Here is a 57671-nt window from a genome sequence, read left to right as displayed (position 1 = left end):
CAAGTGATCAAAAGCGAAAATCCGTCCTGGCTGACCCTGTCCAAGGATCAACGTCATCTGTTCGCAGTCAACGAAAACGGCCCCGGCGGCAGCGATGTGGTGGGCAAGGTCAGTAGTTTTGCCATTGACCCCAAAAGCCATGAGGTGACGCCGATCAATCAAGTGGTCAGCCGTGGCGACGAGCCGACCCATTCGAGCCTGAGCCCGGATGAGCGTTTCCTGTTTGTCTCCAACTACGCGGTGCATCCCGATCCGGGCGGCGCCCTTGCAGTGATTCCGGTGGGCAAGGACGGCAAGCTGTCTGATGTTGCGCAAGTCAGCAACAATCACGGCGCCAGCAAGGTCAACGCGGAACGCCAGGCCTCTTCCCACGTGCACTCAGCGGTTCCAACGCCGGACGGCAAGTATCTGGTGGCCAGCGATCTGGGCGCCGACAAGTTGTTCGTGTTCAGCTACGACGGCCAGAAAACCCAGCCGTTACAGCCCGCCAAACATCCGACTGTAGAGCTGGCGCCGGGCAGTGGTCCTCGGCATCTGTTGTTCAGCAAGGACGGCAAGCACGCCTGGCTGACGCTGGAAATGCTCGCCCAGGTTGCGGTATTCGATTACCACGACGGTGCATTCAAGCAGACCCAATTGGTGGATCTGAAGAATAAAGGCGTGCAGCAGAAAGTCGGCGCGGGTGGTTTGCACACCTCGGCGGACGGCAAGTTCCTGTACGTGGCCAATCGCGGTGAGGCCAATCAGTTGCTGGTGTTCGCAATCGACGGCAAAGGCCAGCTCAAGGAAGTTCAGCGCCGTTCCGTGGAAGGCACCGAGCCCCGGGAGTTCAGTTTTGACCCGAGCGGCCACTTCATGTTGATCGCCAACCAGAAAAGCAATCAGATCGTCACCGTCAAGGTTGACCCGAAAACCGGATTGCTCGGCGAGACCGTGCAAAAGGTCGACTTCGATTCGCCTTCGGACTTCCGTTTTCTGACACGCAAGTAGCTTTGGATCGACGCCAGCCCGCCAGATACGCGGGCTGGCGTATGTATTAATCCGGCTGATATGAGCTAGTGCTACAAAACATTTCGAATGATCGGCCCTCGGGGGTAAGTTTGAGTCACGGCCAAGACGGTCAAGACTTGAAACGAAGCTTCCACAGAACATCCGAGGGTTACCGCCATGAACTTCAATATCTTCTCCATCATCGCCGCGTCCGCCATCTCCGCCACTGTTGCGCTGCCAGCCCACGCCAGTGTCGAAGTCGCCGACAAAAAAGCTCACTCTACCCAGACTTACTCCCCTAAGTATCTGCAACAAAGCGCCAAGTTCTACGCAGCACTGGATCACAAGATTCAACAATGAATGTATTTAACAAGTGAATCCATTCCCCGTTAATGAACGGTTCAATACCGGGGAATGGATTCGCAATCAAAGTTGTAGGTAACAGCCGCCGCTTTCGCGAGCATGTTCGCTTACCCAGGTTTTTGCGACCCCTGATCATTGCGTATCAGACCCCTGCAAATTCTGCCAGTGAGCCTGCTCGCGAAAGCGTCAGATGAAATTCCCTTGGCCCGCGCCTGTTAAGTCGCGGGCTTTTTTTTACTGGATTTTTACGTATCCATTATCAACCGACCTGATATCCGCTATGCCCAGCCATCGTTTTTCAATACTGCGTTTTTCCACGATCCTGTCGGCCTGGAAACACATCACGGAGTTACAACCATGGCCACTGCCATTCTTCATTCAATCAAACAAGGCGCTTATATCGCCATTTCGCTTTATGTTGTTTTCATCGCCGTGGTCACTGTTACCAGCATGAATCCACAACTTACAACGCCGTCGGCGCAAACCCTGGTTGAGCGTACTGCGGTTAATGCCCAGGAGCGTGCGTCGTGAGTGGCGGGAAGTTATGGGTAACAGCCGGGCTCGCGGTATTGATCAATGGCGGTTCATTGCTGGGGGTTGGCCAGGGTTCAGTGGGCGGGTTGGCGCGCAGTATCGAATGCCGACACGAGATCGCCCACGCCATTGAACGGTCCAGGGCACAGAACATGGTGGCGGGGAATCGGCCGGAAAGAGCAGGCGACCCTATTTAAACCTGTAGGGGGGAATTTATTCGCGAGACGTTCGTGGCGGCGACACAGATTTTGCGGCGTGAACGCTGGACTCTTCCCGGATAAATCCGGTCCTACACAGACTGTGTGAAAACTACTGCGCCCGACAATACTGCGTTAAAAACAGGCGAAAAATGCTCATTTAGAACACCTAGACTCCGCTTTTTCGCCTGTTTTTGCCTTGTCTTGTCATCGCTCGTGACGTTTTCACACAGTCTGTACAGGAGGGATGCGTACATATCCGTTGTCGCGGTAACGGCTGCTTAGGGTTGCGCCCTTACGGCGCCTCACTTTTGAACAGCCCAAAAGTAAGCAAAAGGCTCTTGCCCCACCACTCGGTCCCTCGCTTTGGCTCGGCATGCCCGTAATCCGACATTGATGTGGAGGGCCGCCGCAAAGGGCCATCCCTGGCCCAGTGCGGCTAAACCGGCGTCCTGCCGGTTTACCCTCCACATCAACATCGAATTTCGGCCAGCGTGGTTTGACGGGGCGCTTAAGATCAAGATCAAAAACAGAGCCAAAGCGGCGTTGAATCTGAGCGGACCGTATCTCAACTGTAGGAGCGAATTTATTCGCGAGGGGCGGCCCCAAAGCCAGCACGATAGTTTTACTTAATCATCACCGCCTTGAACAACGCCGACTCGACAAACCGCTGCAACCAGCCACGTAACTTCGGATAAGGGCTGCCCGTAAACCAGTCGGGATCCACCGCGCTGAATTGCCGAATGAAAGGCGCCAGGGCGATATCCGCCAACGTCAGATGATCTCCGACCAGAAAATCCCGCTGTTGCAGGCGTTGTTCCAGCTGTTGCAGAAATCCCTCGGCCAACTGCCGGTAATGTTGCTGAGGATATTCAGGGTGACGGACAAAATATTTATAGCGATCCAGATGGGCTTTGAACACCTGATCGTTTTCTTCGATGAGCGCTTGAATCTGACGTCGCGCATCGCCGTCATTGATCATCAGCCAGTTATCCGGATCGTTCTGTGCCAGCGCCCAATGCATGATGTCCAGGCTCTGTTCCAGTACTTGGTCACCAAGGATCAACACCGGCACCGTGCCCTTCGGTGAGCGCTCGAGCATTTCCGGCGGCTTGGCCTTGAGACTGATTTCCTGGATGCGAACCTCGCAGCCGGCATAGCGCACGGCCATGCGCGCACGCATGGCATATGGGCAACGGCGAAACGAATACAGAATCGGCATCAACTGCTGACCTCGATCGTACTCAAGCCATTACCTTGACGGCGGACCTGGATCTGCACCGGGATTCGCTCGTGCATTTCCTGAACGTGAGAGATAACCCCCACCTTACGGCCTTGTGCCTGAAGTCCGTCCAGCGCATCCATGGCCAGTTGCAGGGATTCCGGGTCGAGACTGCCGAAGCCTTCGTCGATGAACAGCGATTCGATTTTCAGCGTGCTGGAAGCCATCGAGGCCAGGCCCAACGCCAAGGCCAGGGAAACCAGGAAGGTTTCGCCGCCGGACAACGAATGCACCGAGCGCAGTTCGTCGCCCATTTCCGTATCCATGACCAACAGACCCAGCATGCTGCCGCCACGTTTCAGTCGATAGCGACGCACCAGTTGCTTGAGCTGCGCGTTGGCGTGATGCACCAGCAGGTCAAGGTTGTAAGCCTGGGCAATCTTGCGGAAGGTGTCGCCGGTGGCCGAGCCGATCAGCGCATTGAGCCGCGCCCAGCGTTGCCATTCGTCATAAGCCTGGCTGATGCGCTGCGCCAGCGCCTGATTGGCGTCCTGGCGACGCTGGTCGTCGGCTTGCCGGGCGCGCAAGTCGGCGCACAGTTGTTCACTGGCGGTGATCAAACCGTGCAGTTCAGCCGCTGCGTTTTCCAGATGTTCGGCGTCAATGCTGCCGATTTGCTGCGCTTGGTGACTGTGCAAGCGCTGTTCGCGCTCCTGCAGCAATACCTTGAACTGCTCGACGGCTTTTTCGCTGGCTTGCAGTTGGCGGCGCAGTTCGCTGACCTGCTCATCGTCAACGCTGAGCAACTGTTGCAGGCCGCTGTCATCCAGTTCGCTATGCCGGCTGCGCCATTCGGCAATCCGCGCGCCCAGTTCGGTGCTTTCCTGCTGCATGCCGTGCAAGCGTTCCTGGCGCGCCTGAAGTTCGGCGGCCAGTTGAATCAATTGACTGCTGACATCCTGCAAGGCCTGACTCGCCGCGCTTTCGGCGTGCCGCGACTGTTCCACGGCGGACTCCAGTTGCTGCTGCCATTGCTCGGCATTGGCGTGCTCGCCAAGCAATTGCGTCAAGGCCTGCTGGCCGGCGGTCTGCTGGTCGCCAAGCACGGTGCAACGTTGTTGCAGGTCGCTCAGTTGCCGGGCACGAGTCTGTTGTTGGGACTGTTCCAGCTCGATCTTCTGCTGACGTTCCCGTTGTTCCACTACTTCGTCGCGTTGTTGTTCCAGCTGATCGAGACGCTGAGTGACCTGCTGGTCCAGTTGCATGACCGTGGCAGCGGCGTCATGGCGCAGGCCCTCCAGCTGCTCGGCGCTTAACAGCAGCGCGAAGGCGGTCAGTTCCTCCTCAAGACGTTCGCGGTCGCTGTTCAGCGCACGCTGCTGATCAGCCAGTTGCTGCGTAGCGGCCTGACTGGCTTCATTGGCGCTCAAGAGTTGCTGTTGCAGGCGCGCCGCATCTTTTTGCAAGGTGAGCAGAGCGTTCTGGCGCCGTTCGTCCTGAGTGATGTTTTGCGTCAATTGCGTCAGTTGCTGGTTCAACCAGCTATCGCGTTTGGCGGCGTCCTGCTCCAGCAGGCGTTTGCCCTGCGGATGGGCATCAAACGCGGGGGCCAGTGCCTGCTGGCGAATGGCGAGTTGTTCCTGCTGTTGCAGGAACTCCTTCTGCTGGGCAATCAGTCCACCTACCGTGGTGCGCAACTCGGCCAGTGTTTCCTTCAGGGCATCCACGGCTTTTTGCGCGTTGTTTTCTTCGTTTTCGTCATGCTGGGTGAGGCTTTGCAGCAAGACTTGCGGCTCATGCCACGGATGCTCGTCGCTGCCGCACACCGGGCACGGTTGCTCATCCTGCAACTGCAGGCGCAGTTCTTCGACACTGGCGCTGCGGGCCAGGCGCTGGCGTTCCAGCAACTGGCGGGTCACGGTGAGGGTTTGTTCGGCGACTTGCAGCTGGTTTTTGGCTTGCAGGCCTTGGCTGTTGAGCTGATCGCGCTGTTGCTGGACCTGTTGTTGTTTGTCCGTCAGCTCCAGCGCGCGGCTGTCGAGTTCCTGCTGGCTGGCCCAAAGCCGCGCCAGTTCCTCCAAGGCGCGCTGCTGTTTGCGATTGTCTTGCAGCAGGCTGCCGAGAATCTGAATCTGCTCGCCCACCGCTTCGGCTTCGGCGCCTGCTTCGCGATACAGCAGATCCAGCGCGTTGCGCAGTTCGCTTGTTTGCTGGCTGGCCGTGGCGGCGCGCTGTTCCAGGCTCGGCAGTTCGGTCTGGCCCTGTTTGAGGCGCGCGCCGATCTGCATCAGTTGTTTCAAGCGGTCGCGATAAGCGTTCCAGGCTTCGCCAAGAGGAGCCAGCGCCTGAGTGAGTTCCAGCTGCCCGGCAATCCGTTGCAGCCGCTCGGCGACTTGGGCCTGTTGCTCAAGCAGGCTTTGCAAGGTGCTTTGCCCTTGGGTGTGGCTGTGCTCGGCCTGTTGTTTGTGCTCATCGGCCTGGCGCAATTCGTCCGCCAATCGGGCCACGTTGCTCTGGATGTCGAAGGCCTGACGCAGCAATGGCGCGGCATCGCTGTGCTGCTGTTGCGCCGTGAGCGACGCGGCCTGTGCTTCGACGCAAGTCTGTTGCAGCTGAGTCTGGCGCGTGTGCAGTTCGCTCTGCTGGCTGATGTGTTGCTGGATCTGATTTGCCAGCGGGGTCAGTTGCGCGGTCAATTCGGTTTGGCGCAGGAACTGATGACGCTGCGGCGCCAGTTGTTCCAGGCGGGTCAGATTCAGCCGTTCGCCGCTCTGGCTTTGCCAATGCAATTGCGCCTGTTGTAACTGTTCGGCGGCGCTTTGCTGTTCTTGCTGAAGTTGCAGCAGGACCTTGTGCCACTGCTGTTGCAGTTCAAGCTGGCGCAGTTCGCTTTGCTGGGTCTTGAGCGCCAGTTGGGCAGCTTCAAAGCGCTGGTCCAGCTCGGCACGGGCGTCAGGCTCCATGGGCGTGACCCCGGTTGCCAAGGCCTGGAGATCGTCGTGGGCCTTTTTTGCTTCCTGGCTCTTGCTGAAGGCGCGGCGCCCCAACTGGCTGTAGATCGCCGTGTCAGTGAGTTTTTCCAGCAGCTCGCTACGTTCCCGGTCGTCGGCCTTGAGAAAGGCGCTGAACTCGCTCTGGGCGAGCATGACGGCGCGGGTGAACTGTTCGAAGTTAAGGCCCAGGCGCGCTTCGAGCAGGGTTTTGTATTCGGTCTTGTTCTGGCTGCTGAGGATTTGCTCGCTGTCCAGATCGGTCAACGTTTGGCGACTGGCCTGAAGTTTCTTGCTGGCGTTGTCCCGTGCGCGGTTGGTTTCCCAGCGGGCGCGATAACGACGGCTGTCGATGCCGACGAAATCCACTTCGGCGAAGCCGCTGCCGGTGCCGCGCCGCAACAGGGTGCGCGGATCGTTGGTGCTGATGTCGCCGTCAATTTCCGGCACTTTCGATTGGCCGATATTGCTCAGGCGCGGAATGGCCCCGAACAGTGCCAGGCACAAGGCATCAAGCAGTGTGCTTTTGCCCGCACCGGTTGGCCCCGTGATAGCGAAAAGCCCGGCGCTGGCCAGGGGTTCGGCGGTGAAGTCCAATTCAAAGGGGCCAGCCAGGGAGGCAAGATTCTTCAGGCGGATGGCGAGAATTTTCATGGTTGTTCGCTCTCCAGCTGGACTTCCTGCAACAGCGTGGCGAAGTCGGTCAGGGTTTGCTCGTCGACCTCGCTGCCGTAATTTTCCTGCCAGGCGCGGCTGAACAGCTCCAGCGGGTTGAGCTGATCGAGTTCAATCAGGCCTTCGCTGTCATCGCTGCCGTCGCCACGGCCGTTGCCGGCATATTCGGCAGCAATGCGCACCAGCCGCACGGCCTTGCCTTGCAGCGCGCCTTCGATCTGGTTGCGCAAATCCGGTTGCGGCTCGTCCAGGCGTACGCGGACTTCCAGCCAGGGTTGGCGTTCGATATCAGCCAGCAGATCAATGTCCGGCAAGTCCTTGAGCTGCACCAGCAGTTCGGCGAGCGGCGCGGGGCCGATCCGTTGCAGATTGACGGCGCGAGGAATCAGCAGGGTTTCGACGCTGCGCAACTGGTCGCCTTCGCAGGTGATTTCCAGGATCTGATGTGCGTAGCCGATTTCCGAAAATGACAGCGGAATAGGCGACCCACTGTAGCGAATACGTTCTTCGCCATTGACCCGCTGGGGTTTGTGCAAGTGGCCGAGGGCGACATACGTGATGCTCGGGCCGAACAGGCTGGCGGGCAGCGCTTCGGCATTGCCGATGATCAGGCTGCGCTCGGAGTCTTCTGAAACCGAGCCACCGGCCATGTGCGCGTGGCTGATGGCAATCAGGGCCTGGCCCGGCTGGCGTTTGAGATTGGCAGCTTCGATCAGCAGTTCATGGACCCGGCCGATACCGCGCAAATAGTTGTCGCCCAGGGTCGCGCCGGTGACTTCGGCCGGACGCAGGAAGGGCAGGGCCAGACACCAGGCGCCGATCTCGCCTTCGGCATCGGGCAATGGCAACAGCAGGCGCTCGACATCCAGAGTGCCGTCGTCGAGCCACAACACCCGGCCCAGCGCATGGGTGCGCAGGCGGCGCATGAGCGGCGCGGGCAATTCGATGCGCGACCCCGAGTCATGGTTGCCAGCGATCATCACGATGGTCAGCTTCGGCTGCTGCTCGTGCGCGTTGACGATGAAGTCGTAAAGCCGCTCCTGGGCTTTGACCGGCGGATTTACCGTATCAAAGATGTCCCCGGCAATCAGCAGCACATCCGGCTGACGCTCGGCCAGACGGGCCAGCAGCCAGGTGAGGAAGCTGGCGTGTTCAAAGTCCCGCTCCTGGCCATGAAGGTTCTGGCCGAGGTGCCAGTCGGAGGTGTGGAACAATCGCATGTGTTTTCTCAATTCTGAATGGTGTGTCGTGAGGCGTGGCGACGCGCAGATGCTTCAACAGCGTTCAATTCCAGCGCAAAGGCCTCTACTTGGGATACAACGGCGGCAGACTCTGGTCGCTCGCCGCATCCTGAACGTGTTCTGACGCAGGCAGCATACGGATTGCGCGCCACAGGTCTTCGCCCAGCCACAGTTGGCCGGTTTCACTGTACAGCGCGCCGTTCAGACCATCGAGGGCGTCGGACAGCGGGACGAAACGGGCCGCCATGTCGGCCAGGGTTTCCGGTTGCTGACGTGCCCAGGCGTCCAGCGCCTGACGGGTCGCATGAGGGTCGTTGGCCAGACTGGCGCGTTTGAGATCATCCAGCACTGTGCGCGGGCTCGGCCCGGCCTGGGCCACTCGCGCCACCGCCGGTTGCCAGCGTGCGCGCCACCAGAGAATCACCCCGATCAGCGTGGTAAAGGCAAAGAACAATGTGCTCATCTGCCACGGCCAGACAGGCGGACCGATCACCGTGACGCCGCCTGGGTCGTTATTCACCGGAGTGTCCACTTCCAGGCTTGGGTTGCTGCTGATCTGCAAGGTGCGTGCGGCCAGCGAGGTATGTTCCAGGTGGTCTTCGCGGGTGTTCCACCAGACAATATCGACGGCCGGCAGGTCGATGGCGCCAACCCGGTTCGGCACCAGTGCTTCGCGTTCTTCACGCGTGCCGATGATGCCGCGCTCGCTGGCCAGATTGGCCAGTTGCGGCTGGTCGGGATAGCGTCGCAGGCTGCTGAGGTCGGTGGCTGGCAACGGCGGCAGTTGGGCGCTGGAAAGGCCCTCGACCTTGAGCGTCAGGATGCGCGTCAAGGATTCGCCCACCTGGCTGTGGCCCGGTTCCGGGCTCCAGCTTTCACTCAGATTGACGCTGCGGGCCGGTAGCCAGGGCGCATCGGCCGGATAGTCGGCAGGCTTGGCCTTGACGGTTAGCGGCAGCGGCGCCGAATTGACCCGCACCACCTTGCCCGGCTGCGGGCCGAAGGGATTGACCGGATCGTTGGTCTGGGCGTTTTCCGCGGCGGGCTGGACCAGTGTGGCACTGAACACTTGCGGCGGAATCACCAGGGTGCCGCTGTGCTGTGGATAAATGGCATAACGCATCTCGATCACGCCATGGCGGATGCCGTTGATGAGTTTCTCGTAGGTCTTCGATTCACCGAGTTTTTCGATGCGCGCATCGGGCACTTCAAGGGGCGTGAGGTTGCTGTCATCGAACAGCGCAACCGAGTGATAGATGCGCAGGTTCAGCACCGCCTGCGCCTGCACGTAAACGCTGTCCTGATCGAGGCTGGCGTCGAAGAATACCGGCGCCAGTTTGCCGGGCTGATCCTGCTCGTTGCTCTGGATCACTTGCAGGGTGATCGGCTCGCTCTTCAGTTCCCCCAACTCCAGCGCCGGAATGATCACCGACCCGGTCTGCCTCGGCAACAAGGTGATGATCCAGCGCGTCGTCGCCTGGTTGCCGCCGTTCAGTGTATTGAGGCGATTGACCTGCCGCGTGCCGCGCACGTCGAAGTCGCGCTCCAAAGAGCTGAGGTCAGGCTTGCCGAATTGGGTGACATCGCTGGTTTCCAGGGTCAGCTCGACGGTTTCCCCGGAGTTGAGCCGGGCGCGATCCACGCTCGCGGTCAGTTCCGCCGCCTGGTTGGGCAGGGCAACCAGACAGAGCAGCAAGCTGATCAATAAGGTGTACACGCGACTCATCGGGTTTTTTCCTGACGCTGTTGCTGTTGGTACCAGAATTTGCGGCGCAGCAATTCCCCTGGATCATCCGGAATCTGGCGTAGCCATTGCTCCAGCGCTTGCCGACGTTCGCCATCCATCGGACGGTCCGGAGGCCGGATCGGCGGTTGGGTGGTTTCGTTATCGTCCAGAGGCGAACCGGGCGCCGGATTGCCGCCATTACGCGGCGGGGGTTCAGTACCGGGACTGTTTTCCTCGCCGGGCTCGGTGGGTTCCTTGTCCTTGTCCTTGTCTTGAGGCTGTTGCGCGGTCGCCGTCTGGCTTTGGGCATTGTCGCCGTCGTCGTCACCATCGCTGGGCTTGGTCTCGGCAGGCTCCGCTGCTTTGGGTTGCTTGCTCTGCTCAAGGATCTGCTCGACCAACGCCTTGTTCTTCACGGCCGCTTGCAGATCCGGTTGTCGCTCCAGCGCCTGTTCGTAAGCGTCCAGCGCCGCCTCCAGTTCGCCACTGCGCGCCAGCGCGTTGCCGCGATTGTAGTGGTCCGCCGCGCTATTCCCTTCAGCGAAGCGCTGGGCGGCACTGGCATAGTCGCCTGCTTCGTAGAGCGCGATACCTTTCCATTGCGGGTTTTCGAACTGCCGGGCCGCTTCGGCGGGGCGATGCTGCTCCAGCAAGCGCTGGCCCTGCTGATCGGGACGCAACCACAAGTCCTGAAAGTCGAACGCATAGCTGTTCTGCGGCAGCATCAGCAGCAGCGGCAGGCACAGCAACCAGCCGCGACGACCGGCGCAAGCCGCCAGCACTAGCAGCGGCAGCAGAAACCAGTGCCCCTGGTCGGCCCAACTGTCCAGCTGAATCAGTTGCCCGTCGCTGCGCAGGGCTTTTGGCCCATCGAGCAAGCCAAGCTCGCGCAGGTCGTCGTCATCCATTCGCACTTGTCGGTATTGGCCGCCGAGCTGACCGGCGAAGTCAGCCAGGCTGGCACTGTCCAGACGCGGCAGCAAAATTGCCCCCTGGCTGTCCTTGAGCAACCCGCCTTTTTCCTGAAGCACCGGCGCGCCTTCGGCCGTGCCGACACCCAGGATCAATAGTGGCGGACTCTGGCCCACCAATGCCTGACGAATACCCTGGCGCTCCTGTTCGCTCAACGACGAACCGATCAGCAAGATTCGGCCACGGCCCAGCGCCGCTTGCTTGAGCAGACCCAACGCCTGATGCATGGCGAGATCCGCGCGGTGCCCGGCCTGCGGCATGATCGAAGGTTTGACCGCATCGAGCAGGTTGCGGATGGTGGCCAGATCGTCCGACAGCGGCACCAGCGTGTGGGCACTGCCCGCGTAAACAATGATGGCGGTTTGCGAATCGCTGCGCGCCTGCAACAGATCCTGCAGTTTGCGTTTGGCCTGCTCCATCCGGGTTGGCGGGCTGTCAGTGGCGAGCATTTCCGGAGTGACCTCCAGCAATATCACCAGCGGGTCTACCGGTTTCTGGCTGAATTGTTCCACGCGCTGCCAGCCAGGGCCGAGCAAGGCCAGCATCGCCAGCATCCAGGCCACCCCAAGGAATATCCACGGGGTTTTATTGTCGCGACCCTTGCCACCATTGAGCAGCACCGCATGGAACGCAACCGGCAAGATCATCTGCCAGCGCCCGGCGCGTTTCTGCCGATGCCAGAGCCGCCAAAGCAGCCAGACGAGTAGAGGCAACAGCAGCAGCCACCAAGGGCGGAACCAGTGCGGCCAGAGGCTGATCATGCGCGCCTCCGCAATCGCTTGATTCGCTCGCGCCATTGGCGCCCGTCGCGCATGAAACGTTGCCGGTTGAGCAGGCGCTGCAACGGATTATTCGGCCAGCGCTCGTGCACCACAAGGATCAGGCTCAGCAGCATGGCGCCAGCCAGCGGCCACTGATAAAGCGCCAGCGCCGGGCGCGCCTGAGTCGGTTGTTGCGCGACCGGTTCCAGCGCGTCAAGACTTTTGCGGATCTTCTCCAGCTGATCGCCGTCCCGGGCCCGGAAATACTGGCCACCGCTGATTTCGGCAATCTGCTTGAGGGTAGGTTCGTCCAGATCCAGGCTCGGATTGAGCCCGAGCATGCCCAGCGAACCGGCTTTTTCCGGGTCCGCACCGATGCCGATAGGGTAAATTTTCACGCCTTCTTCAGCGGCAAGGCGGGCGGCAGTCACCGGGTCGATCTGGCCGCCATTGTTGGCGCCATCGGTGACCAGCACCAGAATCCGGCTTTGGGCCGGGCGCAGACGCAAGCGTTTGAGGGCCAGGCCAATGGCGTCGCCAATGGCGGTATTTTTACCGGCAATGCCAATTCGCGCTTCATCCAGCCAGACGCGCACGGTGTGGCGATCAAAGGTCAGCGGCGCCTGAACGAACGCCTGGCTGCCGAACAGGATCAGCCCGACGCGATCCCCCTGACGGCCTTCAAGAAAATCCCCCAACAGATGCTGGACCAGCACCAGTCGGCTGACCTCGTCGGCTTTCCACTGCATGTCGGGATAGTCCATGGAACCGGACACATCCACCGCGACCAGCAAATCCCGGCCGCTGGACGCGATCGGCAGCGGCTCACCCAACCATTGCGGGCGTGCGGCGGCGACCAACAACAGCAGCCACAACAGAATGAACGGCAACTGTTGCCGCCATGCCGGGAGGTTGGCCTTGGCGCGACGGCCCACCAGACCTTCCAGATCGCTGAGGAAACTGACTTTCAGCGCCGCCTCGCCGCTGTCGGCTGCGGGCAGCAATATACGCATCACCCAGGGCAAGGGCAGCAGGGCGAAGACCCACGGCCAGGCGAACTCAAACATGTTTGCGAATCCAGGTTTCAACCGCCTGGGTCAAACCGGAAATGGCCTTGTCGTCCAGTTTGCATTCCGGTTTGTACGCGCCTTCAACCAGTACCATCCAGCGCGTCAAGCCAGCGGCCGGGCAACGGTTATCGAGGAAGGCCAGCCATTTTCGGCCATTCAGCGTGTGGCTCTGGCTGTACGGGTAGTGATTGCGGCAAAGACGTTTGAGCAGGCCGTTGATTTGCTGCAGCCAGGCCCCTGCCGGAGCGCCGTCATAGGGTTTGGGCATCTGCGCCAGCTCCAGCAGCGCGGCAATGCGGACCGGGTCCAGTGGCTGCTCGGCGCGGCGGATGCCGGCTTTGACCGGGATCACATGCCGTACACGCCATAATCCCCAGCCCGCAATCGGGATCAACAACAGCAGCAGCCACCAGCCCGGCGCAGGTGGCCAGATGCCGATGGCTTGTGGCGCTATCAGCGGCTGAAGGTGATCCAGCGGGTTCATTTGTGTTTTACCGGACGCTGGGCGTTCAGGTATTCGCGCAGTTGTTCGACCATCTCCCGTTGTGTACTCAAAGGCATCAGCAGCACGCGGAGTTTCTGCGCGAGCAATTCCCAACGCGCGGCACGTTCTTCGCCTTGGGCTCGGTAGGTCTGACGCAGTTGCGGATCGAGGGTGTCCAGCTCCAGTTGCGCGCCACGTTCGGCAAACCGCAGCAGACCCGCTGCGGGCAGTGCGTGGTCCAGCGGGTCGGATAAAGGCAGCAGCAGCAGATCACAATGTCGCGACAATAAACTCAGCTGTTGCTCGGCGGCGTCCGAGAGCGCTCGTTCATCGCACAGCACCACCACCAGACTGCCCGGACGCAACACCTCTCGCGCCCGGCGCAGGGCGATACCAAACGCGTCCCGGTCGGCGGCGATTTCGGTGTGCAGCGATTGATTGATCCGCACCAGACGGTTGAGTAACTGCAACAGGCTTTGCTTGCTGCGCCGGGGTTTGATTTCGTAATGCTCGTTGTCACCGAACACCAGCCCGCCCACCCGATCATTGTGGATCAGCGCCGCCCAGCCGATCAGTGCCGCAGCCTGGGCCGCCAGTACCGACTTGAACATCAGGCCGGAACCAAAGAACAGCCGACGGCTTTGCTCGACCAGGATGAAAATCGGCCGTTCGCGTTCCTCATGGAACAGCTTGGTGTGCGGTTCCTGAGTACGGGCCGTGACGCGCCAGTCGATGCTGCGCACGTCATCGCCGGCCTGATAAACCCGGACCTGATCGAAATCGACGCCACGGCCGCGCAGCTTGGAGTGATGCAGGCCGATCAGCGGGCTGCGCCGACTCGGCGTGGAGAACAGTTGCACCTCGCGAACGCGATGGCGCATTTCGATCAGTTCGGCGAGGCTGACGCGAATGCCTGGCTGAGGAATCAGATAGGGTTGCATGGCTTCACGCGACTGCCACGACATCAAGAATGCGCTGGATCACCCGGTCCTGATCGATGCCAGCCGCTTCCGCTTCGAACGACAGGATGATCCGGTGACGCAGGACGTCGAACAGTACCGCTTGAATATCTTCGGGGCTGACGAAGTCGCGTCCGGCCAGCCACGCGTGGGCCCGTGAGCAGCGGTCCAGGGCGATGGAGCCGCGCGGGCTGGCGCCGTAGGAAATCCACTCGGCCATTTCCGGGTCGAACTTGCCGGGCGTACGCGTGGCCATGACCAGTTGCACCAGATATTCCTCTACGGCATCGGCCATGTAGAGGTTAAGGATTTCCTTGCGGGCTGCAAAAATCGCTTGCTGGCTGACCCGGCGCTCGGGTTTGGTTTCGCCGTTGAGCGCTTCGCCTCGGGCCTGTTGCAGAATCTTGCGTTCGACAGCGGCGTCCGGGAAGCCAATTTTGACGTGCATCAAGAACCGGTCCAGCTGTGCTTCCGGCAGCGGATAAGTGCCTTCCTGTTCGATCGGGTTCTGGGTCGCCATCACCAGGAACAGCGGGGACAGCTCGTAAGTGCTGCGCCCGACGCTGACTTGCCGCTCGGCCATGGCTTCGAGCAAGGCAGACTGCACCTTGGCCGGAGCACGGTTGATTTCGTCGGCCAGCACCAGATTGTGGAAGATCGGCCCCTGTTGGAAGACGAAGCTACCCGTTTCCGGACGATAGATCTCGGTGCCGGTGATGTCGGCAGGCAGCAGGTCAGGGGTGAACTGGATGCGATGGAATTGCGCTTCGATGCCTTCAGCCAGTTCCTTGATCGCTTTGGTCTTGGCCAGACCGGGCGCACCTTCGACCAGCATGTGGCCGTCGGCAAGCAGGGCGATCAACAAGCGTTCGATCAGCTTTTCCTGGCCGAGAATCTGCGTAGAAAGAAATGTTCGCAGCGCAATCAGCGCTTCACGATGTTCCATCGATGACTGTTCCTGGCAGGTAATCAGCGGCGTCAGGTGACACCGAAGCTGGGGGCGTTACTTTAATCCATAGCGGGGGGTTCCGACTAACGGCTACGGGTTTTTTCTGGTATTCCGGGCAGAAGATTACAAACAACTCCGAATTGTCCTACTTCATATGTTGAGCGCTTGTAGGAATTGAGGCGCCAAGTGGAAATCTGTTGACGTGGCGCCGGTTATTGGCTGCGCTTTACACAAATCGCGCCCGATAAAACATTGACGCGTTTTCCCAAAGCACCATTTGCGCATCGCGCTCGCCAATGGCGTCCTTGATCAGGTTGATATCGCTGGTTCGAAATGGCCGAGGTGCGCGGGTCGAGGGAAGATCGGTACCGAACATCAGTGCGTGGGGATTGGCGGCGAAGATCGCCTTCAGGACAACGGCAACCGGAAAGTCCACCCGACCGAAACCGCTGGCCTTGATATGTACGCCACCTTCGGCGAGTCGGACCACGCTGGGCAGGCCTTCTGCGCTCAGGCCCAGATGGTCGATGCTGACTTTCGGCAGTTGCAGCAGGCGGCTTTCGATCTCTGGCAATTCGCTGGAATCCACATACAGCTCGGTATGCCAACCCACTCGTTCGAATACTCGTCTGGCCAGGAACTCCAGCTGGTCCAGTTGTTCCGAGCCGCCGCGTCTGAGGTTGAAGCGCACTGCGCGCACGCCAAACCCATTGAGGGTTTCCAGTTCGGCGTTGGTGATATTGGCGGGCACCTGGGTCACGCCAACAAAGCCTGCGCCCAGTCGGCGCAGCGCTTCGAGCAGATACCCCTGATCAAAGCCCTGAAACGAGCCCGACACTACCGCGCCGCCAACCACTCCTAACGGAGCGGCCAACGCCTGATAGTTGGCAACGCAAAACGGCTTGGGCACAAAGCCGTCATTGGCCTTGAGGGGAAAGCGCGGGTCAATGATGTGGCAATGGGCGTCGAAAATCGGCTGGGTCATGACGGCTCCGGTCCGTGTACTGAGAGCGCCCTATTTACTCACATCGACTTACGCGATCTCGCTGACATATGTACCGACATTTTCCAAAATTATCTGCAACGTCTCTTCCACATCTCGCAGCTCGTCGGCTGAAGTGGAGTGGAGGATTTCAAATACTTGATGACCATCCAGCTCGTTGCCGTCGGCCGGATCGATCTCCACCAGCAGGCGCTCGGCACTGAAGGTCACCTTCAGGCTGGAGACAGTGTGCGTCTTGTCGTCACGAATAGTGATTTCCACCTCGTTTTCATCCGGAAAACGGGTCAGGGAAAACAGCTCGCCGCTTTCACTGTGGCAGCAGAGCAGCGCCATATCGTCATATTCGTCGTCGCACGGGTTGACGATGAGGCTGGCGGTGGTGATTTGCATGATGAGTTCCTGAACTGAGCGTGAATCCAGCGATTTTGCCAGTGTTACCTGATTTTTGCTGGCTAATTGCGGCGGGCATCCCACACGGCTGCAATCTTTGGAAAATCTTCACTGAATCGTAAATGCATAAGGCGTCTACCTTGGATAAAGCACGCGACCTGAACGTGGAATGGCGGGCCGCATCGAGTTATCCAGCAACTGACAAGACCAGGGAGGTCTCCTATGAAACATTGCATTCAGGGAAGAAAAATCAGCAGCGTCGTAATGCTGCTGAGCATGGTTATTGCCGTTATGGTGGGGCAGTTTGCTGGCGCCTCGCCCAGGATTGAGACCAGCGACGATGTCATACCGCTTTCGGTCTGGAAGAACTGGAAGTTCCTGGGCGGGCTCGATATGTATGCGTCACGACACCCTGGTGACGTTGTCAAAGTCCGCTTTTTCTCACCTGCGAATGAAGAACTGCATGCTTTCTCTTCGACGGTGCGCGAGGACGATAAAGGCAGTCATCGCTGGGCATTGCGCCTGCTGGACCAGATCCAAACAGCAAATATCGGTGTGGTCCCCGGCAATCCCAATGTGCACCATGGCGGGCTGGAAAATTATGGCTGGGGTGTGACAACGCGCTATTTCTACGCGGTCGCTCCAGACAGGTATTCCCGCGCAATCAGTGAGGTCCACCATGTGGGCGGCGGGGTGACCACCCAACCGGCGGATGATGGCGGATCCATGATTTTTGACGCGCCGTCCATCGTGAAGAAAGGCGATAACTTCACTTTCCAGATTGGCGGTGGTGGCGGTACTGGGACTCGAAACGTGGCTGTGAGTATCTTCGATGCCGGGACTGACGAGCGTGTAGCGTTGAAGCAGGATGTAGTGACTGGGACGTATGCGCCAGTTTTTGACGTGCGCGCGGCGCAGAGTTGGGTAGGGCCGCTGACCATGATTGCGACCGTGACGATCAGGGGCGAGCCCTCGAAAAGCTATATGAAAGTCCAGAGTCTCCAGCTCAAGGACGCTGGTAGTTATGATCATGCCTTTCCGGAGAACGTGGCGGGGTACAAGGCGGGGACGAAAGTGCTGCAGCCAAAAAATCAGCGCGTTTACGAGTGTAAGCCGTTCCCGTACAGCGGCTATTGCATTCAATGGAGCGGCAGCAACACCCAGTTCGAACCGGGAATTGGCAGCAACTGGCAGGAAGCTTGGATATTGAGGCCATAATTTCTGCCTGACTGGCGGCGACCCCCACCCGTTCCTGAGTCATCATCCCCCGCCGCGCTACGAGCCGATGACTGAATATGTCGCAGCCTCGCAAGCAGTCGCCCGCCCGCTGTCGTTAAGCTGGAGGTCATATAAACGGCGATGGAAAGGTCCTGCGCCACGCGTGGACTTTTCTGACAGCGATTTTCGGCATTTCGATGTGACGAGTCGCACACCGCAAGCGTTAGTTCTTTAGCTTTACACTCAGCCATGCTTTGCTGTTCTGCCCGTTACCCACGGCAGAGCATGGTCCGCGACCTAACCATCCAGCTTCCTCCTTATAAAAGCCAAAGCGGAGTACCACAGATGGCGTTCTTCACCGCAGCCAGCAAGCCCGACTTCCAGCACCAACTGCAAGCGGCACTGGCGCAGCACATCAGCGAACAGGCACTGCCACAAGTGGCGCTGTTTGCCGAGCAATTCTTCGGCATCATTTCCCTGGATGAACTGACCCAGCGTCGGTTGTCCGACCTCGTCGGTTGCACCCTGTCGGCGTGGCGTCTGCTTGAGCGCTTCGAGCACGCCCAGCCGCTGGTGCGGGTCTACAACCCCGACTACGAACGGCATGGCTGGCAATCGACACATACCGCCGTCGAAGTGCTGCATCACGACCTGCCATTTCTGGTGGACTCGGTGCGTACCGAGCTGAACCGTCGCGGCTACAGCATTCACACCCTGCAGACCACGGTGTTGAGTGTGCGTCGTGGCAGCAAAGGTGAATTGCTGGAGTTGCTGCCCAAGGGCACGACCGGCGAAAACGTGCTGCAAGAATCGCTGATGTATCTGGAGATCGATCGCTGCGCCAACACCAGCGAGCTGAATGTGCTGGCCCGCGAGCTGGAGCAGGTGCTGGGTGAAGTGCGGGTTGCGGTAGAAGATTTCGAACCGATGAAAGCCAAGCTCCACGAGCTGCTGGCAGGCATCGATGACGTGCAGTACGGCGTTGACGAAGGTGAAAAGTCCGAGATCAAGGCGTTTCTGCAGTGGCTGGTGAACAACCACTTCACGTTCCTGGGCTACGAAGAGTTCCAGGTGCGCGGCGAGGCCGATGGTGGCCAGCTGATCTATGACGAATCCTCGTTCCTGGGCCTGACCAAGCGCCTGCGCGCCGGGCTGACCGAAGACGATCTGCACATCGAAGGCTACGCAGTGAACTACCTGCATGAGCCGACGCTGCTGTCGTTCGCCAAGGCCGCCCATCCGAGCCGTGTGCATCGTCCTGCTTACCCGGACTACGTGTCGATCCGGCAGATTGATGCATCCGGCAAGGTCATCAAGGAATGCCGCTTCATGGGCCTCTACACCTCATCGGTGTATGGCGAGAGCGTTCGGGAAATCCCGTACATCCGCCGCAAGGTCGCCGAAGTTGAACGCCGTTCCGGCTTCGATGCCAAGGCGCACCTGGGCAAGGAACTGGCTCAGGTGGTCGAAGTATTGCCCCGTGACGATCTGTTCCAGACACCAGTGGATGAGCTGTTCACCACCGTGATGTCCATCGTGCAGATTCAGGAGCGCAACAAGATTCGCGTGTTCCTGCGCAAGGACCCGTACGGCCGCTTCTGCTATTGCCTGGCTTATGTGCCGCGTGACGTGTACTCCACCGAAGTCCGTCAGAAAATCCAGCAAGTGCTGATGGATCGCCTGAAGGCGAGCGACTGCGAATTCTGGACGTTCTTCTCCGAATCCGTGCTGGCGCGTGTGCAATTGATCCTGCGGGTGGACCCGAAGGTCAATCTGAACATCGATCCGGTGCAACTGGAAAACGAAGTCATTCAGGCCTGCCGTTCGTGGAAAGACGATTACGCCAGCCTGGTGGTGGAAAGCTTCGGCGAAGCCCACGGCACCAACGTGCTGGCGGACTTCCCGAAAGGTTTTCCAGCGGGTTATCGCGAGCGTTTCGCGGCGCATTCGGCTGTGGTCGACATGCAGCACCTGTTGAGCCTGAACGAAACCAATCCGTTGGTGATGAGCTTCTATCAGCCGCTGACCGGTGGCAAACAGCAGCTGCATTGCAAGCTGTACCACGCCGATACGCCGCTGGCGTTGTCCGACGTGCTGCCGATCCTGGAAAACCTCGGCTTGCGTGTCCTGGGTGAGTTCCCGTATCGCCTGCATCACAGCAATGGCCGCGAGTTCTGGATTCATGATTTCGCCTTTACCTATGGCGAAGGCCTGAACCTGGACATCCAGCAGCTCAACGACACCTTGCAGGACGCGTTCGTCCACATCGTGCGTGGCGAGGCCGAGAACGATGCGTTCAACCGTCTGGTGCTCACCGCTGGTTTGCCATGGCGTGACGTGGCATTGCTGCGCGCTTATGCCCGTTATCTGAAACAGATTCGCCTGGGCTTCGACCTGGGTTATATCGCGGCGACCCTGAACAACCACACGGATATCGCCCGAGAACTGACGCGGCTGTTCAAGACCCGCTTCTATCTGGCGCGCAAGCTGGCCGCCGACGATCTGGACGACAAGCAGCAACGTCTGGAACAAGCGATTCTGTCTGCTCTGGACGACGTTCAGGTACTCAACGAAGACCGCATCCTGCGTCGTTACCTGGACCTGATCAAGGCGACCCAGCGCACCAACTTCTACCAGACCGACGCCAACGGCCAGAACAAGAGCTACTTCAGCTTCAAGTTCAACCCACGGCAGATTCCCGAACTGCCGAAACCGGTGCCCAAGTTCGAGATTTTCGTTTATTCACCGCGTGTCGAAGGCGTGCATCTGCGCTTCGGTAACGTTGCGCGTGGCGGGCTGCGCTGGTCCGACCGTGAAGAAGACTACCGCACCGAAGTGCTGGGCCTGGTAAAAGCCCAGCAAGTGAAGAACTCGGTGATCGTGCCGGTGGGTGCCAAGGGTGGATTCCTGCCGCGACGTCTGCCACTGGGTGGCGGTCGCGATGAAATTCAGGCCGAGGGCATCGCCTGCTATCGCATCTTCATCTCCGGTTTGCTCGACATCACCGATAACCTCAAGGAAGGCACATTGGTGCCGCCGGTCAACGTCGTGCGTCATGACGATGATGACCCGTACCTCGTGGTGGCGGCCGACAAAGGCACGGCGACCTTCTCTGACATCGCCAACGGCATCGCCATCGATTACGGCTTCTGGTTGGGCGATGCGTTCGCTTCCGGCGGCTCGGCCGGTTATGACCACAAGAAAATGGGCATCACCGCCAAAGGCGCGTGGGTCGGCGTGCAGCGCCACTTCCGCGAGCGCGGCATCAACGTCCAGCAAGACAACATCAGCGTGATCGGCATTGGCGATATGGCCGGTGACGTGTTCGGCAACGGTTTGCTGATGTCGGATAAATTGCAGCTGGTCGCCGCGTTCAACCATTTGCATATCTTCATCGATCCAAACCCGGAACCGGCCAGCAGCTTCGCTGAGCGTCAGCGTCTGTTCGACCTGCCGCGTTCGGCCTGGACCGATTACGACACCAGCATCATGTCCGCTGGCGGCGGTATCTTCCCGCGTAGTCTGAAAAGCATCGCCATCAGTCCCGAGATGAAAGAGCGCTTCGACATCAAGGCCGACAAGCTGACGCCAACCGAACTGCTCAACGCGTTGCTCAAGGCGCCGGTTGATCTGTTGTGGAACGGCGGCATCGGTACTTACGTCAAATCCAGCTTCGAAACCCATACCGATGTGGGCGACAAGGCCAACGACGCATTGCGGGTCAATGGCAACGAGTTGCGCTGCAAGGTAGTGGGTGAGGGCGGTAACCTGGGCATGACGCAACTGGGTCGTGTCGAGTTTGGCCTCAATGGCGGCGGTTCCAACACCGACTTCATTGATAACGCCGGTGGCGTTGACTGCTCCGACCACGAAGTGAACATCAAGATCCTGCTCAACGAAGTGGTGCAGGCTGGTGACATGACCGAGAAGCAGCGCAACCAGCTGCTGGAAAGCATGACCGATGAAGTCGGCCATCTGGTGTTGGGCAACAACTACAAACAGACTCAGGCGTTGTCGCTGGCGACACGTCGCGCCTACGAGCGTATCGCCGAATATAAGCGTCTGATGAGCGATCTGGAAGCCCGTGGCAAGCTGGATCGCGCCATTGAGTTCCTGCCTGCCGAGGATCAGATTGCCGAGCGCGTTGCGGATGGCAAGGGTCTGACCCGTCCGGAGCTGTCGGTGCTGATTTCCTACAGCAAGATCGATCTCAAGGAAGCGTTGCTGGAATCCCGTGTTCCGGACGACGATTACCTGGCACGCGACATGGAAACCGCGTTCCCGCCGTCCCTGGCGGCGAAGTTTGGGGATTCCATGCGTCAGCATCGCCTGAAGCGCGAGATTGTCAGCACCCAGATCGCCAACGATCTGGTCAACCACATGGGCATCACCTTCGTGCAGCGACTCAAAGAGTCCACCGGTATGAGTGCAGCCAACGTGGCGGGCGCTTACGTGATCGTGCGGGACATCTTCCACCTGCCGCACTGGTTCCGCCAGATCGAAGCGCTGGACTACAAGGTTCCTGCTGAAATCCAGCTGGCTTTGATGGACGAGCTGATGCGTCTGGGTCGCCGTGCCACCCGTTGGTTCCTGCGCAGCCGTCGCAACGAACTGGATGCCGGTCGTGACGTGGCGCACTTCGGCCCGCATATCGCGGCGCTGGGTCTGAAACTCGACGAACTGCTGGAAGGCCCGACTCGTGAAGTCTGGCAGACCCGTTATCAGGCTTACGTCGAAGCCGGCGTGCCGGAGCTGTTGGCGCGGATGGTGGCCGGTACCAGCCACTTGTATACCTTGTTGCCGATCATCGAAGCCTCCGACGTCACCGGGCAGAATGCTGCCGATGTCGCCAAGGTCTACTTCGCCGTGGGCAGTGCGCTGGACGTGACCTGGTACCTGCAACAGATCAGCAACCTGCCGGTGGAAAACAACTGGCAGGCGCTGGCCCGTGAAGCCTTCCGTGACGACATCGACTGGCAACAGCGGGCGATCACGGTCTCGGTCCTGCAAATGCCGGACGGCCCTGAAGATGTGGAAGAACGTCTGGCCGTGTGGCTGGAGCAGCACGTGTTGATGGTCGACCGCTGGCGCGCAATGCTGGTGGATATTCGTGCGGCGAGCGGCACGGATTACGCCATGTATGCAGTCGCCAACCGTGAGCTGCTGGACCTGGCCATGAGCGGACAAACCGTCGCGGCTTGATGGTTTGATCGAGTGGTAGTGAAAAACCCTGCATCGAGAGATGTGGGGTTTTTTATTGGGTAGTGGATAACCGCGATTCATAGGCGCGGCTTGGCCGCGATAGGCATAGGCGGCTACACATCTTTGAAGGATTGATTCTTGTGTACATATCCGTTACCGCAGCAACGGATATGTAGCATCCCTCCGGTAGGACCGGATTTATCCGGGAAGAGGCCAGCGCTCACGGCATAAATCTGTGTCGCCGCAACGAACGCCTCGCGAATAAATTCGCTCCTACAGTTGAGATACGGTCCGCACAGATTCAACGGCGCTTTGGCTTTGGCTTTGGCTCTGTTTTTGATCTTGATCTTAAGCGCCCCTTCAAACCACGCTGGCCGGAATTCGATGTTGATTTGGAGGGTAAACCGGTAGGACGCCGGTTTAGCCGCACTGGGCCAGGGATGGCCCTTTGCGGCGGCCCTCCACATCAATGTCGGATGACGGGCATGCCGAGCCAAAGCGAGGGACCGAGTGGTGGGGCAAGAGCGCTTTGGTTACTTTCGCGCTTTTCGAAAGTGAGGCGCCGTAAGGGCGCAACCCTAAGCCGCCGTTACCGCAGCAACGGATATGCCCTCATAAAAAACCGTCAAGTGACCTGCCGTAAGAGCGGAACCATAGTTTCAGAGCACAAAAATGCTGGATATGTACTCAATCAGGCCCAATAAAAAACCCCGTCACAAGGACGGGGTTTTTTTAACGCTGGGTTTCGCGCTTACGCTTGAATGACCGGAATCTTGGCATTCGCTGCGGCTTCGCGGAACTCGGCGATCTGATCGAAGCTCAGGTAGCGGTATACGTCCGCTGCCATGGTATCGATCTGGTTCGCGTAGCCCATGTACTCTTCGACGGTCGGCAGGCGACCCAGGATCGAAGCAACGGACGCCAACTCGGCCGAGGCCAGGAAGACGTTCGCGCCGTCGCCCAGACGGTTCGGGAAGTTACGGGTCGACGTCGACACTACGGTCGAATTCGGCTCTACCCGTGCCTGGTTACCCATGCACAACGAGCAGCCCGGCATTTCCATGCGCGCGCCAGCCTTGCCGTAGATGCCGTAGTAGCCTTCTTCGGTCAGTTGGTGAGCGTCCATTTTGGTCGGCGGCGACAGCCACAGACGGGTCGGCAGTTGCCCTTTGACCTGATCCAGCAACTTGCCCGCAGCGCGGAAGTGGCCGATGTTGGTCATGCAGGAACCGATGAACACTTCGTCGATCTTCTCGCCAGCAACGCTGGACAGCAGACGGGCGTCGTCCGGGTCGTTCGGCGCGCAGAGCACAGGCTCCTTGACGTCGGCCAGGTCGATTTCGATGATTTCGGCGTATTCCGCGTCGGCATCGGCAACCATCAGTTCCGGATTGGCAACCCAGGCTTCCATCGCTTGCGCGCGACGTTCCAGAGTCCGTGCATCGCCGTAGCCTTCGCCGATCATCCAGCGCAGCAGGGTGATGTTGGATTTCAGGTATTCACTGATGGACTCTTTCGACAGCTTGATGGTGCAACCGGCAGCGGAACGTTCGGCCGAGGCGTCGGACAGTTCAAATGCCTGCTCGATGCTCAAGTCGTCCAGGCCTTCGATTTCCAGGATGCGGCCGGAGAAGGCGTTCTTCTTGCCTTTCTTCTCGACGGTCAACAGGCCAGCCTGAATCGCGAAGTAAGGAATGGCGTGAACCAGATCGCGCAAGGTGATGCCAGGTTGCATCTTGCCTTTGAAACGAACCAGGATCGATTCCGGCATGTCCAGCGGCATAACGCCGGTGGCAGCAGCAAACGCAACCAGACCGGAACCGGCCGGGAACGAAATGCCCATCGGGAAACGGGTGTGGGAGTCACCACCGGTACCGACGGTGTCCGGCAGCAGCATGCGGTTCAGCCAGCTGTGGATGATGCCGTCGCCCGGACGCAGGGAAACGCCGCCGCGGGTCATGATGAAGTCAGGCAGCGTGTGGTGCGTGGTGACGTCGATCGGTTTCGGATAGGCAGCGGTGTGGCAGAACGATTGCATGACCAGATCGGTAGAGAAACCCAGGCACGCCAGGTCTTTCAGTTCGTCGCGGGTCATCGGGCCAGTGGTGTCCTGGGAACCAACGGTGGTCATCTTCGGTTCGCAGTAGGTGCCTGGACGAACACCTTTGCCTTCCGGCAGACCGCATGCCTTGCCGACCATTTTCTGCGCCAGGGTGTAACCCTTGTCGCTTTCAGCCGGAGGCTCAGGCAGCTTGAACAGAGTCGAAGGTGGCAGACCCAGTTCGGTACGGGCTTTTTCGGTCAGGCCACGGCCGATGATCAGCGGGATACGACCGCCGGCACGGACTTCGTCCAACAGGACCGGCGTCTTCATTTCGAAGGTGGTCAGGACTTCATCGGTGCCGTGTTTGCAGACTTTGCCAGCATGCGGGTACAGGTCGATCACGTCGCCCATGTTCATGTTGGTAACGTCAAATTCGATTGGCAGTGCGCCAGCATCTTCCATGGTGTTGTAGAAGATCGGAGCGATCTTGCTGCCGAAGCAGAAACCGCCGGCACGCTTGTTCGGCACGTAAGGAACGTCGTCGCCGAAGAACCACAGCACTGAGTTGGTCGCGGATTTACGCGAAGAACCGGTACCGACCACGTCGCCAACATAGGCAATCGGGAAGCCCTGGCCGCGCATCTCTTCGATCTGCTTCATCGGACCGATGGAGCCTTGAACATCCGGTACGATACCGTCGCGGGCCATTTTCAGCATGGCGAGGGCGTGCAGCGGGATGTCAGGACGGGACCATGCATCCGGTGCTGGAGACAGGTCGTCGGTGTTGGTTTCGCCAGTCACCTTGAAGACGCGCAGGCTGATCTTGTCGGCCAGGGTCGGACGCTTCTGGAACCACTCGCCGTCAGCCCAGGATTGCAGGACTTCCTTGGCTTGAACGTTACCGTTCTTGGCTTTTTCAGCGACGTCATGGAACGCATCGAACATCAGCAGCGTGTGCTTGAGTTCTTTGGCGGCAACCGGGGCGAGGGTAGCGTCGTCCAGGAGGTCGACCAGCGTGACGATGTTGTAGCCGCCTTGCATGGTGCCGAGCAATTCAACAGCGCGCTTTTTATCGATCAATGGCGAAGTGGCTTCACCCTTGGCCAGGGCAGACAGGAAACCGGCCTTGACGTAGGCAGCTTCGTCAACGCCAGGTGGAACGCGATTGGTGATCAGGTCGACAAGGAAAGCTTCTTCGCCAGCCGGGGGATTCTTCAGCAGCTCGATCAGACCTGCAGTTTGTTCGGCGTTAAGCGGCTGGGGCACGATACCCTGGGCGGCACGCTCTTCGATGTGTTTACGGTAGGCTTCAAGCACAGTATTACCCTCATCAGTGGTCCCAAATGGGTGTCCGGGACGCTCATCCAGGAATTACCCGATACCTGCACGACGAAACTTTTTGAGTTCCTTGGCCAGGGTAAATCGGCAATTCCTTACAGAAGCTGTTTTCAAAGTTTTACGCCTGCAGGACGGCTGATGAGTGTTGACGAAGGCGTGAAACCTGCGTCAACACCGACTGCGGGGTTAACTTGACTGTGCTCGTGACGCTTTGAAAACAGCTTCCAACGGACATTGGCGCCTTAAAAGGCTCGCTGATTCTACGGCAAAACTCTGCCAAAGGTAAGTTAAGCCCTACACCTTCGGGGGTGAACACTGTTAGACAAAGGGCTAACATGTGGGCTTGTTACGCCTTTCGTTGCTCTGTCCGCCATGCCTAATCAAATCATCAAAACGCCCTGCGTAGGCCTTTGCTCCACTGTTTACGGGGATCTGGTCTGTCGTGGCTGCAAGCGTTTTCATCATGAAGTGATCAACTGGAACGGCTATAACGAGGCTGAAAAACGTGCGGTGTGGCTGCGCCTTGAGCAATTGCTGGTGCAGGTCATGACCGCCAAGCTCGAAGTGTTCGACGCCGAAAAACTGCGCCTGCAACTGGTGCAGCGCAAGATTCGCTTCGTGCCCAACCAGTCCGAATATTGCTGGGCCTATCAGCTGATCGCACGCGGGGCGCGGGTGATTTCCAATATAGAAGCCTATGGTCTGGCGCTGTTGCCGGAATTCCGCGACTGGCCGCTGCCGGATCTGCGCGATGCCATCGATCGAGAGTTTTTTCTGCTTTCCGAGGCCCACTACGAGCGCTACATCGCGCCGGGGTTTCTCAAGGATGCATTCGGGGGCTAGGCATTTGTTGGAGCGAGGCTTGCCCGCGAATGGCTATTGCGGTCGCGATATTCACTGCGTGAAATGACGCTTTCGCGGGCAAGCCTCGCTCCTGCAGATCGATTTTCAGCTTCAACCCTTCACCCAGAGCTCTTCCAGATGCCTGACGATTTCCTCGGTCTTGAGCACCAATACGTCGCTTTCCAGTGAATCCAGTACCACTTCGGCGGTGTTGCCGATTAGTGCGCCGGAAATTCCGCTGCGCGCCACGGTGCCGATGATGGTCACGCTGGCACCCAGCTGACGGGCGGTAAACGGGATCAAGAAGTCGGCTGGTCCTCCTGCGATGTGCAGATGATCATCATCAACCTCGAACTCGGTCTGGAACGCCTGGCATTGCTCGCGATAGCGCGCTTCGATGGTTTCCTTGAGCTGGAATACCGGGTCGGCCGCCGACAGCATCGGTGACGGATGTGCCGCGATCACGTGTAGCTCGGCCTTGGCCAGGGCGGCGATGTCATAGCCGCGATCAATGATGTCGAAGTGCAGGGCGCGGTGCTCGCCGTCGGCGTTTCCCACGTCAACCGCCGCCAGGATCACGCCGTTCACCCATGATCGGTCGGTCTTGACCATTAATACCGGGCTTGGGCACTGACGCAGCAGTTTCCAGTCCTCAGGCGTGAGCAGCGCTTTCTTCAGCGGGTTGTCAGGAAAGTGCTGTTTGATCACCACCCCGCAGCCTTCAGCCTGCTGTACCTGGATGATGGTTTTGTGCTGGGTTTCATTCCACGCTTGCTCGGCCGTGGCGCTGTAGCCCTCGTCATGCAGGCGTCGTTTGAGTTCGACCAGCAGGGCGCTGTAGCCCTCGTCATGCAGGCGTCGTTTGAGTTCGACCAGCAGGGCGCTGTGCGGATGGTTTTTCCGGTCGCAGATCAGCAAATGCAGATGCGCCTGGGTAACGCCCGCGATCAGCCGCGCCCGTTTGAGCGCCAGGCTGTCAGGATGATCGGGTTCGATGACCACTAGGATGCTGCGAATGGCTTGCATGAATTGGATCTCCCGGCTGCATAAGCACCCGGTAACTATAGTTGCGCCGCCCGGAGTCGGGCGTTGATTCAAGTCAATTTCATTTATATCGCGGGAGTTCGACCGGCCTCGTATAATGCCGGGCTTTGTCATCCAGCCATCCGTGAACTCATGTACCCGATCCCTGAAATAGAAGCCTTCCTGCTGTGCCGCACCCCCGACAGCTGGGTCCAGGCCGCTTTGCGCAATCTGGATATCCTGTTGATCGATCATGCGAACAATGAAAAGAAGGCGGCCGGGGCGGCATTTCAGTTCATGTTCCAGTACAACGACAAATTCGACCTGCTGAGCAAGATGTCCCGGCTGGCCCGGGAAGAACTGCGCCATTTCGAACAAGTCATCGCCATCATCCGCAAACGCGCCATCCCGCTGGTCAATATCAGCTCCGCGCGTTACGCCGGTTCGTTGCGCAAACTGGTGCGCAATCACAATCCGTACCGCCTGACGGATGCGCTGATTGTCGGCGCGATTGTCGAAGCGCGTTCCTGCGAGCGCTTTGCAGCGTTGGTCCCGCATCTGGATGAGGACCTGGCCAAGTTCTATTCCAGCCTGTTGAAGTCCGAGGCGCGGCATTTTCAGGACTATCTGAAACTGGCCCATACCTATGGCGACAAGGCGGATGTGGAGGCGAAGATTCAGGAGATTCTGCTCGCCGAGCGTGAGCTGATCGAAAGCCCTGATGAAGAGTTTCGCTTTCATAGCGGCGTGCCTGCGCTGGCTTGATTCTGCTCTCTCTATATATAGAAGGCGTCCTCGGACGCCTTTTTCACGTCTGAATAGTAAGCCTGCTAATAAAAGCTTGGCCATTTGCTGCCTAGGCAGTAACATTATGTAACTCGCTGCCTAGGCAGTTACTTTGGTGGATGCATGAAACATTTCAGTCCCGCTGACCTGAATTCTTCAATCATGGGAATGCTGATCGGCCGAACTAACTCGGTGAAGGATCGCTTGCTGGACAAGCATCTGATCCCGTATGGCGTCACTTCCTCGCAGTTCAAGGTGTTGATCATCGTGGCGCGGGGCGGTTTTGACACACCGGCGGAATTGTGCCGTTGTCTGTCGCTGGACAGCGGCTCGATGACCCGCATGCTCGACCGTCTGGAGCAAAAGGCGCTTTTGGTTCGCAGCCGTTCGGCGACTGATCGACGCCAGGTGCATCTCGCGTTGACCGCCGAAGGTCAGGCGCTTTCGGACCGCTTGCCGCAGATCGGCGCTGACGCACTGAATGACTTGTTAGGCGTGCTGGAGGCGGAGGAGGTTGCCAATCTGGAGCGCATCCTGACCAAGATCCTGGTAGGAGCCGATGACCACGTCACCATTACTCGTCTGAGCTTCAAAGACACAGGTGCAACATGAACCGCACGATTTTGCAGGCGCGCCATAGCCTGTTGTTGCTTGCCCTGAGCCTTGCCGGCTGCGCCAATTACAGCGGTCTGGTCACCGAGGGTCAAAGCCTCGATGCCAAGACCTTGCACAGCGAACGCAATCTGCAAGACATCACCCTTTCCCCTGCCGCATGGCCCAAGCGCGACTGGTGGAAAAGCCTCGGCGATGCGCAGCTTGACGGCCTGATCAGCGAGGCGTTGCGCGACAGCCCGGACATGCAGGTTGCCAGCGCACGTACCCATCAGGCGATGGCCACTGCGTATGCGGCCGATGCCGCGCGCATGCCGACTGTCGATGCCGACGCCAGCATCAGCCGTTCGCGTCTGGCCAAGGATCAGGACCCGAGCGGTGTGGGCGGGCGTTACAGCACGTTGCGCAGCATGGCGGTCAATTTCAATTACAACTTCGACCTTTGGGGTGGCCAGCGTGCCGCCTGGGAAGCGGCGCTGGGCCAGGCCCGAGCCGCCGAAGTCGATCAGCAGGCTGCGCAGTTGACGCTGGCCGCCGATGTGGCGCGCGCCTACAGCGATCTGGGTCAGGCTTATGTGGTGCGCGATCTGGCGACTGAAGATCTCAAGCGCACCCGGCAACTGCTGGATCTGGGCGGTCGTCGCCTGCAATCCGGGATCGACAGCCAGTATCAATACCAGCAGACCGAAAGCCTGGAAGCGAACTCCCAGGAACAGCTGATCGACGCCGACAAGCGTCTGCGCAGCGCAAAAATCGCCCTGGCGGTGTTGCTTGGCAAAGGCCCGGACCGTGGCGAAGATATTTCCCGGCCCAACGTGCTCAAACCCGCTGTCGTGGCGTTGCCGTCGTCGTTGCCGGCCGAACTGCTGGGCCGTCGTCCGGACATTGTTGCCGCACGCTGGCGGGTTGAGGCGGCGAGCAAGAACATCGTGGCCGGCAAGACCAATTTCTACCCGAACCTGAACCTCAGCGCTGCGGCGGGCACCGAGTCGTTGCTGGGTGATGCGCTGTTCGGTTCGGCCAGTCGCTTCTTTAATATCGCCCCGACCATTTCCCTGCCGCTGTTCGATGGCGGCCGACTGCGCGCCGACCTCGATGCGCGGGATGCCGATTACGACCTGGCCGTGGCGCAATACAATAAAAGCCTGATTCGGGCCTTGGGTGACGTCAGCGACAACATTGGTCAGCTGCGCGCCATGGACGGCCAGATCCAGGCGCGGCAGCACGCCACCGATGTCATCCAGCAATCCTTCGACACCGTGACCCAGCGTTACGGCTCGGGCGTCGGCAATTACCTGGATGTGCTGACCATCGAACAGCAACTGTTGCAATCCCAACGCCAACTGGCTGATCTCAACGCCGAACGAATCGATTTGTCGATCCAGTTGATGCAGGCCCTGGGTGGCGGTTTCGAGGGGCAAGGCCCTTCGGAATCAACCAGACCGGCCACTTCATCAGCTGCTTCGCTGACTAACACAAGGTAATTGTCATGGCCACTGCCACTAGCGAAAACACATCCGCGCCCAAAGACCAGGCTGACAACGCCAAAGCTCAGGATGGTAATAAAGACAGCAATCCACGCAAGCGTAAATTCCTTCTGCTGGGGCTGTTATTGATCGTGATTCTGGGCGCGCTGGGTATCTGGGCCTGGCACGAACTTTACGGGCGCTGGAGCGAGAGCACCGACGACGCCTATGTGAACGGCAACGTGGTGGAAATCACCCCGCTGGTCACCGGTACCGTAATCAGCATTGGTGCTGACGATGGCGATCTGGTCCGTGAAGGTCAGGTGTTGCTGCGCTTCGACCCGAGTGACGCCGAAGTCGGCCTGCAAAGCGCCGAGGCCAATCTGGCCAAGACCGTACGTCAGGTGCGCGGTTTGTACAGCAATGTCGACGGTATGAAAGCTCAGTTGGCGGCGCAGCGCGCCGAAGTGAAGAGAGCGCAGGACAATTACAGCCGCCGGAAGAACCTGGCCGCTGGCGGGGCGATTTCCCAGGAAGAGCTTTCCCACGCGCAGGATGACCTGACCAGCGCGCAAAGTGCCTTGAACAATCTGCAGCAACAATTGGCCAGCAGCGTTGCCCTGGTGGATGACACCGAAGTCTCGTCGCATCCCGACGTCAAAGCCGCCGCCGCGCAATTGCGTCAGGCCTACCTGGCCGATGCCCGCAGTACGTTAATCGCGCCGGTGACCGGTTATGTCGCGAAGCGCACCGTGCAGTTGGGCCAGCGCGTACAGCCGGGCACGGCCATGATGGCGGTGATTCCACTGGATCAGTTGTGGATCGACGCCAACTTCAAGGAAACCCAGTTGGGCAAGATGCGCATCGGCCAGCCGGTGGAAATCGAGTCTGACCTGTACGGCAGCGACGTGAAATACAGCGGCACCATCGACAGCCTGGGCGCCGGCACCGGCAGCGCGTTTGCGTTGTTGCCTGCGCAAAACGCCACCGGTAACTGGATCAAGATCGTCCAGCGCGTGCCGGTACGGATTCACATCAATGCTGACGAACTGGCCGAGCATCCGTTGCGCATCGGCCTGTCGACAGTGGTCGATGTCAATCTGCACGACCAAAGCGGCCCGGTGCTGGCCCAGCAACCGCCGAAGAAGGCCTCGTTCACCACCAAGGTGTATGAGCAGCAACTGGCTGATGCCGATGCTTTGATTGCGCGCCTGATCCACGAAAACAGCGCCGCGACCGGCAAGACTGCCCAGCGCTGAACCGCCAATCCGTAGCCCCGGCCTGCAAGGTCGGGGCGCCGTCAGAGTTTTCAGGGATTCGCGATGAGCGCCAACGCCCCCGCTTCATTTACGCCGCCCAGCCTCCTGTTATGCACCATCGGCCTGTCTCTGGCGACGTTCATGCAGGTGCTGGACACCACCATCGCCAACGTCGCCTTGCCGACTATCTCGGGTAACCTCGGGGTCAGTTCGGAGCAGGGCACCTGGGTCATCACCTCGTTCGCCGTCAGCAACGCCATTGCCTTGCCACTGACCGGCTGGTTGAGCCGCCGCTTCGGCGAAGTGAAACTGTTTTTGTGGGCGACGATTCTGTTCGTGGTCGCCTCGTTCCTGTGCGGGATTTCCCAGTCGATGCCTGAGCTGGTGGGCTTTCGCGTGCTGCAAGGTGTGGTCGCCGGGCCGTTGTACCCGATGACGCAGACCTTGCTGATTGCCGTCTATCCTCCGGCCAAACGAGGGATGGCCCTGGCATTGCTGGCGATGGTCACGGTGGTCGCGCCCATTGCCGGGCCGATACTCGGCGGCTGGATCACCGACAGTTACAGCTGGCCGTGGATTTTCTTCATTAATATCCCGATTGGTCTGTTCGCCGTGCTGGTGGTACGCATGCAGATGGCCAAGCGTCCGGTGGTGACCAGTTATCAGCCCATGGATTACGTTGGCCTGCTGACGTTGATCATTGGCGTCGGAGCGTTGCAGATCGTGCTCGACAAGGGCAACGACCTGGACTGGTTCGAATCGAACTTCATTGTGATCGGCACCGTGATTTCGGCGATTGCCTTGTCGGTGTTCATCATTTGGGAAATGACCGACAAGCATCCCATCGTCAATCTGCGCCTGTTCGCGTTTCGCAATTTCCGTATCGGCACCATGGTGCTGGTGGGTGGTTACGCGGGTTTCTTCGGCATCAACCTGTTGTTGCCGCAATGGTTGCAGACGCAAATGGGTTACACCGCGACCTATGCGGGATTGGCCGTAGCCCCCATCGGTATCCTGCCGGTGCTGATGTCGCCTTTTGTCGGCAAATATGCTCATAAGTTCGACCTGCGCTTGCTGGCTGGCCTGGCTTTCCTGGCAATCGGCACCAGCTGCTTCATGCGCGCCGGGTTCACCAATCAGGTGGATTTCGAACACATCGCGCTGGTGCAGCTGTTTATGGGCGCGGGCGTGGCGCTGTTCTTCATGCCGACCTTGAGCATCCTGTTGTCGGATTTACCGCCCAATCAGATCGCCGACGGTTCCGGGCTGGCGACTTTCCTGCGCACGCTGGGCGGCAGCTTTGCCGCGTCGCTGACCACCTGGATCTGGATTCGCCGGGCGGATCAGCATCATGCGTATTTGAGCGAAAACCTCAGCACTTATGATCCAGCGACCCGCGACGCACTGAACAGCCTGGGCGGCGCCAGTCCACAGGCGTACGCGCAGTTGGAGCAGACGCTCAACAGTCAGGCGTACATGATGTCCACGGTGGATTATTTCTACTTGCTGGGTTGGGTGTTCATGGGGCTGATCTTGCTGGTGTGGCTGGCCAAGCCACCGTTTGCCGCCAAGGCCGGACCGGCGGCGGGGGGCGGGCATTGATCTTTTGAGCGGTGAGAAACCGTGGGAGCGAGCTTGCTCGCGAAGGGTCGGTACAGCCTTCGCGAGCAAGCTCGCTCCCACACAGACTGTATGAAAACTACTGCGCTCGGCAATACTGCGTTAAAAACAGGCGGAAAATGCTCATTTAGAACACCTAGACTCCGCTTTTCCGCCTGTTTTTGCCTTGTCTTGCCTTCGCTCGTGACGTTTTCACACAGTCTGCACAGCTCATTCAGGCGTTAAAAAATCAAACGCACTCAAGGCAAAGCCCTGTTCGTCGACCTGCAACGCCCAGCCCTGTTTGTCCCAATCGCCGAGCACGATGCGCCGGGCGGCGTCATCGCCGATCTGCAGCTTGTGGATCGCCGGCCGATGGGTGTGGCCGTGGATCAGGGTTCGTACGCCATATTGGGTCATGACCTTCGGGACTTCTTCGGGCGTGACGTCAACGATGTCGTTGGTTTTCATGCGGGTCTGCGCCCGACTCTCGCTGCGCAGCTTGCGCGCCAGCTTGTAGCGCGTACTTTTGGGCAGATTGCGCAACACCCATAACGTCAACGGGTTACGCAGGATGCGACGCATACGGATGTAGGCTTCATCCCGGGTACACAGGCTGTCGCCGTGCATCAACAGCACCGGCTCACCATTGATCTGGACGACGCTGGGGTCGCGCAGCAGTGTGCAGCCTGCCGCCTTGCAAAATGCGCGGCCAATCATGAAATCACGATTGCCGTGCATCAGGAAAATGTGCGTGCCGCTGTCGCTCAATTGGCGCAGGGCTTCGCAGATCGAGCGCTGGAACGGCGACATGGCGTCATCACCGATCCAGGCTTCGAAAAAATCCCCGAGGATATACAGCGACTCGGCAGCGCGAGCGCGGCCGGCGAGCAGATCCAGAAACGCCCGGGTAATGTCCGGGCGCTCCTCCTCAAGATGCAGATCGGAGATCAGCAATATCACTCAATGATCTCGGCTTTCTCGATGATCACGTCTTCAGCCGGTACGTCTTGATGGCCGGATTTGCTGGTGGTGGAAACACCTTTGATCTTGTCGACGACTTCGGTGCCTTCAACGACTTTGGCGAATACCGCGTAGCCCCAGCCCTGAGTGGTCTTGGCGCTGTGGTTCAGGAACGCGTTGTCGCCGACATTGATGAAGAACTGCGCGGAAGCCGAATGCGGCTCCATGGTGCGAGCCATGGCAACGGTGTACTTTTCGTTCGGCAGGCCGTTGTCAGCTTCGTTCTGGATGCTTGGACGCTTGTCTTTCTTTTCTTTCATGCCTGGCTCAAAACCGCCGCCCTGGATCATGAAGTTGCCGATGACACGGTGGAAAACGGTGTTTTCGTAGTGGCCGGCTTTGACGTATTCGATGAAGTTGGCAACGGTCAGTGGCGCTTTTTCAGCGTTGAGTTCCAATACGATGTCGCCGTGATTGGTGGTCAATTTTACTTTGGACATGGAAAAGTCGCTCTTTGATTCATGGATGGGGCGCGATATAACCCTGACGCGCAGTTTACAGAGGTGGTTACATAATTCGGTCGAGTTTTTAACTCGCGTGTTTTCGCAGAGTGTGCTGTTAGCCTCTTGACGGCATCGGCTATGATAGGCGCTTTGATTTAGTCGGCCTACCCTGGCCGCGCACTTGTATTGTCCAAGGATCCTATGAGCAAGCCCACTCAAGACCCCGTTGCGAATTCCAAGGCAGGCCCTGCTGTCCCGACCAATTTCCTGCGCCCGATCGTCCAGGCTGACCTGGATGCCGGCAAGCACACGAAGATCGTCACCCGCTTTCCGCCTGAGCCCAACGGCTATCTGCATATCGGTCATGCCAAGTCGATCTGCGTGAATTTCGGTCTCGCCAAGGAATTCGGCGGCGAAACGCATCTGCGCTTTGACGATACGAACCCGGCCAAGGAAGACCAGGAATACATCGATGCCATCGAAAATGACATCAAGTGGCTGGGCTTCGAATGGTCCGGCGAAGTGCGCTATGCCTCGCAGTATTTCGACCAATTGCACGACTGGGCAGTCGAGCTGATCAAGTCGGGCAAGGCCTATGTCGACGATCTGACCCCCGAGCAGGCCCGTGAGTATCGCGGCAGCCTGACCGAACCGGGCAAGAACAGCCCGTTCCGTGAGCGCAGCGTCGAGGAAAGCCTGGACCTGTTCGCCCGCATGAAGGCCGGTGAATTCCAGGACGGCGCACGCGTGCTGCGCGCCAAGATCGACATGGCCTCGCCGAACATGAACCTGCGCGACCCGATCCTGTATCGCATCCGTCACGCGCATCACCACCAGACCGGCGACAAATGGTGCATCTACCCGAACTATGACTTCACCCACGGTCAGTCCGATGCCATCGAAGGCATCACGCACTCGATCTGCACCCTGGAGTTCGAAGGCCATCGTCCGCTGTATGACTGGTTCCTGGAGAATCTGCCAGTACCTTGCCATCCGCGTCAGTACGAGTTCTCGCGTCTGAACCTGAGCTACACCGTCACCAGCAAGCGCAAACTCAAGCAACTGGTCGACGAGCAGCATGTGTCCGGCTGGGATGACCCGCGCATGTCGACCATTTCCGGTTTCCGTCGTCGTGGCTACACGCCAGCGTCGATTCGCAACTTCTGCGAGATGATCGGCACCAATCGCTCTGATGGCGTAGTGGATTTCGCCATGCTCGAATTCAGCATCCGCGACGATCTGGACCACAGCGCGCCGCGTGCCATGTGCGTGCTGCGTCCGCTGAAAGTCGTGATCACCAATTATCCGGAAGGCCAGGTCGAGAAGCTGGAACTGCCGCGTCACCCGAAAGAAGACCTCGGCGTGCGCGAGTTGCCGTTCGCTCGCGAGATCTACATCGACCGCGACGATTACATGGAAGAGCCGCCAAAAGGCTACAAACGTCTGGAACCCAACGGCGAAGTGCGTCTGCGCGGCAGCTATGTGATCCGTGCTGACGAAGCGATCAAGGATGCCGACGGCAACATCGTCGAGCTGCGTTGCTCGTACGACCCGCAAACCCTGGGCAAGAACCCTGAAGGCCGCAAGGTCAAAGGCGTGGTGCACTGGGTGCCGGCCGCGGCCAGCGTCGAATGCGAAGTGCGTCTGTATGATCGTCTGTTCCGCTCGCCGAACCCGGAAAAAGCCGAAGACGGCGCCAGCTTCCTGGACAACATCAATCCTGATTCGCTGCAGGTCCTCACCGGTTGTCGCGCCGAACCTTCTTTGGCAAACGCGCAACCGGAAGACCGTTTCCAGTTCGAACGCGAAGGTTATTTCTGCGCGGACATCAAGGACTCGAAACCAGGTCAACCAGTATTCAACCGCACGGTAACGCTGCGGGACTCCTGGACTTAAGGGACACCACGTGCTTTCCATCTACAACACGCTCACCAAGAGCAAAGAAGTCTTCAAGCCGCTGGATGGCAACAAGGTGCGCATGTACGTCTGCGGGATGACCGTGTACGACTACTGCCACCTTGGCCATGGCCGCAGCATGGTGGCGTTCGACCTCGTCACGCGCTGGTTGCGCTTCAGCGGCTATGACCTGACGTACGTGCGCAACATCACCGATATTGACGACAAGATCATCAACCGTGCCCGTGACAACGGCGAAACGTTTGATGCCCTGACCGCGCGCATGATCGATGCGATGCATGAGGACGAAGCGCGGCTGAACATTCTGCCGCCGGACATGGAGCCGCGTGCCACCGGTCATATCGCTGGCATGCACGCCATGATCCAGACCTTGATCGACAAGGGTTACGCCTACGCGCCGGGTAACGGCGACGTGTATTACCGCGTCGGCAAGTTCCTCGGTTACGGCAAGCTGTCGCGCAAGAAGATCGAAGACCTGCGCATCGGCGCGCGTATCGAAGTGGATGAGTCCAAGGACGATCCGCTGGATTTCGTGCTCTGGAAGGGCGTCAAGCCGGGCGAGCCGAGCTGGGAATCACCTTGGGGCGCCGGGCGTCCGGGCTGGCACATCGAATGCTCGGTGATGTCCACCTGCTGCCTGGGCGAGACCTTCGATATTCATGGCGGCGGCAGCGATCTTGAGTTTCCGCACCACGAAAACGAAATCGCCCAGAGCGAAGCCGCGACCGGCCAGACCTACGCCAATGCCTGGATGCACTGCGGCATGATTCGCATCAATGGCGAGAAGATGTCCAAGTCCTTGAACAACTTCTTCACCATTCGCGACGTGCTGGAGAAATATCATCCGGAAGTGGTGCGTTATCTGCTGGTTTCGAGCCACTACCGCAGCGCCATCAACTACTCCGAAGACAGCCTGAAAGAGTCCAAGAGCGCGCTGGAACGTTTCTATCACGCGCTGCGAGGCTTGCCGGTTGCCGAACCTGCGGGTGGCGAGGCGTTTGTCGAGCGTTTCTCCACTGCAATGAACGACGACTTCGGTACACCGGAAGCGTGCGCCGTGCTGTTCGAAATGGTGCGCGAGATCAATCGCTTGCGTGATACCGATCTGCCGGCTGCGGCTGGATTGGCGGCACGCTTGAAGGAATTGGCCAGCGTGCTGGGCGTCCTGCAACTGGAAGCGGACGACTTTTTGCGCGCAGGTGCAGAAGGTCGGGTGGACGCAGCTGAAGTCGAAGCCTTGATCGAAGCCCGTCTGGCTGCACGTGCCGCGAAGAACTGGGGCGAATCCGACCGCATCCGCGACCAGCTCACCGCCATGGGCGTGGTGCTGGAAGACGGTAAAGGCGCAACGACCTGGCGATTGGCGGATTGACTAGCTGCTGAGCCGTCATTATCCCGTTGGCGCGAGGCTTGCTGTAGGACCGGCTTTAGCCGGGAGAGCAATTGACGCCTTCCCGACTAAAGTCGCTCCTACAGCCGATTCGCGGGCAAGTCGGAACGCCGCCCGCTCGCTCCAACGGTGATTTGCCATCAAACCCCGCGTTCCCGCAGCCGTTTGTACAGCGTATTGCGGCTCACGCCGAGGCGTTTTGCCAGCTGGGAAATGTTGCCGCCAGTGGCTTGCAACAAGTCATTCAAATCTGTTGGAGCGAGGCTTGCTGGAGGACCGGCTTTAGCCGGGAGAGCAATTGACGCCTTCGCGACTGAAGTCGCTCCTACGGGGTTTGCCCGTTCCAGGTCCGCAAAGAAGTCGTCCGGCAGGTGTTCCACGCCAATGCGTTCATCATCGGCGAGGGCCAGCGCGACCTGAATCACGTTGCTGAGCTGGCGCAGGTTGCCGGGCCATGGATGCTCTTCGAACAGCGCCAGAACTTTCGGCTCGAAGCCCCGATGTTGCTGAGCTTCGCGATGCTGTTCCCAGAGGCGCTGGATCAGTGCGGCCTTGTCCGTGCGTTGCCGTAACGGCGGCAGTTCCAGATTCAGTCCGCTGATCCGGTAGTACAAATCCTGGCGGAAATGCCCGGTCTGCACCTGTTCACGCAAATTGCGATTGGTTGCGGACACCAGCCGAATGTCCACCGGATACTGCTCGCTGCTGCCCAGCGGCTGCACGCTGCGCTCCTGCAAAACCCGCAACAGACGGGCCTGAACGGCCAACGGCATGTCGCCGATTTCATCGAGAAACAGTGTGCCTTTGTCCGCCTTGCGGATCAGGCCGATGCTGCCTTTGTGGTGGGCGCCGGTGAACGCGCCTTTCTCATAGCCAAACAGCTCGGACTCCACCAGCTCGGCGGGGATTGCCGCGCAATTCACGGCGATCAGCGGCCGGGCGGCACGTGAGCTGGCGTGGTGCAGGGCTTTGACAAATACCTCTTTGCCGACCCCGGTTTCGCCATGGATCAGCAGCGGAATGTCCTTTTCCAGCAGCCGTTCGGCCTGGCGCACGGCTTTCTCGACTGTTGCATCGCCCAGGCCCACGGCGGCCAGCGGCAATACATCGTTTGGCAGTGTTTTGGCAGGCGCCGGCACCGCGTGAAGATGCATCGGTTTGCGCTTCGGACGCCTGAGCAAACCGTGGAAGCGGTTATGTCCGGAAGCCTGCAGCGCAAAAGGTTGCCCCTCGGGCTCATCCAGCAAACGCGCGACCGGGCTTTTGAACAGATTTTCGATATTGGCCCGCAGCAGGCTGACGCCCAGCAGATTATCGGCGCGGCGGTTGGCGCTGACGATGTGCCCGGCTTCATCAAAGATCAGCAACCCGGCCCATTGGCTGTCCAGGTTGTTCAGCCCGGTATTGAAGGTCAGCTGGAAATGCGTGTCCTGAAACTGGTCAAGGATCAGCCGGTTCTCCACCGACTGGCTCATCATTTTCACCATGCCCAGCGTGTGGGAGGGCGGCAGGAAGCTGTCGCTGGACACATCGAGCACACCGATGATGCGCCGACGAGCATCGAAGATCGGCGCGGCCGAACCGGTCATGAAGCGGTTGGCCTTGAGGAAGTGCTCGTCGTGTTCAATGTGCACCGCCTGTTCACAGGCCAGCGCGGTGCCGATGGCGTTGGTGCCGGTGCCGCGCTCGACCCAACTGGCGCCCGCCAAGAAGCCTTGCGTGCGCGAGGGTTCGATAAAGCGCTGGGCACCCCAGGACTTGAGCAGTTGGCCCTGATTATCAGCCAGCAGAATCAGGCAATTGGAATTGGCGAGGATGTTCTCGTAGAACGGCAGCACTTCCTGATGGGTGGTCTGCACCAGCGAATCATGCCGTTCCAGCAGCTCAATCACTTGTGCACCCGGTAACTGACCGAATGACGGGCTGGACTGATGGCTCAGGCCAAACTCCCGACAACGGGCCCATGAATCCTGAACGATGATGTCGTGAGCGAGGGATGCACTGGGTGTGGACATGAGAGGGAATCCTGCGAGTACTTTTATTGTTTTTGTTGTGCGACCTGCACGAGCCTTGGCTCGAAACGTTTCTCCAGTGTTGTTCAATATTGTTCAAAGTCAACCTTTGAATTGTTCAAGTGTTCAGCGTTTGCTGTTCATTTTTGTTCAGCACTGAAACCCCTTTCCCTAGCTGATTCCAGGTGAAGGCTCTAATCCGCAGCTTTGCTGCTGTCGGCTTCGCCAGCGCTCACTTGGCACGCTTGTCGCAATACTCCTGGAAATAGCCATAACTATTCGAAAAAGATTTCGATGCAGATTTCGACTGCCTGCAACACCCCTGATAAGAACCAACAATAAAGGGCACGCCATGTCACTCACGCTGGAGCACGTCAGCCGCGCTGTCGACGGCCAAACCTGGATCGACGACGCATCCTTGAGCTTCGAACCTGGATCTTTCAACGTTCTGCTGGGCCGCACCCTGTCAGGCAAAACCAGCCTGATGCGCTTGATGGCGGGGCTGGACAAGCCGGACAGCGGACGAATCCTGATGAACGGCAAGGATGTCACGCAGACCGCAGTGCGGCACCGCAACGTGTCGATGGTTTATCAGCAGTTCATCAACTACCCGAGCATGACGGTGTTTGAAAACATCGCTTCGCCGCTGCGCCAGGCCGGGGAATCCAAGGAAGTTATCCACAGCAAGGTGCTGGAAACCGCCAAGATGCTGCGCATCGAGCGTTTTCTGCAGCGTCATCCGCTGGAGTTGTCCGGCGGGCAGCAGCAGCGCACGGCCATGGCCCGGGCGCTGGTCAAGGATGCCGAGCTGATTCTGTTTGATGAGCCGTTGGTCAACCTCGACTACAAACTGCGCGAAGAACTGCGTCAGGAAATGCGCGAGCTGTTCGAAGCGCGGCATACCATCGCCATTTACGCCACCACCGAACCCAATGAAGCCCTGGCACTGGGCGGCACGACGACGATCCTGCACGAAGGGCGGATTGTGCAGAGCGGCCGGACGCCTGAGGTGTATCACCAGCCCAAGACCGTGCTGGCCGCCGAATTGTTTTCCGAGCCGCCGATCAACCTGATGCCGGGGCGCATTGATGTCAATGAAGTCAGCTTCGCCAACTTCGTGCATTTCCCGCTCAACGTGGACCTGCGCAAAGTCGGCGAGGGTCCGTTCCGTTTTGGCGTGCGTCCCAGTCATCTGAGTCTGGTGCCTTCCAACGATGACGACCTTGAACTGGCAGTTACCGTGGAGCTGGCGGAAATCAGCGGCTCGGAAACCTTTCTCCACGTGCGCAACGAGCACTTCTCGCTGGTCCTGCATTTGCCCGGCGTGCACGCCTACGACGTCGATGCTTCGATTCGGGTGTATATCCCGACCCACAAACTGTTTGTCTTCGATGAGCAAGGTCGCCTGATCCAGGCGCCGGGCTTGCGTATGGCGAGGGTTGCCTGATGGCCGAAATTCGTTTGCAAAACCTCGCCCACAGCTACAGCAGTGCGCCGTCGGGCCCTGATGACTATGCGATTCGCGAGATGAGTCATATCTGGGAGCAGGGCGGGGCGTACGCGTTGTTGGGGCCTTCGGGCTGTGGCAAATCGACCTTGCTCAATATTATTTCCGGCCTGCTCAGCCCTTCGGAAGGCCAAGTGATGTTTGACTCGAAAGTGGTCAACGACCTGACCCCCGAGAAGCGCAACATCGCCCAGGTTTTCCAGTTTCCGGTGGTCTACGACACCATGACGGTGTACGACAACCTGGCGTTCCCGCTGCGAAATCAAGGCATGGACGAAAAGCGCATCCAGGCCAAGGTCCAGGAAATCGCCGAGGTGCTGGACCTGCAAGCCGTGTTGAAGAACAAAGCCAAGAACCTTTCAGCGGATGAGAAGCAGAAAGTCTCCATGGGCCGCGGCCTGGTGCGGGATGACGTGTCGGCAATCCTCTTCGATGAGCCGCTGACGGTCATCGACCCGCACTTGAAATGGAAGCTGCGGCGCAAGCTCAAGCAGATTCACGAGCAGTTCAACATCACCATGGTCTACGTCACCCACGATCAGCTGGAGGCTTCGACCTTCGCCGACAAGATCGCGGTGATGTATGGCGGGCAGATTGTGCAGTTCGGCACGCCCCGCGAGCTGTTCGAAAAACCTTCCCACACTTTTGTCGGTTATTTCATTGGCAGCCCTGGGATGAACCTGATTGAAGTCACCCCGCAAGCCGGTGGCGTCGGCTTCGGTCACATTCATCTGCCGCTGTCCGAAGGCCTGCAACAGAAGCTGGCCAGTACCCAGTGGAGCAGCCTTAAAGTCGGCATCCGCCCGGAATTCGTCCATGTGTGGGACGGGCCGTACGACGACGCGATGTGCGCCGATGTGACCTACGTCGAAGATCTCGGCACCTACAAGATCCTGACCCTGAATCTGGCTGGCCAGTCGTTGAAAGTGCGCTTGCAGGAAGACAAACCTGTGCCGCAAGGCCAGGCGTGGATCAGTTTTCCGGGGCAATGGCTGATGCTGTACGCCGACGAATATCTGCTCCAGGCCAGCTCCGAAAGTGAGGTGCCCCATGCGTAAGGTGCAAAACAACAAGGCCTGGTGGCTGGTGCTGCCGGTTTTCCTGCTGGTGGCGTTCAGCGCCATCATCCCGATGATGACCGTGGTCAACTACTCGGTGCAGGACATCTTCGATCAGTCCAGTCGCTATTTTGTCGGTACCGACTGGTTCAAACAGGTGCTGCAGGACCCGCGTCTGCATGACTCGCTGCTGCGCCAGTTCATCTATTCGGGCTGCGTGTTGCTGATCGAAATTCCCCTGGGCATTGCCATCGCGCTGACCATGCCGACCAAAGGCCGCTGGTCTTCGCTGTGCCTGATCGTCATGACCATCCCGCTGCTGATCCCATTCAACGTGGTTGGCACCATCTGGCAGATCTTCGGTCGCGCCGACATCGGGCTGATGGGTTACGCACTGAACAAGATCGGCATCAGCTACAACTATGCGGCCAATGCCTCGGATGCCTGGGTGACGGTGCTGGTCATCGATGTCTGGCACTGGACGTCGCTGGTGGCGCTGCTGTGCTATTCCGGCCTGCGTGCCATCCCCGACGTTTACTACCAGGCGGCGCGGATTGATCGTGCATCCGGCTGGGCGGTTTTCCGACACATCCAACTGCCGAAAATGAAGAGCGTGTTACTGATCGCTGTGATGTTGCGCTTCATGGACAGCTTCATGATCTATACCGAACCTTTCGTGCTGACCGGCGGCGGGCCGGGCAACTCGACCACGTTCCTCAGTCAGACACTGACCACCATGGCCCTGGGCCAATTCGACCTGGGTCCGGCGGCCGCGTTCTCGCTGGTGTATTTCCTGATCATTCTGTTGGTGTCGTGGGTGTTCTACACCGCCATGACCCACGGCGAAAAGAACTGAGGAGAGGCCATGAACCTGCGCAAGATAGTGCCGTTGTGGATCTACCTGCTGTTCCTGCTGGTGCCGATCTACTGGCTGATCAATATGTCATTCAAGACCAACACGGAAATCCTCGGCGGCCTGACGCTGTTCCCACAGGATTTCACCTTCGCCAATTACAAGGTGATTTTCACCGACGAGAGCTGGTACAGCGGCTATATCAATTCGCTGTACTACGTTTGTCTGAATACCGTGATATCGCTGAGTGTCGCGTTGCCTGCGGCCTATGCTTTTTCACGCTATCGTTTTCTCGGCGACAAACACCTGTTCTTCTGGCTGCTGACCAACCGCATGGCGCCACCGGCCGTGTTTCTGCTGCCGTTTTTCCAGCTGTACTCGTCCATCGGGCTGTTTGATACGCACATCGCCGTAGCACTGGCGCATTGCCTGTTCAACGTGCCGCTGGCGGTGTGGATTCTTGAAGGCTTCATGTCGGGCGTTCCCAAGGAAATCGATGAAACGGCTTACATCGACGGTTATAGCTTCCCCAAGTTTTTCGTGAAGATATTCGTCCCGCTGATTGGCTCGGGGATCGGCGTGACGGCGTTTTTCTGCTTCATGTTCTCGTGGGTCGAGCTGTTGCTGGCGCGTACGTTGACGTCGGTCAACGCCAAGCCGATTGCAGCGGTCATGACCCGCACCGTCTCGGCGTCGGGGATTGACTGGGGCGTACTGGCGGCGGCCGGAGTACTGACTATTCTGCCGGGCATGCTGGTGATCTGGTTCGTTCGTAATCACGTGGTCAAGGGCTTTGCCCTCGGCCGGGTCTGAGGAGTCGAAAAATGGAGTGGATGTCCTGGACTTTACCGACCGCTGCCTTCTTCGCCAGCATCGCTTTGATCCTGGCTGGGATGACGGTATGGGAGTTGCGCTCGGCAAGTATCGAGCGCAGGGGGTTCTTGCCGATTGCCACCACCCGTGGTGATCGGTTGTTCATCGGGCTTCTCGGCAGCGCCTACCTTCACCTGTTGGTCATTGGTGCGACTGACTGGAGTATCTGGGTTGCTTCGGGGATTTCCCTGGTTTGGCTGTTGGTAGTAATGCGTTGGGGTTAGGCGGTGGCTGGATCGCGTTTGCCCAAGCGATCCACTGCGAGGTTTTGAGTGGACCAAATAAGAATCAACACTGGAGGTGTCTATGTTCAATAACAAAAACAAGCTGCGACATAGCGTGACAATCGCCACGATGCTGACGATCAGCGGCTTGAGCATGGCGGCGTGGGCGGATCAGTACGAGGACGCGGCAAAGAAATGGGCTGGCAGTGAATTCCGGCCGTCGACCCTCAGCCCCGAGCAGCAACTGGAGGAGCTGAAGTGGTTCATCAAGGCCGCCGAGCCGTTCCGTGGCATGGATATCAAGGTGGTTTCGGAAACCTTGACCACCCACGAATACGAGTCGAAAACCCTGGCCAAGGCGTTCACCGAAATCACCGGCATCAAGGTCACCCATGACTTGCTGCAGGAAGGCGACGTGATCGAGAAACTGCAAACCGCCATGCAGTCCGATAAAAGTATTTATGACGGCTGGGTAAACGATTCTGACTTGATCGGTACTCACTTCCGCTACGGCAAGGCGCTGTCGATTACAAAGATGATGGCCAGCCCGGAAGGGATGAAAGTCACATCGCCTACTCTGGATATCAAGGATTTCATCGGAACGTCGTTTACGACTGCGCCTGACGGCGACCTGTATCAGCTGCCCGACCAACAGTTCGCCAACCTTTATTGGTTCCGCGCCGACTGGTTCGAACGTGCGGACCTGAAAAAGAAATTCAAGGACAAGTACGGTTACGAACTGGGCGTGCCGGTCAACTGGTCGGCTTATGAAGACATCGCCAAATTCTTCAGCGAAGACGTCAAGGAAATCGACGGCAAGCGGGTTTATGGCCATATGGATTACGGCAAGAAAGACCCATCGCTGGGCTGGCGCTTCACCGATGCCTGGTTCTCCATGGCTGGCAGCGGCGACAAGGGCTTGCCCAACGGTTTGCCGGTGGATGAGTGGGGTATTCGCGTAGAAGGCTGCCATCCGGTGGGTTCGAGCATCACTCGCGGCGGCGATACCAACGGGCCTGCGGCGGTCTTCGCAACCCAGAAGTATATCGACTGGTTGAAGGCTTACGCGCCGCCTGAAGCGGCAGGCATGACCTTCTCCGAATCCGGACCGGTGCCGGCTCAGGGCAGCGTGGCTCAGCAAATTTTCTGGTACACCGCGTTTACTGCGGACATGACCAAGCCAGGCCTGCCGGTGATGAATGCCGATGGCACGCCAAAATGGCGGATGGCGCCGTCGCCTAAAGGTCCGTACTGGAAAGAAGGCATGAAGCTCGGTTATCAGGACGTGGGTTCCTGGACCTTCCTGAAAGCCACCGACGAAAAACGCCGTCTGGCGGCCTGGCTCTATGCGCAGTTCGTGACCTCGAAAAGCGTTTCTCTGAAGAAAACCATTGTTGGCCTGACGCCGATTCGCGAATCGGACATCAACTCCAAGGAAATGACCGCGCTGGCACCGAAACTCGGTGGCCTGGTGGAGTTCTATCGCAGTCCGGCTCGCGTGCAATGGTCGCCAACCGGCACCAACGTGCCGGATTATCCGAAGCTGGCGCAGCTGTGGTGGAGTCATGTGGCCGAAGCGGTCACCGGCGAGAAGACTGCGCAAGTGGCGCTGGACGGTCTGGCCAAGGATCAGGATGCGATCATGACCCGCATCGAGCGGTCCAAGGTCCAGGACGCCAGTGGTTGTGCACCGAAGATGAACCCGGAAACCACGGCCGAAGCCTGGTACAAGAAAGGCGAAGCATCGCCGGACGGTTGGGCTGCTCCACAGCGCAAGCTGGCCAACGAGAAGCCTAAAGGCGAAACCATCGCTTACTCGGAACTGCTCAAAAGCTGGGAAAGCGCCAAGAAGTAAGCTTCAACAGGCGTGAACAAAAAAGCACCCGTTCGGGTGCTTTTTTATGCCGCGGATTGCCGTCTTGATCAGCCGTGCAGGGTTTCTGCCGCATACAAGGTGTTTTCCAGCAGGCAGGCACGGGTCATCGGGCCAACGCCGCCCGGAACCGGTGTGATCCAGCCAGCGCGGGGCAGGGCGGTTTCGTAAACTACGTCGCCGACCAGCTTGCCGTCTTCCTGGCGATTGATGCCGACGTCGATGACGATCGCGCCCGGCTTGATCCATTCGCCCTTGACCAGCCCCGGCTTGCCCGCCGCGACCACCACCAGATCAGCGCGGCCCACGTGGCCGGCCAGATCCTGAGTGAAGCGGTGCGTAACGGTCACGGTGCAACCGGCCAGCAGCAGTTCCATTGCCATTGGGCGACCAACGATGTTCGAGGCGCCGACAACGACGGCGTCCATCCCGTAGAGATCGACGCCAGTGCTTTCCAGCAGGGTCATGATGCCTTTCGGAGTGCACGGACGCAGCAGCGGAATACGCTGGGCCAGTCGACCGACGTTATAAGGATGGAAGCCATCCACGTCCTTGTCCGGGCGAATACGCTCCAGCAGCAACGATGCATCCAGATGCGCGGGCAGCGGCAATTGCAGCAGCACGCCGTCGATAGTCGGGTCGTCGTTCAGGCGATCGATCAGATCGGTCAGCGCAGTCTGGGTGGTTTCGGCAGGAAGATCATAAGCTTGCGAGATGAAGCCGACTTCCTCGCAGTCTTTACGCTTGTGCGAGACATAAACCTGAGAGGCGGGGTCGCTGCCTACCAGAATCACCGCGAGGCCGGGTGTGCGCAGGCCTTGATCGCGACGTTCGGCGACACGTTTGGCGATCTGCTGGCGCAGGCTGGCTGCGATCGCTTTGCCGTCGATAAGTTTTGCAGTCATTACGCGTGATTAACCATCGAGAGGGATTGGAAAAGAGCGCGCATTCTCGCATGTCATGACGCATGGGCAAAGGCGCTTGGTCCGCGAATTCAGCTAACTCCTTTATCTAACTGAATTTTTTCGAAAAAAGAGTTGACGACCCTAGGGACCGTCTATAAGATTCGTCGCACTTGTCGGGCACAGCCCAGCACTGGTTAAGCTAGCACTGGTTGATTTGGTCAGGCAGAGTTGCAAATTGGCTCGGTGTGATTGAAAGCCTTTTAATTTGTGATCGTTAAAGAATACAGATTATATAAGTGCCCGTAGCTCAGCTGGATAGAGCATCCGCCTTCTAAGCGGATGGTCGCAGGTTCGAGTCCTGCCGGGTGCGCCATTAAAGGCAGCTTTGGCACAAGTAAGATGTCACGGTTACAACGCAATATGGTGGGCGTAGCTCAGTTGGTAGAGCACGGGATTGTGACTCCCGTTGTCGAGGGTTCGATCCCCTTCGTCCACCCCATATTCAGAGAGGCGCCAGACTTATAATCTGGCGCCTTTGCTTTAAAGATTGAATGCGGATGTGGTGGAATTGGTAGACACACTGGATTTAGGTTCCAGCGCCGCAAGGTGTGAGAGTTCGAGTCTCTCCGTCCGCACCAGGATACAAGCGTTGTTGCTGGTTCAGCACTAACGACTGAAGAAAGCCGCCTAGTGCGGCTTTTTTTGTTTCAGGATTATGGTTTTGTCGTTTTGCCCGATCGCTCAGCCCGGCTGCCGTCGGTCGCGTAAAGCGTGCTTTGGGGATGGAATCGGCGACGAGCAGGTGCACGCAATGCCTTCTTATTAAGGCCGTGCCAGACGCATTTTGGTCGGCGGCAACCCATCATGGTTGTCACCTGCGGGCTCGCTGAATTCGTCCTCTTCATTTGCCCTTTTTCAGTAGGGTGACTTCTTGAGTTTGACCCACTAGAATGCATGCCCTTGATTCTGGGGTCGGAAACGGCCGGCTAACGTCTGTGCAACGAGGAATATCCATGCAAGTTTCTGTTGAAAATACTTCCGCTCTTGAGCGCCGCATGACCATTGGCGTGCCTGCCGAACGCATCGAGACTGAAGTCAACAAGCGTCTGCAGCAGACCGCACGTAAAGCCAAGATCCCGGGCTTCCGCCCAGGCAAAGTGCCTATGAGCGTGATCCGCCAGCGTTATGAAGATGGTGCGCGTCAGGAAGCTCTGGGCGACCTGATCCAGGCGACCTTTTACGAAGCAGTGGTTGAGCAGAAGCTGAACCCGGCTGGCGCTCCTTCTGTAGAGCCCAAGTCCTTCGAAAAGGGCAAGGATCTGGAATACGTCGCTACCTTCGAAGTGTTCCCTGAGTTCACGGTTGCAGGTTTCGAATCCATCGCTGTTGAGCGTCTGGCTGCCGACGTGGCTGATGCCGATCTTGACAACATGCTGGAAATCCTGCGCAAGCAGAATGTTCGTTTCGAAGTGGCCGATCGTGCTGCCCAGAACGAAGACCAGCTGAACATCGATTTCGTTGGCAAGGTTGACGGCGAAGTATTCGCTGGCGGTTCGGCCACTGGCACCCAGCTGGTATTGGGCTCCGGTCGCATGATCCCTGGCTTCGAAGACGGTCTGGTTGGCGCTAAAGCCGGCGAAGAGCGTGTTCTGAACCTGACCTTCCCGGAGGACTATCAGAACCTGGAACTGGCTGGTAAAGCCGCCGAGTTCACCGTGACAGTCAACACCGTTTCCGAGCCTAAACTGCCTGAGCTGAACGAAGAGTTCTTCAAGCAGTTCGGCATCAAGGAAACCGGTATCGACGGCTTCCGCACCGAAGTTCGCAAGAACATGGAGCGCGAGCTGCGTCAGGCGATCAAATCCAAGGTCAAGAATCAGGTAATGGACGGCTTGCTGGCCGCCAACCCGATCGAAGTGCCTAAATCGTTGCTGGAAAACGAAGTCAACCGTCTGCGCGTGCAGGCTGTTCAGCAGTTCGGCGGCAACATCAAGCCTGATCAACTGCCGGCAGAGCTGTTCGAAGAGCAAGCCAAGCGTCGCGTCGAGCTGGGCCTCATCGTTGCTGAAGTCGTCAAGCAGTTCGACCTTAAGCCTGACGATACTCGCGTTCGCGAGCTGATCCAGGAAATGGCATCCGCTTACCAGGAGCCAGAGCAGGTTGTGGCCTGGTACTACAAGAACGAGCAGCAAATGAACGAAGTGCGTTCTGTTGTGCTTGAAGAGCAAGTTGTGGATACTGTTTTGCAGAAAGCTAGCGTGACCGACAAGTCGGTCTCCTACGAAGAAGCAGTCAAGCCGGTAGAAGCTCCACAAGCCGACTGATTTTTTCTCTCGTTCGAAAACACCTACAAGCCAGCCTTCGCGCTGGCTTGTGCGTATTCAAGAAATGACTATTTGGGAGTGAATGCGAGACATGTCCCGCAATTCTTATATTCAGCAGAACTCTGACATCCAGGCCGCTGGCGGCTTGGTCCCGATGGTTGTCGAGCAGTCCGCCCGTGGCGAACGCGCCTATGACATCTATTCACGTTTGCTCAAGGAGCGCGTGATTTTTCTTGTCGGCCCGGTAGAAGACTACATGGCCAACCTGATCTGTGCGCAACTGCTGTTCCTTGAAGCGGAAAACCCGGACAAGGATATCCATCTTTACATCAACTCACCGGGCGGTTCAGTGACAGCTGGAATGTCGATCTACGACACCATGCAGTTCATCAAGCCCAATGTGTCGACTACCTGCATCGGACAGGCGTGCAGCATGGGTGCATTCCTGCTGACAGCCGGTGCCGCTGGCAAACGCTATTGCTTGCCAAACTCGCGCGTGATGATTCACCAGCCGCTGGGCGGTTTCCAGGGCCAGGCTTCGGATATCGAAATCCATGCCAAGGAAATCCTTTTCATTCGTGAGCGCCTCAACACGCTGATGGCCAAGCACAGCGGGCACACGCTCGAAGAGATCGAGCGTGATACCAACCGCGATAACTTCATGAGCGCAGAAGCCGCACGTGAGTATGGGCTGATCGACGAAGTGATCAGTCAGCGCCCCGCTTAATAAGCAGCTCAAAATAGGGTTGGTCGGCTGTTCTGATCACTTGCGGGCTTGAAAAAGCCTGCAATAGCCTTCATCTTGTGTTGCAAGCCTATCGGATTTGGATCGAACGAATGACTGACACCCGCAACGGCGAGGACAACGGCAAGCTGCTCTATTGCTCCTTCTGTGGCAAAAGCCAGCATGAAGTCCGCAAATTGATTGCCGGCCCCTCGGTGTTTATTTGCGACGAGTGCGTCGACCTGTGCAATGACATCATCCGCGAGGAGGTGCAGGAAGCCCAGGCTGAAAGCAGCGCGCATAAATTGCCTTCGCCTAAAGAAATCAGCGGCATCCTTGATCAGTATGTGATCGGTCAGGAGCGTGCCAAAAAGGTTCTGGCCGTAGCGGTGTACAACCACTACAAGCGTCTGAACCAGCGTGACAAGAAGAATGACGACGTCGAACTCGGCAAGAGCAACATTTTGCTGATCGGCCCGACAGGCTCGGGTAAAACCCTGCTTGCCGAAACACTGGCCCGGTTGCTGAACGTTCCGTTCACCATCGCCGACGCAACCACCCTCACTGAGGCGGGTTATGTGGGTGAGGATGTCGAGAACATCATTCAGAAGCTGCTGCAGAAGTGCGATTACGATGTAGAAAAAGCTCAGATGGGCATTGTCTACATCGACGAAATCGACAAGATCTCGCGCAAATCGGACAACCCGTCGATCACCCGGGACGTTTCCGGTGAAGGCGTGCAGCAGGCCCTGCTCAAGTTGATCGAAGGTACGGTCGCTTCCGTTCCGCCTCAAGGTGGTCGCAAGCATCCGCAGCAGGAATTCCTTCAGGTTGACACGCGGAACATCCTCTTCATCTGCGGCGGCGCGTTCTCTGGGCTGGAAAAGGTTATCCAGAACCGTTCCACCAAGGGCGGCATCGGTTTCAATGCCGAAGTCCGCAGCAAGGAAGAAGGCAAGAAGGTCGGTGAATCCCTGCGTGAAGTCGAGCCTGACGATCTGGTCAAGTTCGGTCTGATCCCTGAGTTCGTCGGTCGCCTGCCGGTTCTGGCGACGTTGGACGAGCTGGATGAGGCTGCGTTGATGCAGATTCTCACCGAGCCGAAAAACGCCTTGACCAAGCAGTATGCCAAGTTGTTCGAAATGGAAGGTGTGGACCTCGAGTTCCGTGCCGACGCGTTGAAATCGGTTGCCCGTCGCGCGCTTGAGCGCAAAACCGGCGCCCGTGGCCTGCGCTCCATCCTCGAAGGCGTCCTGCTCGACACCATGTACGAGATCCCCTCGCAATCCGAGGTGAGCAAGGTGGTGATTGACGAGAGCGTCATCGATGGCACGTCCAAGCCGCTGTTGATATATGAAAACAGCGAGCCGCCTGCCAAGGTCGCTCCGGACGCGTGAGTGACACTGCTGCATGAATAAAGAAGGGGCCTTCGGGCCCCTTTTGCATTTCCTGCTCCAGAGCTTGTTTTTTTCAGGATCTACCCCCATCTTGAATTCAAGCTCATTCAACCTGTCACGGCCACTTGGCCGCCGTAGAGGCGAAATCATGAAAACGACCATTGAATTGCCTCTCTTGCCATTGCGTGATGTTGTGGTTTATCCGCACATGGTTATCCCGCTGTTCGTGGGGCGCGAGAAGTCTATCGAAGCCCTTGAGGCTGCGATGACCGGCGACAAACAGATCCTGTTGCTCGCGCAAAGAAATCCTGCTGATGATGATCCTGGTGAAGAAGCTCTTTATAGCGTCGGCACCATTGCAACCGTATTGCAGCTGCTCAAATTGCCCGATGGTACCGTCAAGGTGCTGGTAGAGGGCGAGCAGCGCGGCTCGGTCGAACGCTTCATGGAAGTCGACGGTCACTGCCGCGCAGAAGTCGCGCTGATCGAAGAGACAGACGCGCCTGACCGTGAGTCCGAAGTCTTTGTGCGCAGCCTGTTGGCGCAGTTCGAACAATATGTTCAGTTGGGCAAGAAAGTCCCGGCTGAAGTGCTTTCCTCGCTGAACAGCATTGATGAGCCGGGTCGCCTGGTGGATACCATGGCGGCGCACATGGCGCTGAAAATCGAGCAAAAGCAGGAAATTCTCGAAATTATCGATCTACCAGCCCGTGTCGAACACGTGCTGGCGTTGCTGGATGCCGAGATTGACCTGCTGCAGGTCGAGAAGCGCATTCGTGGCCGGGTCAAAAAACAGATGGAGCGCAGTCAGCGCGAGTACTACCTGAACGAGCAGATGAAGGCTATTCAGAAAGAACTCGGCGACAGCGAGGAAGGTCACAACGAAATCGAAGACTTGAAAAAGCGTATCGATGCCGCGGGCCTGCCAAAAGACGCACTGGCCAAAGCAACTTCCGAGCTGAATAAGCTCAAGCAGATGTCGCCGATGTCGGCTGAAGCCACTGTGGTTCGCTCGTATATCGACTGGCTGGTTCAGGTGCCGTGGAAGGCGCAGAGCAAGGTTCGTCTGGATCTGGCCCGCGCTGAAGACATTCTCGACGCTGACCATTACGGCCTTGATGAAGTCAAAGAACGCATTCTCGAATACCTCGCCGTGCAAAAGCGCGTGAAGAAAATTCGTGGCCCGGTGCTGTGTCTGGTTGGCCCGCCTGGTGTGGGTAAAACCTCGCTGGCCGAGTCCATTGCACACGCAACCAACCGCAAATTTGTGCGCATGGCCTTGGGTGGCGTACGTGATGAAGCCGAAATTCGTGGTCATCGCCGAACTTATATCGGTTCGATGCCAGGAAGATTGATTCAAAAGATGACGAAGGTTGGCGTTCGCAATCCACTGTTCCTGCTCGATGAAATCGACAAGATGGGCAGTGACATGCGCGGCGATCCGGCTTCGGCATTGCTTGAAGTGCTCGATCCGGAGCAAAACCACAACTTCAACGACCATTACCTGGAAGTCGACTACGACCTGTCCGACGTAATGTTCCTGTGCACCGCAAACTCGATGAACATCCCTGCGGCGTTGCTGGACCGGATGGAAGTCATCCGTCTGCCTGGCTACACCGAAGACGAGAAGATCAACATCGCCGTCAAATACCTTTCGCCCAAGCAGATTCAGGCCAACGGCTTGAAAAAAGGCGAAGTGGAATTCGACGAGGAAGCGATCCGCGACATCATTCGTTACTACACCCGTGAAGCAGGTGTGCGTAGCCTTGAGCGCCAGATTGCCAAGGTCTGCCGCAAGGCGGTCAAAGAGCACGCGCTGGAAAAACGTTTTGCAATTCGTGTCACGGCCGAAATGCTTGAGCATTTCCTCGGCGTACGCAAATTCCGCTATGGCCTGGCTGAGCAGCAGGACCAGATCGGGCAGGTTACCGGTCTGGCGTGGACGCAAGTGGGCGGTGAATTGCTGACCATCGAAGCGGCGGTTGTGCCGGGCAAAGGTCAGCTGATCAAGACCGGTTCGCTGGGCGATGTGATGGTTGAATCCATTACGGCGGCACTGACCGTGGTGCGCAGTCGCGCGAAAAGTCTCGGGATTCCTGTGGACTTCCACGAGAAGCGCGACACGCATATCCACATGCCAGAAGGCGCGACGCCCAAAGATGGTCCTAGCGCAGGCGTAGGCATGTGCACGGCCCTTGTTTCGGCGCTGACACAGATCCCTGTGCGTGCGGACGTGGCAATGACGGGCGAAATCACCCTTCGCGGGCAGGTTCTGGCGATCGGCGGGCTCAAGGAAAAACTCCTGGCTGCGCACCGTGGCGGTATCAAAACGGTGATCATTCCGGAAGAAAACGTCCGTGACCTGAAAGAGATTCCTGACAACATCAAGCGTGACCTGCAGATCAAGCCGGTTAATTGGATTGACGAAGTCCTGCAAATTGCGCTGCAATACGCGCCGGAGCCCTTGCCGGATGTGGCTCCGGAGATGGTTGCGAAGGATGAAAAACGCGAGTCTGACTCTAAGGAAAGGATTAGCACGCATTAGTCTGGGCGGCCTTCCTTGACAGCTTTTTAGAGCCCTTGTTATAAAGCGGCTCTTTTAAGCATCTGCAAGCCGTTCAGCGTTCGTTTGGCTTTACCAAAAAACTTAGAAACATACTCAATATAGACATAAGGGGACTTAGAGTGAACAAGTCGGAACTGATTGATGCTATCGCTGCATCTGCTGATATCCCGAAAGCTGCTGCCGGCCGTGCGCTGGATGCAGTAATCGAATCCGTCACTGGCGCTCTGAAGGCTGGCGACTCCGTGGTACTGGTGGGTTTCGGAACATTCTCCGTGACTGATCGTCCAGCACGTATCGGTCGTAACCCTCAGACCGGTAAGACACTGGAAATCGCTGCTGCTAAAAAACCAGGTTTCAAAGCCGGTAAAGCCCTGAAAGAAGCTGTCAACTAAGTTCTCAAAGCCTTTGCCCAACCGAAGCAGAACTATTCTGCATCGGCAGCGGAGCGGTAGTGCGGTCGGTTTGAATCCGGCCTGACACACCGGGGTCGCAAGTAGCTACCCCGTCCGCTTCGCCAGTTACGAGAAGGCGCATCCTCGGATGCGCCTTTCTTCTATCCGCTTTCTACCCACGCTCCGCGGTTGGATAGTCAGTACAACCGTTTTGGGGGACGCATGCTGCAGAATATCAGGGACAATTCACAGGGCTGGATTGCCAAGACCATTATCGGCGTCATCATTGCCTTGATGGCTTTGACGGGATTCGACGCTCTTTTTTCGGCGACCAGCACCAAGCAGGACGCCGCCAAGGTCAACGGTGATGAGATCACCAAGACCGAGCTGAGCCAGGCAATCGATATGCAACGTCGTCAGCTCATGCAGCAGTTGGGCAAGGATTTCGATCCTGCTCTGCTCGACGAGAAAATGCTGCACGACGCCGCCTTGAAAGGTCTGGTTGACCGCAAGCTGCTGTTGCAAGGTGCCGCCAAGGCGAAGTTTTCCTTCTCGGAAACTGCACTGGATCAACAGATCCTGCAGACACCCGAGTTTCAGGTGGATGGCAAATTCAACGCCGACCGTTTCGATCAGGTGATTCGTCAGCTGGGCTTTACCCGGCTGCAGTTCCGCCAGATGCTCGCTCAGGAAATGCTGATTGGTCAGGTGCGTGCTGGCGTCGCTGGCAGTGCTTTTGTGACCGACGCTCAAGTCGAAGCGTTTGCCCGTCTGGAAAAACAGACCCGGGATTTCGCAACGCTGACGCTGGCTGCCGATACCACAGCAGCCAAGGTTACCGACGACGAGATCAAGGCGCATTACGACGAACACGCCAAAGAGTTCTTGAGCCCGGAACAGGTCGTACTTGATTACGTCGAGCTGAAGAAGTCTTCCTTCTTCGACAAGGTGCAGGTCAAGGACGAAGATCTCCAGGCGGCCTATCAGAAAGAAATTTCCAATCTGGCCGAGCAGCGTCGTGCAGCGCACATCCTGATCGAAGTCAGCGACAAGCTGAACGAAGAGCAGGCCAAGGCGAAGATTGAAGAAATTCAGCAGCGTCTGGCCAAAGGTGAAGATTTCGCGGCCCTGGCCAAGGAATTCTCCCAGGATCCGGGTTCGGCATCCAAAGGCGGCGATCTGGGTTACGCAGGCAAGGGTGTTTACGATCCGGCCTTTGAAGAGGCGCTGTATGCCTTGAACAAAGATCAGGTTTCGGCGCCAGTGCAAAGTTCCTACGGTTGGCATTTGATCAAGTTGTTGGGTGTGGAAGCGCCGTCGGTGCCTACGTTTGCCAGCCTGAAGGGCAAGCTCACCAACGACCTGAAATCCCAGCAGGTTGAGCAGCGCTTCGTGGAAGCGACCAAGCAGCTTGAGGATTCGGCGTTCGAATCGTCCGATCTGGTGCAGCCGGCTCAGGATCTGGGTCTGAAAGTCCAGACTACCGCACCGTTTGGTCGTGAAGGCGGCGAAGGTCTGACGGCTAACCGCGCGGTGCTGCAGGCTGCGTTCAGCCCTGAAGTGCTGGAAGAAGGGTCCAACAGCAACGCGCTGGAACTGGATCCGGAAACCGTGGTGGTTGTGCACTCCAGGGAGCACCGTCAACCTGAGCAATTGCCGCTGGAAAGCGTTGCCAGTGTGATTCGTGCTCAGCTGATCAAGCAACACGCCAGCGCCGCCGTCAAAGCCAAGGGCGATGCTCTGCTGGCCGGTCTGCGCGATGGCAAGGTTCCAGTGGCCGCCAAACAGGATGGTCAGAGCTGGAAGGTCATGGAAGCGGTGACTCGCAGTCAGGAGGGCGTTGAGCCTGCGGTGCTGCAAGCGCTGTTCCGCATGCCCAAGCCTGAAGGCAAGGATAAACCTGCTTTCACCAGCCTGACGCTGGCCGACGGCAGCTATGTGGTTGTGCGCCTCAACGGTGTCAATCAAGCGGCTGCGCCGTCTGAAGAAGAGAAAACGCAATACCGTCGTTTCCTGGCATCCCGTGCCGGCCAGCAGGATTTTGCTGCTTACCGTGCGCAACTGGAAAGCAAGGCGAAGATCGAGCGGTTCTGATGCTCTGATCTGGCGACAAAAAAAGAAGGCCGCTCATTGAGCGGTCTTTTTTTTGTGCGTACGGCGAGCCTGTTGGAGCGCGGCTTGTCCGCGAATACGCCCTCCCGGATAAATCCGGTCCTACACAGACTGTGTGAAAACTACTGCAGGCTGGGCGACCTTCGGCGCTACGCACACAAT

43 protein-coding genes and 3 tRNA genes (1 of these 46 cut by a window edge) are annotated in these 57671 nt (G+C 58.5%); 29 read left to right on the top strand and 17 right to left on the bottom strand.

The window, feature by feature from the left end; all coding sequences use genetic code 11:
- The 4 genes from AABC73_RS20255 to AABC73_RS20240 all read left to right on the top strand — a co-directional run.
- Positions 1-990, top strand: partial view of a lactonase family protein gene (locus tag AABC73_RS20255; protein ID WP_341520674.1) — the 3' portion only. Its footprint begins 180 nt before the window's first position; the window shows 990 of its 1170 coding nt (coding positions 181-1170); the start codon falls outside the window, past its left edge; its stop codon occupies positions 988-990.
- A 177-nt stretch (positions 991-1167) separates the two neighbouring features.
- Complete coding sequence (locus AABC73_RS20250; protein ID WP_341520673.1) at positions 1168-1350, top strand: hypothetical protein; 183 nt, start codon at positions 1168-1170, stop codon at positions 1348-1350.
- Between the two features lie 360 nt (positions 1351-1710).
- Positions 1711-1884, top strand: a complete 174-nt coding sequence (locus tag AABC73_RS20245) for a hypothetical protein (protein ID WP_341520672.1) — start codon at positions 1711-1713, stop codon at positions 1882-1884.
- Positions 1881-2084 (top strand): hypothetical protein, encoded by a 204-nt coding sequence (locus AABC73_RS20240; protein ID WP_341520671.1) that lies wholly within the window; start codon positions 1881-1883, stop codon positions 2082-2084. The genes AABC73_RS20245 and AABC73_RS20240 overlap by 4 nt, the downstream gene beginning before the upstream one ends.
- Before the next feature lie 625 nt (positions 2085-2709).
- On the opposite strand, the gene AABC73_RS20235 is transcribed toward AABC73_RS20240, so the two are convergent.
- The 11 genes from AABC73_RS20235 to AABC73_RS20185 form a co-directional block, all read right to left on the bottom strand.
- Entirely contained in the window at positions 2710-3306 is a 597-nt protein-coding gene (locus AABC73_RS20235) for a glutathione S-transferase (protein ID WP_341520670.1), read from the bottom strand.
- Positions 3306-6950 (bottom strand): AAA family ATPase, encoded by a 3645-nt coding sequence (locus AABC73_RS20230; protein ID WP_341520669.1) that lies wholly within the window; start codon positions 6948-6950, stop codon positions 3306-3308. Before AABC73_RS20230 ends, AABC73_RS20235 begins: the two co-directional genes overlap by 1 nt.
- The gene (locus AABC73_RS20225; protein ID WP_341520668.1) at positions 6947-8191 is read right to left on the bottom strand and encodes an exonuclease SbcCD subunit D C-terminal domain-containing protein; all 1245 of its coding nucleotides are present in this window, start codon (positions 8189-8191) and stop codon (positions 6947-6949) included. Before AABC73_RS20225 ends, AABC73_RS20230 begins: the two co-directional genes overlap by 4 nt.
- Positions 8192-8276: 85 nt before the next feature.
- Complete coding sequence (locus tag AABC73_RS20220; RefSeq protein WP_341520667.1) at positions 8277-9938, bottom strand: BatD family protein; 1662 nt, start codon at positions 9936-9938, stop codon at positions 8277-8279.
- On the bottom strand, positions 9935-11671 hold the full coding sequence (locus tag AABC73_RS20215) for a VWA domain-containing protein (protein ID WP_341520666.1): 1737 nt from the start codon (positions 11669-11671) through the stop codon (positions 9935-9937). The genes AABC73_RS20220 and AABC73_RS20215 overlap by 4 nt, the downstream gene beginning before the upstream one ends.
- A complete protein-coding gene (locus tag AABC73_RS20210) occupies positions 11668-12738 on the bottom strand; it encodes a VWA domain-containing protein (protein WP_341520665.1) in 1071 nt (356 codons plus the stop codon). The genes AABC73_RS20215 and AABC73_RS20210 overlap by 4 nt, the downstream gene beginning before the upstream one ends.
- Positions 12731-13225: a DUF4381 domain-containing protein gene (locus tag AABC73_RS20205; RefSeq protein ID WP_341520664.1), complete on the bottom strand. Its 495-nt coding sequence runs from the start codon at positions 13223-13225 to the stop codon at positions 12731-12733. Before AABC73_RS20205 ends, AABC73_RS20210 begins: the two co-directional genes overlap by 8 nt.
- Entirely contained in the window at positions 13222-14166 is a 945-nt protein-coding gene (locus AABC73_RS20200) for a DUF58 domain-containing protein (protein WP_331149005.1), read from the bottom strand. Before AABC73_RS20200 ends, AABC73_RS20205 begins: the two co-directional genes overlap by 4 nt.
- A 4-nt stretch (positions 14167-14170) precedes the next feature.
- Positions 14171-15130 carry a MoxR family ATPase gene (locus AABC73_RS20195; protein WP_020288806.1) on the bottom strand — a complete coding sequence of 320 codons (960 nt, stop codon included), beginning with the start codon at positions 15128-15130 and terminating at the stop codon, positions 14171-14173.
- A gap of 229 nt (positions 15131-15359) precedes the next feature.
- On the bottom strand, positions 15360-16118 hold the full coding sequence (locus AABC73_RS20190; RefSeq protein WP_341520663.1) for an amidohydrolase family protein: 759 nt from the start codon (positions 16116-16118) through the stop codon (positions 15360-15362).
- A 48-nt stretch (positions 16119-16166) separates the two neighbouring features.
- Complete coding sequence (locus tag AABC73_RS20185; protein WP_341520662.1) at positions 16167-16526, bottom strand: hypothetical protein; 360 nt, start codon at positions 16524-16526, stop codon at positions 16167-16169.
- Between the two features lie 222 nt (positions 16527-16748).
- On the opposite strand from AABC73_RS20185, the gene AABC73_RS20180 reads away from it, so the two are divergent.
- Together AABC73_RS20180 and AABC73_RS20175 are read left to right on the top strand one after the other, a co-directional pair.
- The gene (locus AABC73_RS20180; protein ID WP_341520661.1) at positions 16749-17744 is read left to right on the top strand and encodes a hypothetical protein; all 996 of its coding nucleotides are present in this window, start codon (positions 16749-16751) and stop codon (positions 17742-17744) included.
- A 345-nt stretch (positions 17745-18089) separates the two neighbouring features.
- Positions 18090-22946, top strand: coding sequence for an NAD-glutamate dehydrogenase (locus AABC73_RS20175; protein ID WP_341520660.1), 4857 nt, complete (start codon positions 18090-18092; stop codon positions 22944-22946).
- Between the two features lie 751 nt (positions 22947-23697).
- On the opposite strand, the gene acnB is transcribed toward AABC73_RS20175, so the two are convergent.
- Positions 23698-26307: a bifunctional aconitate hydratase 2/2-methylisocitrate dehydratase gene (gene acnB, locus AABC73_RS20170; protein ID WP_065833444.1), complete on the bottom strand. Its 2610-nt coding sequence runs from the start codon at positions 26305-26307 to the stop codon at positions 23698-23700.
- 393 nt (positions 26308-26700) lie between these two features.
- Between acnB and AABC73_RS20165 the strand changes: the two genes are divergently transcribed.
- On the top strand, positions 26701-27171 hold the full coding sequence (locus tag AABC73_RS20165) for a DUF1289 domain-containing protein (protein ID WP_020288799.1): 471 nt from the start codon (positions 26701-26703) through the stop codon (positions 27169-27171).
- A 111-nt stretch (positions 27172-27282) separates the two neighbouring features.
- Here AABC73_RS20165 and AABC73_RS20160 read toward each other — a convergent pair whose 3' ends face one another.
- Positions 27283-28197, bottom strand: coding sequence for a universal stress protein (locus tag AABC73_RS20160; RefSeq protein ID WP_341520659.1), 915 nt, complete (start codon positions 28195-28197; stop codon positions 27283-27285).
- Positions 28198-28347: 150 nt separating this feature from the next.
- Here AABC73_RS20160 and miaE point away from each other — a divergent pair, with 150 nt between their 5' ends.
- The 5 genes from miaE to AABC73_RS20135 all read left to right on the top strand — a co-directional run bounded on the left by miaE (position 28348) and on the right by AABC73_RS20135 (position 33919).
- Positions 28348-28959 carry a tRNA isopentenyl-2-thiomethyl-A-37 hydroxylase MiaE gene (gene miaE / locus AABC73_RS20155; RefSeq protein WP_331103728.1) on the top strand — a complete coding sequence of 204 codons (612 nt, stop codon included), beginning with the start codon at positions 28348-28350 and terminating at the stop codon, positions 28957-28959.
- Positions 28960-29103: 144 nt separating this feature from the next.
- Complete coding sequence (locus AABC73_RS20150; protein WP_341520658.1) at positions 29104-29592, top strand: MarR family transcriptional regulator; 489 nt, start codon at positions 29104-29106, stop codon at positions 29590-29592.
- The gene (locus AABC73_RS20145) at positions 29589-31076 is read left to right on the top strand and encodes an efflux transporter outer membrane subunit (protein ID WP_341520657.1); all 1488 of its coding nucleotides are present in this window, start codon (positions 29589-29591) and stop codon (positions 31074-31076) included. The genes AABC73_RS20150 and AABC73_RS20145 overlap by 4 nt, the downstream gene beginning before the upstream one ends.
- Positions 31077-31081: 5 nt before the next feature.
- Positions 31082-32317, top strand: a complete 1236-nt coding sequence (locus AABC73_RS20140) for an HlyD family efflux transporter periplasmic adaptor subunit (RefSeq protein WP_341520656.1) — start codon at positions 31082-31084, stop codon at positions 32315-32317.
- A 63-nt stretch (positions 32318-32380) separates the two neighbouring features.
- On the top strand, positions 32381-33919 hold the full coding sequence (locus tag AABC73_RS20135) for a DHA2 family efflux MFS transporter permease subunit (RefSeq protein WP_341520655.1): 1539 nt from the start codon (positions 32381-32383) through the stop codon (positions 33917-33919).
- Between the two features lie 228 nt (positions 33920-34147).
- Here the strand turns inward: AABC73_RS20135 and lpxH are convergent, their stop codons facing one another.
- Together lpxH and AABC73_RS20125 are read right to left on the bottom strand one after the other, a co-directional pair.
- Positions 34148-34879: a UDP-2,3-diacylglucosamine diphosphatase gene (gene lpxH / locus AABC73_RS20130; protein ID WP_341520654.1), complete on the bottom strand. Its 732-nt coding sequence runs from the start codon at positions 34877-34879 to the stop codon at positions 34148-34150.
- Positions 34876-35379, bottom strand: a complete 504-nt coding sequence (locus AABC73_RS20125) for a peptidylprolyl isomerase (RefSeq protein WP_331103716.1) — start codon at positions 35377-35379, stop codon at positions 34876-34878. The genes lpxH and AABC73_RS20125 overlap by 4 nt, the downstream gene beginning before the upstream one ends.
- Positions 35380-35583: 204 nt before the next feature.
- On the opposite strand from AABC73_RS20125, the gene AABC73_RS20120 reads away from it, so the two are divergent.
- A complete protein-coding gene (locus AABC73_RS20120; protein WP_341520653.1) occupies positions 35584-37278 on the top strand; it encodes a glutamine--tRNA ligase/YqeY domain fusion protein in 1695 nt (564 codons plus the stop codon).
- A gap of 10 nt (positions 37279-37288) precedes the next feature.
- Positions 37289-38671 (top strand): cysteine--tRNA ligase, encoded by a 1383-nt coding sequence (gene cysS / locus AABC73_RS20115; protein ID WP_341520652.1) that lies wholly within the window; start codon positions 37289-37291, stop codon positions 38669-38671.
- A 158-nt stretch (positions 38672-38829) separates the two neighbouring features.
- On the opposite strand, the gene AABC73_RS20110 is transcribed toward cysS, so the two are convergent.
- Positions 38830-40704 (bottom strand): sigma-54-dependent Fis family transcriptional regulator, encoded by a 1875-nt coding sequence (locus tag AABC73_RS20110; protein WP_341520651.1) that lies wholly within the window; start codon positions 40702-40704, stop codon positions 38830-38832.
- A gap of 349 nt (positions 40705-41053) precedes the next feature.
- Here AABC73_RS20110 and AABC73_RS20105 point away from each other — a divergent pair, with 349 nt between their 5' ends.
- The 6 genes from AABC73_RS20105 (at position 41054) to AABC73_RS20080 (ending at position 47071) form a co-directional block, all read left to right on the top strand.
- Complete coding sequence (locus AABC73_RS20105; protein ID WP_341520650.1) at positions 41054-42148, top strand: ABC transporter ATP-binding protein; 1095 nt, start codon at positions 41054-41056, stop codon at positions 42146-42148.
- Entirely contained in the window at positions 42148-43266 is a 1119-nt protein-coding gene (locus AABC73_RS20100) for an ABC transporter ATP-binding protein (protein WP_341520649.1), read from the top strand. The genes AABC73_RS20105 and AABC73_RS20100 overlap by 1 nt, the downstream gene beginning before the upstream one ends.
- Entirely contained in the window at positions 43259-44122 is an 864-nt protein-coding gene (locus tag AABC73_RS20095) for a sugar ABC transporter permease (protein WP_065833457.1), read from the top strand. The genes AABC73_RS20100 and AABC73_RS20095 overlap by 8 nt, the downstream gene beginning before the upstream one ends.
- 9 nt (positions 44123-44131) lie before the next feature.
- Complete coding sequence (locus tag AABC73_RS20090; RefSeq protein ID WP_331150875.1) at positions 44132-44932, top strand: carbohydrate ABC transporter permease; 801 nt, start codon at positions 44132-44134, stop codon at positions 44930-44932.
- A gap of 11 nt (positions 44933-44943) precedes the next feature.
- Complete coding sequence (locus AABC73_RS20085) at positions 44944-45216, top strand: DUF2160 domain-containing protein (RefSeq protein WP_331150874.1); 273 nt, start codon at positions 44944-44946, stop codon at positions 45214-45216.
- Between the two features lie 82 nt (positions 45217-45298).
- Complete coding sequence (locus AABC73_RS20080; RefSeq protein WP_341520648.1) at positions 45299-47071, top strand: ABC transporter substrate-binding protein; 1773 nt, start codon at positions 45299-45301, stop codon at positions 47069-47071.
- Positions 47072-47139: 68 nt separating this feature from the next.
- On the opposite strand, the gene folD is transcribed toward AABC73_RS20080, so the two are convergent.
- Positions 47140-47994 carry a bifunctional methylenetetrahydrofolate dehydrogenase/methenyltetrahydrofolate cyclohydrolase FolD gene (folD, locus tag AABC73_RS20075; RefSeq protein WP_341520647.1) on the bottom strand — a complete coding sequence of 285 codons (855 nt, stop codon included), beginning with the start codon at positions 47992-47994 and terminating at the stop codon, positions 47140-47142.
- A 296-nt stretch (positions 47995-48290) separates the two neighbouring features.
- Between folD and AABC73_RS20070 the strand changes: the two genes are divergently transcribed.
- The 9 genes from AABC73_RS20070 to AABC73_RS20030 all read left to right on the top strand — a co-directional run bounded on the left by AABC73_RS20070 (position 48291) and on the right by AABC73_RS20030 (position 57491).
- A tRNA-Arg gene (locus AABC73_RS20070) sits at positions 48291-48367 on the top strand.
- A gap of 50 nt (positions 48368-48417) precedes the next feature.
- Positions 48418-48493: transfer RNA gene (locus AABC73_RS20065), tRNA-His, on the top strand.
- A gap of 54 nt (positions 48494-48547) precedes the next feature.
- Positions 48548-48632, top strand: a tRNA-Leu gene (locus AABC73_RS20060).
- A 375-nt stretch (positions 48633-49007) separates the two neighbouring features.
- Positions 49008-50318, top strand: a complete 1311-nt coding sequence (gene tig, locus AABC73_RS20055) for a trigger factor (protein WP_020288780.1) — start codon at positions 49008-49010, stop codon at positions 50316-50318.
- Between the two features lie 91 nt (positions 50319-50409).
- Entirely contained in the window at positions 50410-51045 is a 636-nt protein-coding gene (gene clpP / locus AABC73_RS20050) for an ATP-dependent Clp endopeptidase proteolytic subunit ClpP (protein ID WP_341520646.1), read from the top strand.
- A gap of 110 nt (positions 51046-51155) precedes the next feature.
- The gene (gene clpX, locus AABC73_RS20045) at positions 51156-52439 is read left to right on the top strand and encodes an ATP-dependent Clp protease ATP-binding subunit ClpX (protein WP_331152118.1); all 1284 of its coding nucleotides are present in this window, start codon (positions 51156-51158) and stop codon (positions 52437-52439) included.
- A gap of 148 nt (positions 52440-52587) precedes the next feature.
- Positions 52588-54984: an endopeptidase La gene (gene lon / locus AABC73_RS20040; protein ID WP_341520645.1), complete on the top strand. Its 2397-nt coding sequence runs from the start codon at positions 52588-52590 to the stop codon at positions 54982-54984.
- Positions 54985-55124: 140 nt separating this feature from the next.
- The gene (locus AABC73_RS20035; protein WP_002552737.1) at positions 55125-55397 is read left to right on the top strand and encodes an HU family DNA-binding protein; all 273 of its coding nucleotides are present in this window, start codon (positions 55125-55127) and stop codon (positions 55395-55397) included.
- 222 nt (positions 55398-55619) lie between these two features.
- Positions 55620-57491 (top strand): SurA N-terminal domain-containing protein, encoded by a 1872-nt coding sequence (locus AABC73_RS20030; protein ID WP_341520644.1) that lies wholly within the window; start codon positions 55620-55622, stop codon positions 57489-57491.
- Positions 57492-57671 lie beyond the last annotated feature (180 nt).

This window comes from Pseudomonas sp. G.S.17, from assembly GCF_038096165.1.
Lineage (GTDB): Bacteria > Pseudomonadota > Gammaproteobacteria > Pseudomonadales > Pseudomonadaceae > Aquipseudomonas.
This window is presented reverse-complemented; position numbering and strand designations above follow the sequence as displayed.

Bases quoted from the DNA above. Each gene is read 5' to 3' on its own strand.
- AABC73_RS20200 (WP_331149005.1), bottom strand. From the start codon at position 14,166: ATGCAACCCTATCTGATTCCTCAGCCAGGCATTCGCGTCAGCCTCGCC.
- AABC73_RS20090 (WP_331150875.1), top strand. From the start codon at position 44,132: ATGAACCTGCGCAAGATAGTGCCGTTGTGGATCTACCTGCTGTTCCTG.
- AABC73_RS20195 (WP_020288806.1), bottom strand. From the start codon at position 15,130: ATGGAACATCGTGAAGCGCTGATTGCGCTGCGAACATTTCTTTCTACG.
- lon (WP_341520645.1), top strand. From the start codon at position 52,588: ATGAAAACGACCATTGAATTGCCTCTCTTGCCATTGCGTGATGTTGTG.
- AABC73_RS20225 (WP_341520668.1), bottom strand. From the start codon at position 8,191: ATGCGATTGTTCCACACCTCCGACTGGCACCTCGGCCAGAACCTTCAT.
- clpX (WP_331152118.1), top strand. From the start codon at position 51,156: ATGACTGACACCCGCAACGGCGAGGACAACGGCAAGCTGCTCTATTGC.
- clpP (WP_341520646.1), top strand. From the start codon at position 50,410: ATGTCCCGCAATTCTTATATTCAGCAGAACTCTGACATCCAGGCCGCT.
- AABC73_RS20230 (WP_341520669.1), bottom strand. From the start codon at position 6,950: ATGAAAATTCTCGCCATCCGCCTGAAGAATCTTGCCTCCCTGGCTGGC.
- AABC73_RS20145 (WP_341520657.1), top strand. From the start codon at position 29,589: ATGAACCGCACGATTTTGCAGGCGCGCCATAGCCTGTTGTTGCTTGCC.
- AABC73_RS20180 (WP_341520661.1), top strand. From the start codon at position 16,749: ATGAAACATTGCATTCAGGGAAGAAAAATCAGCAGCGTCGTAATGCTG.
- AABC73_RS20210 (WP_341520665.1), bottom strand. From the start codon at position 12,738: ATGTTTGAGTTCGCCTGGCCGTGGGTCTTCGCCCTGCTGCCCTTGCCC.
- miaE (WP_331103728.1), top strand. From the start codon at position 28,348: ATGTACCCGATCCCTGAAATAGAAGCCTTCCTGCTGTGCCGCACCCCC.
- AABC73_RS20125 (WP_331103716.1), bottom strand. From the start codon at position 35,379: ATGTCCAAAGTAAAATTGACCACCAATCACGGCGACATCGTATTGGAA.
- AABC73_RS20235 (WP_341520670.1), bottom strand. From the start codon at position 3,306: ATGCCGATTCTGTATTCGTTTCGCCGTTGCCCATATGCCATGCGTGCG.
- AABC73_RS20190 (WP_341520663.1), bottom strand. From the start codon at position 16,118: ATGACCCAGCCGATTTTCGACGCCCATTGCCACATCATTGACCCGCGC.
- AABC73_RS20160 (WP_341520659.1), bottom strand. From the start codon at position 28,197: ATGCAAGCCATTCGCAGCATCCTAGTGGTCATCGAACCCGATCATCCT.
- AABC73_RS20120 (WP_341520653.1), top strand. From the start codon at position 35,584: ATGAGCAAGCCCACTCAAGACCCCGTTGCGAATTCCAAGGCAGGCCCT.
- AABC73_RS20250 (WP_341520673.1), top strand. From the start codon at position 1,168: ATGAACTTCAATATCTTCTCCATCATCGCCGCGTCCGCCATCTCCGCC.
- AABC73_RS20185 (WP_341520662.1), bottom strand. From the start codon at position 16,526: ATGCAAATCACCACCGCCAGCCTCATCGTCAACCCGTGCGACGACGAA.
- AABC73_RS20205 (WP_341520664.1), bottom strand. From the start codon at position 13,225: ATGAACCCGCTGGATCACCTTCAGCCGCTGATAGCGCCACAAGCCATC.
- AABC73_RS20245 (WP_341520672.1), top strand. From the start codon at position 1,711: ATGGCCACTGCCATTCTTCATTCAATCAAACAAGGCGCTTATATCGCC.
- tig (WP_020288780.1), top strand. From the start codon at position 49,008: ATGCAAGTTTCTGTTGAAAATACTTCCGCTCTTGAGCGCCGCATGACC.
- AABC73_RS20030 (WP_341520644.1), top strand. From the start codon at position 55,620: ATGCTGCAGAATATCAGGGACAATTCACAGGGCTGGATTGCCAAGACC.
- AABC73_RS20095 (WP_065833457.1), top strand. From the start codon at position 43,259: ATGCGTAAGGTGCAAAACAACAAGGCCTGGTGGCTGGTGCTGCCGGTT.
- folD (WP_341520647.1), bottom strand. From the start codon at position 47,994: ATGACTGCAAAACTTATCGACGGCAAAGCGATCGCAGCCAGCCTGCGC.
- AABC73_RS20140 (WP_341520656.1), top strand. From the start codon at position 31,082: ATGGCCACTGCCACTAGCGAAAACACATCCGCGCCCAAAGACCAGGCT.
- AABC73_RS20135 (WP_341520655.1), top strand. From the start codon at position 32,381: ATGAGCGCCAACGCCCCCGCTTCATTTACGCCGCCCAGCCTCCTGTTA.
- AABC73_RS20220 (WP_341520667.1), bottom strand. From the start codon at position 9,938: ATGAGTCGCGTGTACACCTTATTGATCAGCTTGCTGCTCTGTCTGGTT.
- AABC73_RS20110 (WP_341520651.1), bottom strand. From the start codon at position 40,704: ATGTCCACACCCAGTGCATCCCTCGCTCACGACATCATCGTTCAGGAT.
- AABC73_RS20105 (WP_341520650.1), top strand. From the start codon at position 41,054: ATGTCACTCACGCTGGAGCACGTCAGCCGCGCTGTCGACGGCCAAACC.
- AABC73_RS20215 (WP_341520666.1), bottom strand. From the start codon at position 11,671: ATGATCAGCCTCTGGCCGCACTGGTTCCGCCCTTGGTGGCTGCTGCTG.
- AABC73_RS20100 (WP_341520649.1), top strand. From the start codon at position 42,148: ATGGCCGAAATTCGTTTGCAAAACCTCGCCCACAGCTACAGCAGTGCG.
- AABC73_RS20150 (WP_341520658.1), top strand. From the start codon at position 29,104: ATGAAACATTTCAGTCCCGCTGACCTGAATTCTTCAATCATGGGAATG.
- AABC73_RS20175 (WP_341520660.1), top strand. From the start codon at position 18,090: ATGGCGTTCTTCACCGCAGCCAGCAAGCCCGACTTCCAGCACCAACTG.
- AABC73_RS20085 (WP_331150874.1), top strand. From the start codon at position 44,944: ATGGAGTGGATGTCCTGGACTTTACCGACCGCTGCCTTCTTCGCCAGC.
- AABC73_RS20080 (WP_341520648.1), top strand. From the start codon at position 45,299: ATGTTCAATAACAAAAACAAGCTGCGACATAGCGTGACAATCGCCACG.
- AABC73_RS20165 (WP_020288799.1), top strand. From the start codon at position 26,701: ATGCCTAATCAAATCATCAAAACGCCCTGCGTAGGCCTTTGCTCCACT.